Origin of the sequence: Thermoplasma sp. Kam2015 (genome assembly GCF_003205235.1) — an archaeon.
Taxonomy (GTDB): Archaea; Thermoplasmatota; Thermoplasmata; order Thermoplasmatales; family Thermoplasmataceae; genus Thermoplasma.
In genome coordinates, this window is the sequence record NZ_QJSM01000024.1 from 1 (window position 1) to 57671 (window position 57671).

Below are 57671 nucleotides of genomic sequence, written 5' to 3' on the forward strand. Positions count from 1 at the left end.
TCAGGAATCCTGCAAAAAGGGATAGAAAATTAAAGGAGGCAAAGCACAGGCAGAGAAATGTCATAAGGGATAGACTGCAGAAATTGACAATTGAACTAGTAAAGGACAATGATGATAAGACCTTTGTCTTTGAGGATTTAACAAATATAAAGGAGAATGGAAAGAAAAAGAACAATAAAGATAAAAACAACGATAAATCTAAAAACAATCCAAATGGATCAAAAAAATTCAGAACAGATATTAACAGATGGCCATACAGATTATTCCAGAGATTTATAGATTATAAATCAAATAATAAAACATTGTATATACATCCAGAGGGGACTTCTTCTGAATGTCCTGTATGTGGTGGAAGATTAGAGCACCCAATCTGGAAAGCATCCAAATGCAATAGCTGTGGTTTAACCTACGATAGGAATAGATTATCATCGTTATCCATCTCTATCCGTGGATTAGACCTCTGCGGTACCCCGTTTACCGTGAGTGGCAGTTCCTCTTGGCATTCTATGAAGAATGATTACTTGTACCATCCAGATCAAGTAATTGTTGAGGATGCCAATGACTGCAAGAGAGAAATGCATAATAATGCATAGTATTTCAGGAACGGTGGTCATTTATCCTATGATACGGATCTCCTCCTTGCCGGGCTCATAGAAAATATGTAAAGGTCAATAAACAGCTGAATATAAATTTGCCTTTTCATGCAAGTGAGCTGCTCCTCAGCTGAAGCTTCGGATCTTCCTTCAGCGAAGGATATCTATATTTCCGGACATCCGTACAAGCCATATACCACTATAACCACAGGCGGGAATTCGGATCTCATCGAACCCACTTAAGTATCGTACATTTGTTTATCATGGATGATACAAAATATGGAAATATAATTTATAGGTCATTTTATTGGGAGAAGTCCGTGTATCTCATCGCTGAAGGATTTTAAAGTTACAGCTTCCTCCAAACCCATAACATCTTCTTTAAAAATGTTCATCGATCATGCTGCAGATCATATGGATGGCTGTTATATGTGCTTCCTGTATTATGGATGTAACGCTGGAGTCCACGTATAGAGTCTCGTCTGCGATATCCTTGATCTGTCCGCCGGTCTTTCCAGTAAAGCCGATGGTATGACACCCAAGCCTTTTGGCGGATTTTAAACCCTCTATAACGTTCTTGGAATTACCTGAAGTGCTTATCCCTATCACCACATCTCCAGGTTTAGCCAACGCTTCAACCTGCCTTGAAAATACCACATCATATGAGTAATCGTTCGATATCGCGGTGATAGAAGAGGTGTTGGTTGTCAGAGCTATAGCGGGCAGAGGTTTTCTCTCCTTCATGAAGTGACCCGCCAGTTCTGCGACAAAGTGTTGCGCGTCTGCTGCGGATCCTCCGTTTCCGAAAACGATTAACTTATTGCCAGCCATGAATGCATCGTATATCTTCTGAGCTATTCCAGTAATCCTGGCGACGTCAAGATTTAACCTTACTCTCGCACCTTCGTTCAAGTACTCTTTTGCATCCATGCAGGATTATGTGCTGACCTGGATATATCATTTCTGATCTTGGCGCGTCAAATAGTATCATGCTATAGGTAAAAGACTTATATATCATTTCATGATGAGTAAATGTGAACGTATTCTTGAAACGCCTTTTGATAATAACGATTGCCGTTGCGGTAATAGCGCCGGCCATATATTATGCGATTACACTTAACAATGCGAATCAGAGGCAATCGGATCCACTTTATTATGCGCCATCTGACACCAATGTCCTTGGTTATGTTAACTATAACGGAACTCATTTCTATGTTTATGCCAATAACAGAAGCTATGGCCTTATATTTGATACTTCATCTATATCCAACGTAAATTTCAGCAGAATCTCTTCGTTGATGCATGGAAATGGAATGAACAGTTCTACTTTTAATTCCAGTTCAAACTTTACACCTAAGACGAATATTAGCCTCTATGCTGACTATAAGGATTACAGTATATACGTTGTCAGAAACTTGAGTTTCGCATTCATTGGATTATCCATTACAAATCAGACTCTTTATCTCTATGAAAGTAACGGGTTTATCGTGCTGGGGAACCTCAATGGCATCTATGAATCCATAAACGCAACACTGGACAGCAAGAATGCGATTGGATATTCCAGTTATCTGAACAGCAGTGCAAATGTATCGATGGCCGTATTCAACGTTGGAAATAAGATCGTGAAATCTGTATATTTCAACCTAACCGGAGATAATCTCACCGGAAGCATAAGATTCCTGAATTATACCTATGAGTCGTACTTCCTTTCAGCGATTTCGAATATGAAAGGGGCTACAATAATAAGTGTACATGACCTCAACGTAAAATTCAAACTGGACATTAGTAGTTTGACTTCGGCCTATGATCTCATAGGTGTCCTCAATGCTCAATAAATTTTCTGTTGCTTTTTCCTATTATTTCAAAAATTATTATCGTTCCAAAAGTTTTTACCTGATGCTAGCGCTGATCATTATAATCAGCGGAATAATGTCGTATTTTTCATTCCGCTATCAGAGCAAGGTTAACACTTTTCTTGACAGATTTGACAGCACCGCGATCACCACAGGTTTGAAATCCAGAGCATTGGACTATATCTGGTCTTTCGTGCTGGTTGATATTCCAGTGTATGCAGCTGTCTTCTTTGGATCTCCCTCCATATCAAGCGAGATAGAAGACAGGACGGCATTTCATATTTTTTCGCTGCCTGTGGGACGAATGACCATTCTATCAGCTAAATACGCTGCTGCCTATGCAGCCACCGTGTTGATATCTTTGATATATATCATATTGGAAGCTATCATAACCATAAGGATCTACGGAACCATAGACATGAATTCGTATTTACTATCATTGGTTCTTACTCTTATATTCATAGCTTCAGTTCTCGCCTTCACTTTCTTCATAAGCAGCATATTCAACAGAAACATCTATGCATATATAACAGTTCTAATCATCTATTTTCTTGTCTTCAATGCGGTTGATGTGATAACCAGCTTGCTTTACAGCACCACATCGCCTTTTCTTCTCAACAATGCGGCCAACATAATAATGGAAGTTTTCATAGACATCAATCTTTTTACCTTCTCCCCAACAATATCACTTTCTCCAGCCGGTGTATCGAAGATACTCCTAGCGGTCGCCGTGATGGTAATATATCTCGTTGCCTCCCTTGCAGCGGCAACTGTACTTTTTGAAAACAAGGAGGCGAAATGATGAACATATCAGTGAATAAAGTATCAAAGCGATATGGAGATATTCAGGCCCTCACCGATATATCGTTTGAAGTCGAGGGAAACGGATGCCTTGTACTCCTTGGACCTAATGGCGCGGGAAAGACCACCCTTATGAAGATAATGACAAACATAATAAGACCAACGAGTGGAGAGGTGAGAATCAACGGTATCAACGTCAGAGAAGATCCGGGCAGAGCTCTCTCATCCGTTGGGTCGTTGATAGAACAGCCGGAATTCTATCCATACATAACTGGGTATGAAGCGTTGATGTTCACATGCATGATAAAGGGATTATCGCATGAAAGGTGCATTTCAGAGGTGAACAGAGTATCTAGCCTCACTCACTGCAGAGATTATCTGAACCGAAAGACAAAGGAATATTCGCGTGGTATGAAACAGCGGGTCGGATTGGCGGCGGCCCTCATAGGTAATCCAGACATCATAATATTGGATGAGCCTACATTCGGCTTGGATCCAAACGGGATGATGGAGATAAGGGAGATAATTTTGAATTTGAAGAATGTTAAATTGATCGTGCTTAGCACCCACCTCATATATGAAGCAGAATTACTGGCCAATCATATAGGTATAATCGATCATGGACATCTCATACACTTCGGGCCTGTGGAGAAAGATCGATATCTGGAGGTTAGAGGTAGAATCCGGGGAACAGATCTGAAACTGAACGGTGTGGACGTAATAGACAGAGAGGAAAACAGAATCATATTGAGAAAAAATCGTGATATAGAAAATTGGGAAATAATAAAGGCTCTGGAATCCTCCGGATCCTCCATAGAAACTTTCGATTATTACAGCGTGATCGAGGACCTCTACAAGAATAGCGTCTCTCATTCTGATGCAGAATCCTAGGTGTTTCAATGATTCTTTCCCATCGTGAACAGTCTTCCAACAGATCGAATCTTTTAGACTAATGCGCTTACCTTTTCCCCAGCAGACGTATTCGTTGAAGGTTCGATATAGCGATCTCAGCAGTCGTGTATTCGAACTTCAGCAATCCTAACGTCATAATCCTTGCAAAAATTTCACTGGATTTTCCATATGGGAAAATCCATGCATCTAATAGTCGAAGATCGTGTTTCACGGCTTTCCATGGGCGCCCCGCATTTCCTGAACTGATATCCAGAGGAATAATATAGTAAGCTGTATATATTTATAGCCAGACATGAGAAAAAAGCCATCAGACATACATAAACCTTATTTCCTGATTCTTGTTATTGTCATGATGGATGTTTATATCAATTTCCCAGTTGATACTCATGTCCGGAAAATAGCAGAGAGTATACTTCAAGATTTTGATTTACACTGGTTTCCGGATTATTTTGATGCCGAGGTGCAGATCATAAAAGATCGATATGTACTGGGAAATAGAACAAAAATGATACAGACAATCAGTGCTGGTGTTGATCACATAGATGTTGCCGGTATCCCTGATAAAATCATACTGTGCAGCAATGCTGGTGCCTATTCAATATCGGTTGCAGAACATACCTTTGCTCTGATACTCTCACATGCAAAGAATATAATAGAAAATAATTCACTTATGAAATCTGGAACGTTTAAGCAGTCACCAACTACCCTTCTATATGGAAAGACTCTGGGTATAGTTGGTTATGGAGGAATAGGAAGAAGGGTAGCAGAGATAGGAAAGGCCTTTGGAATGAAGATTGCTGCCTATACGAGATCGGGTGCTGATGATAACGTAGATAAGCTGACTGATGATGTGGCTGAGCTGTTCGCATCTTCAGATATGATCGTCTTATCGATCCCGCTCACTGATAAAACCAAAGGCATGATAAATTACAAGATTCTTCAAAAGACCAAGAAAAATGCGTTTATAGTGAATGTCGCACGGGCCGACATAGTCCTCAAGTCCGACATGCTGAGATTCCTCAGAGAAAATCCAGATAGATGGTATCTATCAGATGTCTGGTGGGATGAACCTAACATTAAGGATGCCGATCTTCCAAATTTGATACTTTCCCCTCATGTGGCTGGAGGCATGTCTGGGGAGATCATGGATACTGCATTACGTCTGGCATTTGAAAACGTGAAGAATTTCTTTGATGGGCATCCAAGAAATGTGGTAAAGAAGGAAGAATATAAGATGAAGAGCGAGAGATTCCTGGGGATATAAATGATGAGGAGAACTGTTTATGCTGTCAGGCTTGATACGGTGAGATATGAGAGAAAACTCAGCCTAATAGCCACCGTTGACAGCATAGAGTCTTCTCATGGAATAATTAACAGCATGATCGATATAGCTGAAGAAACCGGTTATCCTTATGAGATATTGATATCAACCAGGGCACCGGATGATGAGAACTACTATTACGATGAAATACGCGTCATATCAAGGAACACAAGGAAAAGAAGCGACGGATTGGCTAGAGCTATCAAATTGGCAACAGGAAACTACACTTTTGTATTCGATCCCTCTATAAGTTATTCACTGACTTATGCAGATCTCATATATGGATATATAAATATAGGAACCAGCGAAATACTGTTATCCAACATCATGGGATTTCAGACTGAAGTTGTGAAGAATGTTGGTAACTGGAGACCGCTGATCTGTGGAGAAGATATCGATCTAATGGCCAGGGCGTTGGATTCTTACGGTGTAATTGCCTATCCACTCGGTAGTCTGACAACCCTTGACATAGGGCAGATGATCTACGACAAAAGCCGGAGCATGATAGAGAGAATAATTGCGATGCGGGATCTGACTACAGCCGCAAACCTGAAATATAACGATATTTCTGAGATGGCCAGCTCCATGGATATGGATTTTGCTACATATGAGATCCTAATGACTGGAAAGCTGCTTTCTTACATATCAAGACTAAGACCATATGAAAAAAATACGAACAACTACATCTTTGTCATGAACAGGATAATAGAATCATACATATCTCAGGACTATAGAAGGATAGATACCATAACTGAAATGCCGAGAATAGAGATCTCCTCAAGCACCAGAAAATATCTTTCATCTGTGAGCGACCTGTGGACAATGCAGGATTCTGACAATAAATATCCGCGTGAGAGTGTTTAGATTTATTCGACATTTTACGTATATAACGTCTGACTTGATATAGATGAAGTTTAATCATATACCAGAAAAGTTTAAAAGCTGAAATACCGATAAGGCATATCACCATGGAATTTCAGCAGGCAACCAATGCCATAGAACAGCAGGTCTCATTACGCGATTCTCTGTCAGACAAGACTTTAGTGATCATAACCCATGACGAGGACGCACCAAAGAATCTGCCCCCATTCGGTGAGGTTAAAGTATATACTGTAGAGGCTATAGAAAAAGACCGCAAAAAATTTTCTCAAACTCTTGATGACAACACCTTCTATATGATATGCGATGGTGGGTATGCCTCAAAGGACATAATCTCAAGCCTCTACGACATCGACAGGTACGATATCATACTTGAAAAGAGAAGACTTGGGTTGCTTTTGAAAATATTCAAACATATCCTGGCTGAAAATGATAGGATGGCCGAAACGTCTCTTGATGTCATTTTCATGAATTCTGCTGTTATGGATTATATCTTATCAAGACATTATAAGATCTCCAGAGAAGTCCTCTTAAGAATAATTGCATCCAACAGGTTCAGGGTAAAATATGTAGAAACAAATGTATGGCAGAACCTTAAAAATTTCGTATATATAGGAATCTATGAGCTGATCCACAGCTCTCTGCCCAAGTATCTGGTTGTTGGAACGACTGGCATCCTCATCAATGAATTCATGCTCAAGATGCTATCATATCGTTTGCCGTTGACGTTTGCAGACGCACTTGCTATCGAAAGCAGCATAACCTCTAATTTTCTTATGAATGAGTATTGGACGTTCAACAATCGCGAGGTATCTAAGGGCGTGAAGGGCTTCTTCAGAAGGATGGGTTTCCACAACCTCACATCCCTGATAGGCCTAGGAATAAATCTGGGCATATTTACAGCACTTGTGGACACTGGAATGGAGATGCTCGCCGCAAATCTCATAGGTATAGCTGTGGCATTTCTATCAAGATACATCATGTCTTCAAGACTTGTATGGCATGCCCCCAGCAAGGCCAGTGACTGATGACGCATCTCTAAGGATATCAGACAGTTTTTATTTTCTCTCGCATATCTTTCTTTATTCTTAAATCCAAGATTTCGATTCAGGAAATATGTCCCTGATGTCGATCCGGATCAAACTGGGCAGCCTTGCTGTTGGTGTTGCCATATTCGCCATAGGATTCGGCATAATCTACGGTATAATGTATTATATTGGTTTCAACATTGGCGTTTTAGCGCTCCTCATTATACTAGCGCCGATATTCATAATTATGGATATCTTGCAGTGGCTGTTCGGTCCATATATGATCGGCGCGGTGTACAGAACACACAGGATAACGCCGGATGAGCCTGAATATACCATGTTGAATTCAATAGTCAGCGAGGTGGCGAAAAGCAATAAAATCAAGACACCTGATATATACATAGCTGAAGTAGATATTCCGAATGCATTCGCCTATGGTTCGCCAATTGCCGGCAGACGAATCGCAGTGACAAGAGGCCTTCTCCGGATCCTCGATCCTGAAGAGATAAAGGCTGTGATCGGACATGAGATGGGACATCTCAGGCACAGGGATGTCGAGATGCTATTGGCAGTTGGACTTATCCCAACGCTAATATTCTATTTCGGATATACTTTGCTATTCTCAGATGGCAGAGGAAGAAATGCGGGCGGCATATTGTTGCTTGCCATAGTTGCAATCGTGGCCAGTTTCCTCTTCAGATTCCTCATACTTGCCTTCAATAGGATGCGTGAGAGTTATGCTGATATAAACTCCGCTCTCACAGTAGATGGTGGTGCAGATAAGCTGCAGACGGCACTTGCAAAAATTGTTTCAGCAACTGGTCACACTGGTTATTCCTTCAGGCGAAGACGAAAGAATACCTCCAGCAATCTCACAGAAATGCTATTCTTCAGCAATCCTGACGTTTCTGAAGCAGGGGATTACAGAAAGCTGGTTGAGGAATGGAAGACAGCTAAAGTTTCTCTATTCTCGGATTTCTTCTCAGATCATCCTCATCCAGCCAAGAGGATACAGCGACTGGAAAGAATGAAGGACCGAAAAATGTGAGCTACTCCTAAGCTAAAGCATCAGAGCTTCCTTTCATCGAAGAGACCTCTACCCTTCCGGACATCCGTACAAGCCATATATCACTATAACCACAGGCGTGTATTCGGATCTCATCGATCCTACTCAGTTATCATCCACTTGGTTTTCATGGATGATACAAGAGAATATGGGAAGACGATCTATAGATATTTCCATTGAAGGAAGTCGATTTATCTCTTGTACGAAGAGAGAGTTTTACTGCTTCCCTCAAACTCCTAACTTTTTTATAAAATTAGAAGACAAAGTGATCAACTTTATATCCAATCTTTGAGTAGTGCTAAAAATCTAATATATGATTTATTATCCCTACAGCATGCTGGCAGAGCGGTCATGGAATCTGGCCATTTCCGTAACTCTAATAGTTTATGCCTATATGGCATGGCTATCGGTCGGTTACTACGATCTCTCTGCACTCGTTATGTCATGGATTCTGATAATCATATCTTCACTTCTTGCGATAAATTCTACCACAAGATTCAATCCAAAGATCAGAACTACGCTCATTTATTCTGCCCTGCTCATATCCATGCTTTTGCTCATCTCGATCTCCCTAAGATACGTGGCCAGCTATTATCTTGAGGATGAAATTCTGATCCAGACAAATGCGGCCTATCTCTTCCTGCACGGAGAAGACCCGTATCTGAAGATAAACATGCTGAGGCTTTTCTCCACAAGCCAGGTACCGCTTTTCAATACGCCAACGCTTGATGGTGGATATGTTTATTTTCTCATTTATCCTGGACTGTCGGTCCTTCTGTTTGTTCCAGCCTTATTATTTCATTTCAATCCATCATATGTTATAATAATTTTCAATTTTATATCGATAATCCTGCTTGTATACTATTACAGAAAGAACAATCTCAAATTGCAGACACCACTTATAATAACAGATATGATGGTCTCCGCCTTCTACATAGGATTCACGATCGCTGGTGTATCCTCCATAATATGGGTAACCCTGCTCGCCCTTGCATACGTATTCAGAGAAAAGCCATATATATCCGGCATCTTTCTTGGATTGTCTATTGCCTACAAGCAGGATCCGGTCATAGTTGTTCCGTTCCTTCTCTATTTCATTCTGAAGGAATACGGCGGCATGCATGAGTTAAAATTCATACTGGCCTCAGCTGTGTCCTTCCTTGCAGTTAATCTTCCCTTCATAATAATGAATCCCAGCGCATGGCTGATCTCCATATTAAGCGTCGCTAACCAGAATATAATAGGCGTTGGATCTGGACCATCAATATTATCCTTCGCCGGATACTATCCAATAGATCCTCTGTATTTCTCGATCCTGGTAATGGCCATGGAAGTTTTCCTTTTTTTCGTCTACGTTAGGTATTACAATGCATTAAAATACGCATTCTTTGCGTTTCCCATACTGGTGATGCTCTTCAACTTCAGGGTTTTAATAAGTTATCTTATGTACTGGCCATTTTTGATAATGCTCATCCTGCCTGACATAAAGATCAGTGAGAATATGATTAAACCCCTGCATATCAACAGGGCTCACTTCCTCGCATTTTCTGTCGTCCTTATAATCATAACCGGTGGCTTTGCCATACCCATCCATTCTCAAAATGGCGACATCAAAATTGCTTCAATAAATGCCTATTACGATAATATCTCCATACCAAATGTCATAGATGAGATGAACATATCCATGATCTATGAACCAGGAAATGGATATCCTACGACGATACCCGTATACTTCCGCATCCTCACAGATTCTGGTTTACAGAACTACAACATAAATGGGCTTCTATGGCATACAAACCTGTACTTGCATCCTGGGAGGAACAACCTCACCATATATCCGGATAATTATTTTGGACTGCTACCATCCAACACTTCTTTTGTGATCATCGCATATTATGACCATATGCAGACCGCATACAGAAGCAATGGCCTCTATGCTGTACCGAAATATCCAATACCAAACCCCATGCTGATGTATCCTGAATACTCTTCAACTGAACCCTTCCCAGGATGGCATGCCACGAAAGGCGAGGGTAAACTTGTTTATTTGGCCAACGGATTTACCTTTAACTCTACAGAATGGTATAATTTAACATCAGACCAGTTTCAGGTATCATCCGATCTTGAAAATTTAACATTGCAGTACAACATCAGTGGATACGGTATCTACGGATATACAATATCATTCGGAAACTTCAACTATACAGTCTCATCGGAATATTTTTCCTTCAATTCCAATTACACCCATCTCATCGTGAACAATAGGATGCATGCGATCAGTTTCTCGAATGCAACCAGATTTGCAATGGAGTACAAATGGCCGATGCAGAGCGCGGAACTTTCCTTTTTCATCGGCCCTGATTCTGGGGTGACGGTGAAGTATGAAGGTGCGGAATATGAATGATGACGATCTGTGGTCAACCGTGAGACGCATAGAGTATCTTGGCTTCACAGTGATAGCGTATATGATCGCATACTATCTCTGGACCGTCTACGGCTATTTGGATCTCTACATCGATCTGCTTCAGTGGACACTATCCATAGCTGGAATATTCGTTGCGATATACGCGCTCACAGGCCATTCCATGAAGATATCACGCAGAACTGTTTACATACTTCTTGCTGGTAACAGTGCGCTCATACTCACGATCATCTTAAGATTTGGATTCCTTGATATCACATTCGATCCTGTGATACTCTTCCTTGCTTTTGTGGACTATTATCTTGTGCATGATATGGTGACTGAAAAACATGGAAATCCAAGGAAATTTGCCTATATATTTGCCATCGTGACCGTATCTCTCCTATCCGTCATATCGGCCGCGATGTACTCCAACTATGTTGCTGCCACGATTGCAGTTGTTCTAATTGCGCTGAGCATACTGTCATACTTCAGGTTTTCCGCCCTAATTTATATGGCCATCGTCGGTTCGGTCATATTCCTCGCGCTCTCGATCTTACCGCTATATCCTAGGTTTGGAACTGACGAACTTGCTCTGGACTACTATGCAGCATTGATGATACTGCATGGAATGAATCCATATTCCGCGCATGTTATGAGTGGAGCATTCAAATCTTTGCATTTTCCGCTGTACATGACCACCCCCATGGCCACAGGCGGCTATGTTGAAAACTTTTCTTATCCAGTGCTGGCAGCCATAATGTTCATGCCGTCGGTGATCATGCACTTCCCCCCGACGCTCGTCATCCTCTCATTCACCATTGCCATATACCTGATGGTGGCTATCTATTTTTTCAGAAGAAAGATGGTAGTATCCTCGATTCTCTCCATCGCCATACTTGCGGTGAACATAAACATCATCAATTTTGCGGATGGATCCGTTCCAGACGCTGCCTGGGCTGCATTTCTTACTGCTTCAATTATGCTTATAGAGAAACCTCGTTACTCCGCCCTTCTGTATGGCTTATCAACATCGATAAAGCAAATACCATGGATTATCTTACCATTTCTGCTCTATTTCGTCTATCGCGAGAGGGGTATCAGAAATGCTGTCGAGTATCTTCTGATCTCTGCTGGTGTCTTCATAATCACCAATATAAGTTTCATTATATCGAATCCACATTCATTCATTTCGTCCATTCTATCCCCTGAGACCGCACAGCTGATCGGTGTCGGACAGGGAATAAGCATCATCAGCATAGCCGGCTACTATTCACTTGAACCGCTATATTTTACCATAATGTTTGTCTTCTCGATACTCTTTTTCTTATTCATATACATAAGACATTTTGAAACGATGAAATACACATTCCTGATCTTTCCGCTCCTCATATTCTTTTTCAATTTCAGAGATCTCTACAATTACCTCATATTCTGGCCCTTCATGGCCTTTGCATTTCTTCCATATCTAAAAGGCAGGAACGCCAATAAGAGCTTCAGGATTGGTCTCAAACGGATAATGACCTACTCCATGGTGTTCATAGCTGTGGCGGCCATTATAGCGGTTCCTATGCATGAACACAGCCAATTCTCAATATCTTCTGTCTCAAATATCAATAGAACCTCGTATTACGTTATCGGGATGAACGTCAACGTTTCATATACTGGTGAGCATCCAATCCCACTGGAATTCAGATTTCTGCCCTATGGATATTTGGGAAATCTCAACGGTTTCATATGGTCCGTGAAGTCTTATACAGCTGGATCCAACTGGATAAACTTCACGATCGTGCCCTCCTATCAGCAGTCCATGCTGAATGCCAATTATTCCTATAAGCTAATTGCCTACTACGGAGAACAACAGGCATTCTATGATCTCAATTTGCCCTCTATGATCTACGGTGAGTGAGCTACTCCTCAGCTGAAGCATCGGAGCTTCCTGATTCAACGACCGACCTCTGCCTGTACGGATATATTCCGTACAAGCCCGATGTTGCGATCTCCACAGGCGTGAATTCGGATCGCACCGATCCTACTTTTATAAGTCCGATCTTCCTTATGTTCTTGGCGGCATTCAGATCCCTGTCTATAGTTAATCCGCACACATTGCAATGATATATGCGATCTGATAACTTCAGATCATGCTTTACGTTACCGCATCTTGAACATATCTTAGATGATGGATCGAATCTTCCTATCTCTATTATATTCTTTCCATATTTTTCTGCTTTCCATTCCAGTTTCTGCTTGAAGGAATAGAAAGAAACATCACTTAGACTCTTCGATATATGATGGTTCTGCATCATTCCATGTACGTTCAGATCTTCGATGACTATGGTATCGTACTGCTTGGCTATCGCAGTCGATATTTTATCATCGAAGTCTTCACGCATGTTTCTCAGCTTCATGTACTCCTTCTGTAATTTAAGTATATGCTTGCTTCTATTCTTCGATCCATTCTGCTTTCTCGATAACTGTTTTTGTAATCGTCTTATTCTTTTCTCTACCTTCTTTATGAATCCTGGATTCTCTATTGCTATACCATTCGATAAGGTTGCAAATTTTTCGATGCCTAGATCTATACCAACGGAGTTCTCTTCAGATAATGGTTTCTTCTCTGGTAGTTCTTCCTCATTTTCATATATAATAGAGCAGTAATAGTATCCTGAATCCTTTGTTATTATTATCTCATTTATGTCCCTTATTTCTGATAGCTTATCTTTAGATCCCTTGAAGTATATGCCTTCAGAGAACTTTGGGAAATAGATCCTGTTTCCTTGAATTTTGATGTGCTGTGGTACTGCAAAGAATTCGTTCCTTTCCTTCTTCCTGAATCTTGGATGTTCTGCGTTCTTATGGAAGAAGTTCTTGAATGCATTATCGAGAAAGCGTAGAGACATCTGAAGTGATTGGGCGTTGATCTCGTACAGCCATGGATATTCCTTCTTGAGTTCGATGAGCATGTTATTTGTGTCGAAATAGTTCAGAGAAGATCTCTGTGCATCCCTATGCGTTATATAGTATTCATCCCTCCTTTTTAGAAAGTAATTGTATACGAATCTACAGCTGCCAAAGTGCTTCTCCAATAATATTTTCTGTCCTTCGTTTGGATACAGCTTTACTTTGGTGGCTGTTATCACTATCTATAAGTATGGTAAATTGTTTATAAATATTTCCATTGAGGGAAGTCCGTGTATCTCCTCCCTAAAGGTCGGAGTTTTACTGCTTCCCTCAAACTCCTAACCTTCCTATAAAAGATCAGGGCATGGGATACAATATACATCTCGTGATGATCTGTATACTGGGAGCTTAAATAACGATACCTACAGATTTCAGTACATCCAATCTTTCATTTATGGAAATGCTTCCTGAAATAATTTAGAACAATGTAGCTGCTATCGGAATCAATGCTTATATATCAGTTGGTATTTAATAAATTATGTATTCACCCGTTAGATTCTTTACAAATGAGATGTTGAAAAATGTTTCAAACACCGTGAAAGAAGTATCATCATTCATCTATCCGCCTGTGACGATGTATCAGGATGGAGAAGATCTGGTGCTGGAAGCTGAGCTGGCGGGCTTCGACAAGAAGGACATAAGGGTGACCGTTGATAAAAACGTTCTTACCATAAGGGCGGAACGAAAGAGGGAGTATAAATCGGTCTATCTCGATCAAAGAGTGGACAAGGTCTTCAAGGTTGTGCGCCTGCCGGTAGATGTTGAACAATCCAGTATTTCTGCTAAATATCAGGACGGCCTTCTCACCGTCAGGATGAAGGCCAAAGATATAAAAACAGTAGAAATTGAGTGAAAAAATCATTATTTATCTTATCATTATTTTCTTATCATGACGTAGACAAATGCTATAGAATCCAGGATTATTAAGGGAATGAATATAAAAGGCCTATTCTGAATCTCCAGGAAAAATGACACAAGAAGGAATCCCAGAAAGATAGAGGCAGGAATTTTGTAATCGCTTCTGGGTCTTTCAATCTCTTCTTCGCTCTCCAGCTTTCGCTTCATTAAAGGCACGATCTGAACGGCTTTCTCCACTGACCTTAACGTGTCTGAGAGGAAATTCTTAAGCTGCTGCTTGTACAGGGTTTGAATGAGCCCTTCATCGTAGAGCAGCTTCTGCAGTACCCTGATGAATTTGAAATCAGGATCAAGCTGCTGGCACACGCCCTCCAGGAGCGATGACATCCTCATATAGAGAACCAGTGCCCGCGGAAGCCTGAATGGGAACTGGAATATGACATCATTGGCAACATCGAGCAATTCTCTGATCTCAAGATCTTCCGCCGATCTTCCATAGAAATTTGATATGGCCAGTTCTATCCCCTTTCTGACAACACCTCTGTTCGCTCCAGGAGATAGGGCATTCAGGGAGATCAGGGCATCTATTATTTCATCTGGATCCCTATTGAGAAGACCGTCGTAAAGGGATAGAAGCCTGAATCGCATTTCATCATTTATGTGGCCGATCATACCAAAGTCGTACAGTATGATTGTGCCGTCTGATTTTACAGATACGTTGCCAGGATGCGGATCTGCATGGAAGATGTCGTTTTTCAGGAGCATGCGCATGAATATTGTGTCATATCTGAGTGCGAGTTCCTTAGTATCTATTCCGGCTGATTTTAATTTATTTACTTCATCTATCTTTATTCCTTCAATGTATTCCATGACCAGAATTTCCTTTCCAGAAAGTTCCTCCACTACACCTGGCACAATAACACGATCTTCCTCCTTAAGGTTTGCTGCTATGGCACGCATGTTTGACGCTTCCTTTCTATAATCGATCTCGTCAAATATGCGCCTATTGAAATCGGCAAGAACATTTTCGATGCTTAGATACAGAAAATTATCTATTCTTCCCTTCGCAAGTCTCAGGAGATGTTTGATCACTATCAGATCGTTCTTAACCCTTTCCTCGATGTTATATCTGTTGACCTTTACAGCTACTTTCTTTCCTCTATAAACTGCTTCATAAACCTGCCCAAGGGAAGCGCCAGAGATTGCAACATCATTGAAATATTCAAAAACATGATCTATTGGCCCAATGTTGCGCTCTATGATCTCCTTTACAAGGGGAAATGGATCAGGATCCACCCTATCCTGCAACAGTCTGAAAGACTTTAGATATTCTTTTGGTAGCAGATCCGGCCTTGCTGAAAGTATCTGACCCAGCTTGATGAATGTAGGTCCGAGCTCAATAAATCGCTTGACAGCAAGCTCTCCATGGCGTTCAATTTCATAATTCCATTCATGATCACCACGTTCAATCTTCCTGTCTTTGAGATATCGCCTGAATACTGGGTAGAGCTTTCTGAATATACGGATTTCATCACTGATAATACCCATAAATCACCGTGGCATCAGACGGAATCGCATGGCATCTTGGATACCTGATCTATGATGGATTCAAGCTTATGGAGGCCTTTGAGTTCAAATTGCCTTTCTCCGTTAATGAACATGATCACTCTAGGTATGCTGTTTATATTCAGAAAATCTATAATTTCAGGACTCTCATCGATGTTCATCTTGTAAAAATAGCAGGCATTCAGTTGCTCGCATGCCTCTTCCAAGTACGGTGCCATCATCTTACAGGGATGGCACCACTCAGCCCAAAGTTCTATGATGAAACTTTTCTTATTTTCAACAAGCTGTTGGAATTCACTGAACGTGATGTCTTTAACGCAGGCCATATGTCTCATCAATGCTTTTAACCTTATATATTTTTCAGATCCAAAATGATTTCAAGCTGAAACACTCGAACAGAGCTAGGAAAACTTTGCCAGGGCGATATTGTTCTTATCACTAGCATTTCAATTGGCAGACTTTCTTTCAGAACCTATCTCGTCAGAAATCAAAGATTCGTCCTGCATCCTATTTTTGCATTTTCTTATTGTGCCGCTCGTAATTATACTCCTGCTTCCATCATATGAATTTATGAACTGTATTACCCTGTCTTTGTTGAACTGCGTGGCCAAATAGATGGCGAAATTGCCACGATGAAATTTGATCTTGCAACGAAAAGTTCTAAAAAGCTCCCTCGAAAGTTCCTCCTGTTTTGAAGACCAGACAAGTATGTATCTTTTCCTGATGACAGATCCCTTCAACACTATCACCTAATCCCAATCGACAACGGCACATCCATTCGATTCTCTGACTTATAGCGAATCACAGCAATACCATGTACGAGATGCTGAAGCCGCAGATTGAAAGTTATACATTTCCCTAAGCTCAGCATTTTGTGGGCATCACAGATGCACGTACGTTTTGATCTGAAGACCTTTACCTCTATCCATCCTATATTTTTATCCTTTTGTATGCTGATATCTTCCCGGCATTGTCGGTATTTTGTGATACGGATAGTTGATATGAGAAATTTATTTTTCGAATACCCGATCTCGCTTAATTCATCCTGAAATGCAGTGTTGATGTGAAGAATTTTCAAATTGCATCGAATGAAATGATTTAACCCATAATAATTCCCAGCATTCTCCACCCTGATATCGAAAAGGCCTCCTGTAATTGAACTATCTTATTATATAACATAATGCAAATAGATATGTGTGATGAACATAAAGGACGCAGCAAATTATGAAATTTTTTAACATAACTTTAAATTTTCAATATCGATATCGGAATCGATATGATGTTCGGCAACTTTGGAGCTTTTAAGAAGCGAGGATCACTCAGATACTGGATCTTATACCTCATTTACAGTAAACCCATGAGTGGCGCTGAGATCATGGACGAGATAGAGAAGCACAGTTTTGGTTTGTGGAGACCGTCACCCGGCTCCATATATCCAGCGCTTGAAACGCTGCTAAAGGAAGGGCTCGTCATCAGAAGACCGGATGGGAGATACGAACTGTCGGAGAAAGGCAAGGAGGATCTTGGCATAAATGGAATGACACAGTCCGATCATCTTAAGACACCGGAAAGTGTCATAGATGAAATATACAGCTATGTCCAGTATCTTGAGGATATAGTGAGGAAGGAAGGTCAGCTATCTGAATTCGACAGACGGAAACTTAAAGATATAGCGGATAAACTTCAGGAAATAGAGTCTAAATAGGTGATTTCAAATGTCAATGATAAAGACGGAAAATCTGACAAAGATCTATCCCGGCGGTACGAAAGCCGTGGATAATTTGAACATAGAAATAGAGGAAGCGGAGATCTATGGCCTGCTTGGAAAGAATGGCGCCGGCAAGACCACAACGATAAAGATGCTGACGACAGCCATCGAGCCTACCTCTGGAAACGCCATCATTGATGGTTATGATCTGAAGAGGGATAAAGAAAAGATAAGAAGGATAATAGGGGTAGTACCACAGGATCTCACCACTGATGCTGATCTAAAGGGGATAGAGAACCTTAGAATGATTGCAGCATTCTATAATATACCAAGATCAGATGCAGATAAGAGGATAAAGGATCTGCTTGATATAGTCGATCTCTCCGACTGGGGGAACAGATATGTCTCACAGTATTCTGGCGGTATGAGAAAGCGACTCGAACTCATATGCGGTCTTGTAAATTCACCCAGGATACTGTTTCTAGACGAACCTACTCTAGGTCTTGATGTGAATACAAGATCCAAGATGTGGAAATACATAAAGGATATACAGAAAGAGCTTGGCGTCACGATAATCCTGACATCTCACTACCTTGAGGAGGTCGATCAGCTTGCGGATAGGATATCCATAATCGATCATGGCAAGGTCCTCATCACCGGAACACCAGAGAGCCTAAAGGCCAGCCTAAAAGGAGACGTAATCACGATGGAGTTTCAGTCAAAGGAAGAAGCCGATCTCGCCCGCGCATATCCTGGAGCATTACATGCTTCCCTAGCAGGAAATTATAAGGTGAGAATGAAAGTAGAAAACTCAGACACAGAACTTCCAAAGATACTATCTTACCTCATGGAAAGGAACGTCTCTCCTTCAACGATCAATGTCAAGAAACCCTCGCTGGATGAGGTTTTCCTCGAGTATACAGGATCCACAATAGATGATGATATAGATCCGGAACAGTTCAGAAGGATGATGCAGAATGTCAGGAGGTTGAGATAGATGTCTGGTCTTGCACCGCTCACCGTGCGCGAAATAAAGAAATGGTATAGAAATCCAGTATATCTCATAGTGGGCCTCTTGCAGCCTGTTTTCTGGATAATACTGTTCGGGAGCGCCTTTGACATTTCTAAATTTGGCGGCCCGTTCGTTTCATCGTTCTTTGATGGCGCACCAGACTACATAACGTACATGATCGGTGGTATCTTAACGATCACTGGACTGTTCACCGGAATGTTCTCTGGAATCAACATAATCTGGGACAGAAGACTTGGTATACTTCAGAGATTCCTAGTTTCCCCCATTAAGAGAAGCTCCATAGTGTTCTCCAGAATCATCGCTTCAGTGGTTAGAATAATAGTCCAGGTGGTTATACTCATTGCGATCGCTCTGATAATACCTGATGGCCTGAAAATATCCCATTCTTTCACCATCATTGATGCCCTGCTTATGGTGGCTGCGGTGTTGATGATCTCTTTCATATTTTCCTCAATATTCTCAATAATAGCCATAAGAATGACCAGAATGGAAACCATAATGGGTATAACGAATCTCGTAAACCTGCCATTGATGTTCGCAAGTTATGCGCTGTTTCCACCCGATCTTATGGTTTCATGGCTCAGTGATGTTGCAAAATATAATCCGGTCTCATGGTCTGCGGAATCCATCAGGCTTTTGATAATATATGGAAATCTCTCTGGATCTCAGATTTCAACATTCGCTTCGTATATGATCTATCTATTCATACTGACCGTTATCATGATCCTGCTGGTGTACTTCGTCTCTGAAAGCGGAATCAAAGAATGAAGATAGTCATATTTTTTCTTAACAATTATTCTTGAAAATTTTAGGGATCCTTTTTCCTTGCTGATCAAATGTATGCATCACATGCAGAAGTTGATCCATATAATCATAGAACTTAGGCTAGGATACATGATGTTGGCTGAATGGATGACGATCGTATACCGCTATCTGCTTTCTTAGAATATAATGCTAGCTCATGAATATTTGACGAGAAGAATATCCATATTTAAATGCGGATCAAGAGAAGGTTGCTAGCCAGATGAAATTGGGATGCTGGCCATATGATATTGATGATCGCTCTTTATCGGCTAACCCGATAAATTCAACCCATCAAAATGCAGGCTGTTTCAAGGAACGCATTAAACTTTATCATGGAGAGAATATCCTTCATATTTTTTAAACAACGAAGTTCCGATGGTTTGGAAAAATTATATTTCGTCTGCAGTAATATGAGAGGGAGATAAAATGGAAGTTATGGGGAAGATCGATCAGGGTGTAGTAAGCATCGAAAAAGACGGCAGGATAGTCTTTACAGTGGATTTATCCGGCAGATTTATCTTCTATACAGATGGCAACGCCACATACAGGAGATCCCTTGAAAATAAATTTTTGAAAATAACGCACAATGGAAATACAAGAAAACTCGAACAAATCCCAGATGATCAGGCTCGTGAAATCGCAAATTCAGCATATGATTTTCTCAGGTCTTCACATGATAGCCTGCCGGAGGAAATAAGGGAGGCTGTTTCGCCGTTCCTGGACATGAACTATGAAAAACTTGTCCTTGATGCTGAAAAGATGAAGATCATATATGGCGGGGATATCCCAATAGTTCCACCTGATCAGTATTTCCCTGTATATGTGCAGGCTGAAACTGGATGCTCATGGAACAAATGTACCTTCTGCCGCCTATACAGAGACCGTACGTATGGTGTGCGTTCTCTTGAGGATTTTTCCAAACATCTCCACAGCATAAAGGAATTCTTCGGTAAGGGCCTGGCAGCAAGAAGGAGCGTTTTCATGGGCGATGCTAATGCTGTGAACATCGATCAGAAGGTGCTACTCCAGATGCTCGATATGATACAATCGGAGTTCAATTTGCCTATATTCTCGTTCGTCGATGCGATATCGACCCAGAAGAAGAAAAGCGAGATACACTTTCAGGAGATGAGAGAGCATGGCCTCAAAAGGGTATACATAGGCCTGGAATCTGGAGATCCTGGCATACTGAGAATCTTCAATAAGCTGATGAACGTGTCAGAGGCCATCAATCTTGTAAATAAGATAAAGGGTTCCGGCATAAACGTGGGCATAATTCTGATGGCAGGAGCTGGCGGTAAGAAATTCTATAGAAATCATATAGATAATACTGCTTCTGTTATATCGCAGATGGATTTGGGCAAGGGTGACATAATCTATATTTCGCCCATGTACGAATATGAGGATACCGAATACTATAAGGTCGCACAGGATCTGGGCATACTATCCCAGGACGAAAAGATGAAACAGATAGATGAACTGAAGGCAAAAATAAGAGAAGAATTTCAGGAATTCAATGGCAAACCTCTTGAATGCCCGATAGCACCCTATGATATAATGGAGGCAGTGTATTGAGCGTATTCGTTAGAAGATCGATAACCGAGGAGGATTATCTCAAGATAATTCAAGAACTAATGCTTTACAAGGGCTATGCGACACTGGCTGATATTTCTAAAAGTCTCAATGTTAAGAGGCAAAGTGTCAGAGATGAGATAAATCATCTCATACTTCTTCACATGGTGGAGAAGATCGAACGGGGCAAATATCAGTTAACCATAGAAGGAAACCACGAGGCGAATAAATTTCTGAGAAAACATCGAACTGCAGAAGTCTTACTTTCAAAATGTATAGGGATCCCATGGGAAAGGGTGGATGAGGAGGCCATGGGGATAGAGCATGGAATGACAGAAGAAATAATACAGAGAACGCTGGAAAGGTTTGGTGTAACCCGATGCCCACACGGTAACCCGATACCGGATCCAGATGGTGAAGTTCAGGAGATAAACGATAAAAGCATAATGTCCGTAGATGTCCCCAGAACTTTGAAGATAAGCAGGATCGTTTACGAAACAGATGAGATACTCCACTTTCTGGCAATGAATGATCTGCTTCCCGATAGGGTAATTAAAGTATTGTCAACTGGCGATCCCGTAAATGCAGAAGTGGGCGGTAAACTTGTTAAAATACCGGCCTATATTGCAAATGCCGTAATGGTTACTGAATATTAAATACGAAAATAGAGGATTTGCTTTTTCCCAGATGATTCATATCACATGAAACTCAGCGCGTTAACCATTTTTCCTGCTTGTAGAAAGTGAAGAGTGCATAAATTGTGGAAACGAACATCATAAGGAGACCTATGATCCATATGCAAACACCTTTGCCCTATCGCCCTTCATCGTGGTTGATATTGATACGCCGAAAATGACGGCTGAAGCTGTTGTCAGAAAATTTATGAAGGATCTCGCTACGAAGAACAGAGGCATATCTGGATCGCCTCTTAACCTATGAATTAGATAGCTATCAAACCTCAATCTTGGCGTCATACCATAAAAGAACATGTGCATGTGAGGAACAATATATATGAATGTCAGCACGCCGATGACCAGAGTGAATATGGGAAGAAGATACATATATATGAGATCGAACGTGTACAGGGGCCCTGCCTTTCTCGCAGATCCACTCGCAATATCCTTGAAAAAGTACGTCCAGCCAACCCTTCCCCATCTGATCTGCTGCTTGAAGAATTTCTTGAAGCTGCTGTACTGGTATGTGCGAGCATATACATCGTAATCCTTTACGGCTCTGTAACCGGTTCTTATTATATATGAGGTTATCTGCCTATCATCCCCAAGCACGCTTCTCTTTCCCATCACAATATTGTCCTGAAATTCACGGGACATCAAAAAGGGCTTGATTACGTCCGTCCTGTACATGGAGCATCGACCGTCAAGAACCATCACTGAGCTCTTCCTAGACATAGATTTGAATATGACTTCTCTGACACGTTCAACGAATTCCGAAGCATATGAAACAGGATGACCGTTCCTGAATATGCTGATATTTGTTCCAACACCACCTACATCGGCGTCAAGATACTTTATCATGTCCGCGACTGCACCGGCGTCTATCACTGTGTCGCTGTCCAGAAACATAACAAGTGGCGTATGCACAAACTGCATTGAATGTGAAAGTATCCCCCTCTTTCCTCTATGCGGACTGACTCTGATAAAAGTGCATCCATGCTTCTCAGCGATGGATCTATATGGTTCGTCGCAGTCATCGCCGAAGACGAAAATTTTTGATCCCTGTTTAGAGGCCGCGATAACAGCCTCTTCGAATATTATTGGATCCTCCATGTACACGGGCATGACTATTGTGATGTCCTCTGCCGTAAACTTCTCTCCATTTTTTGGATTGTGCGATTTTCTGTAAGCCAGTGAATTATAGCTGTTCACTATGTAATATATCGATGATATCAACCCGAATAAAAGCGCTATAATTTCAAGGATCCTTATCGTATAATCACTATTGCCATCGCTAATAAAAATATAACTATGAATATGCAATGAAATTCGTTGATGAATTTAGGAAAATTATTTTGATCGAATTATGTGGAGACGTAATATGAAAAATAAGATATATCCAATGTACTGATCGAAATGGGCTTCGTAAGCGAAAGAGTGAAGTGATCTGCATTGAGGATAAGGCTATAATTCCCCAGCGTGTAATTGCCGGCCAAAGGAATCCGATCATCCGAAACAAGCAGATATTTTTCAAAAGATCCAGTGAATGAACCGTTGAGACCATAATTCATAGCGGTCATGGTTATCGATTTCACAGTAGCAGGCGTACCATTGACGTATATCGTTTGATTGATGGAAATTGCGGTTAGAGATCTCTCAAGAACAGAAACTGCAATGTAAAGTGAAGAGGAGGAAGATTCTGAGAAATTCTTTCCAACAAGATGGGCCAATGAAATGCAAAATGTATCGTTTGATATACGAACGAACATCGGCCCATAAAATACTGATCCGTCGGTTATAAAGTTTCCATAGTCTTTAATATAGATAGCGTCCAAGAAACTGGTCGACGGATAGGCAGATACATATCCTGATTGTACATAGTCAACGGAATAGTTCTCATATACATTCTTCCCGGAGGAATTCACTAGAACACTGAATGATGCACTGAGAGAACCATAAGTCTCGTTAATGAATGATAGATAGGTATCGAAGGTATTCCCAAAGCCTCCAGAAATTCCCGCAGGAAAATTTTGAACGAAGCTATGGCCCTCCATAACTTTAGCCGAGAATGCATTCTCTGCGGCTATCGAATTCTGATAGAACTCCTGCTGCGATCTCTGTTCCTGCAATGGGACGTACCATGACGCATAAGCTGTCAAAAGCGTTACCACTATCACAAATATAAGTACGGTACCGATTATCTCTGCGACAGCGTCATCGTCCTGCTTCACATTAATTCAGCTAACTGATGTAGATAACTGTTTTCTCGATTGTTTCATTATTTCTTCGATTCGACCAGGGTTCATCTACGCAGATCGCATGAAAGTCATCTATGCCAAGACTGCAACTTTTATTAGTTCATTATAATTGATGGATGTTGTTGCTGGTGGCATACCTCCTCGGCATTGCTGTGGGTCTTTCTCTCACGGCTCCTCCCGGACCTGTAAATTCGGTCATAATGTCTGAAAGTATGAGATCAAAGGTGCATGGGATGAGCGTGGGAGCTGGTGCTATGACTGCAGACTTCATATTCTTCGTCATAGTATATAAATTTGGCAGACTTATACCGGAAACTTATCTTCATGCACTCTACATCATAGGTGCATTGCTTCTCTTTTATCTGTCTTATTCTGTTCTTAAATCTAAATCTTCTCAGAGAACCAGAGGTGGCAATTATGCGGTTGGATTCAGCATGGGCATAACTAATCCATTCCAGATATTGTGGTGGATAACAGTTGGACTCTTTTTCATAAGGTCATTTCACATTCTTGCTATAGCTGGCCTTTTTTCCGGAATTGTCATCTGGATAGTTACCTTCCCGTTGCTCATGAACAGATATGCCAAGAGATTTGAGAAATATGTTAAATTATTCTCATTCATTGTGCTGTTCTCATTTGCCGTTTATCTTATGTTTTCTGGCATTTCATCCATTGCCAGATAGTTATCTAGGAGTTCATCATATGGTATTGATCCTTAATTTGAAATATTAGCTTAACTTTAAATCCTTGCTCAATATATTAAGCTATGAAGATACTTGTGGCCTACGATGGATCAGATGGCTCTCAGAAGGCGTTGAGTTTTTCGCTGAATTTCAACAAGAGTGCCGATAAGATAATCGCACTGTATGTCTCACGCGATATAATCTCCGAAAGTGGACGGTTGACCTACATACCGGATACCATACTCGAACGTAAGGACAGCGAAGACGAGGCCATACTCTCCAGGGCCAAAAGCATTCTTGCGGCTTCCAATGTGGATTTTGAAGTTATAAAGAAAAATTCAGATGGAGTGGATGTTTCAAAGGTCATTGTCGATACTGCCAAGGAACTCCAATGTGATATGATAGTAACTGGGACAAGAAAACTCAGAGGTCTTTCGAAATACCTGCTTGGATCTGTCAGCGCCGGGATTCTAGCAATATCAAACGTACCGGTTATCGTTGTTCCACCATAATTCTCGCAATGCGTCAATATTTTTTAAGAATTCAGAACAACGCATTTAAGGAATCATCTATTGGCTATCAGCATAATATCAATGAGGCATTATTACACGATCGCTCGTAACAGCCAACTGAGAATACTTTCATGTTAAAATGCTCTGAAATCCTCTCTCCCCTAAGGGCCGGAACTTTCTTACTTGTTTCATTGTAAATGCCTCTTATCATACCGGATAATAACCCGCGATTCTACGTTCGATTCAGTGGCTTGCAGATGCATTGCGTTGAAAATTATATATGAGTCATTCATTCATCTTTAATCCCTTTTTGTTCGTAAGTTTTATCATTTGAAAAGGAACCTATGAACCAGATCAAATATTTTCCATCATAAGCATAATTAATTGCAAGCAGAGCCCATATAATTCTACTTCCGCATGAAATCTTTATATCAACTGTATTGATATTAGACGGATGTCAAGCAATTCTAATACTGGATTAAAGGCCAATTCCGTAGGTTTTTTGCCACTTCTCGGGCAGGCCATTGCAATGATATCGCCTCTGGGCGCTGTGGCTGCAACTATGACCGGATCTGCGTCTATTGCACTCGGTTCCTTACCACTTGCATATCTTATCGCAATATTTGCCGTGCTCTTCTGGATAAATACTCCGTATCAATATTCAAAGAAGATCGCCTCTGCAGGAGGGTTCTATTCTTACAATACGGAGGGTGCCGGCACATATTATGGATCCGTCTCTGGCTATATACTCTTCTTCTCCTATTATATGACATACACAAATGCAATACTGTTCATAACTGGCGTATTCATCCCCGGTCTCTTCAGTATATTCTTTGGAATAACGCTTAATGCCTACATATGGGTTCCACTGCTCATAGTATTCGGACTGATAATACTGCTTCCTGCATATCTTGGTGTCGAGGGATCGACCAAATACAGTCTCGCATCCTCAATAATCCAGATCGCTCTGCTCATAATACTTTCTGTGGCCATAATAGTGATCAAAGGGCCAGCAAATACGCTGGAGCCGTTCACACCAAAGCCAGCTGGTGGTTTCGGTCCAGTTTTTGTCGGTATGATCCTGGCAATATTCTCGATGTCGGGTTCTTCCGCGGTTGTTGCGCTTGGTGAGGAGGCGAAGCAGCCAAAGAAGAATATCAGAAATGCCCTTCTCATAAGCTTCCTCATAACCGGAGCTGTCTTTGTCCTGACATCATATGCCCTCACAATAGGCTGGGGACTGAACAACATGGCTAATTTCGCGGCAAACGGAAGTGGACTTGAGTATGGCAATGGTGTACCCGGCATCATAGTTGCGCTCAAATATCTAGGTATGCCAATGGCCATAGCGATGATGATATTTGCAGTAAACAGTCTGTATACCGGATCACTTGCGCCACTGAATAGCGCAGGAAGGATGCTCTATGCCATGGCAAGAGACGGTATCGCGCCTAAGGTCTTCAGCAAGGTCCATGGGAAGAGGAAAACCCCGCATATTGCTCTGATATTCATAGCAGTCTCCGGAATAATCGTTTCTCTCGCAGCGGGGCTAATAATGACCCCATTCTATGGCTTCCTGTATCTCGTAACCGCGTCAGCAGTCGCGCTCTTCATAGGACATATCATGACCGATGTATCGTTGCCAATTGCGTTCAAAAAGTTCAGGGAGTTCAGTGTAGCAAAACATGCAATACTTCCAGCAATATCCATAGTATTGCTGCTCATAGGCATATATTACAGCTTCTTCCCGCCATCCTATCCGACAAACATCGCCATAATATCTGCAGTTATATTCATGATAGCGGTGACAATAGCGCTCAATCTTTATCTGAAGAGAAGAGGGATCAGCTCTGGAGTGAGCGTCAAGGGATCTTCAACAACAGAATGATCCCATTTTTCTAAAATAGCAACATTTTTTTTATTGAATGGGCATACCTTTTCATGGCTGATTACGAAAGGCAGAAGATGAATGCCGCCGTTGAAGCGGCAAGATATGTCAAGGACGGGATGATCATTGGCCTTGGAACCGGAACCACATCATACTACCTGATCAGAGAGCTTGGAAGAAGAGTGAAGGAAAAAGGTCTTCATATAACAGCCGTCTGCACCTCAAAGAGAACCGAAGAACTGGCAAGGGAAAATGGACTCAGCATAACAGACAGTATACAGAGTAACATAGATCTAACCATTGACGGTGCGGATCAGATTAATCTTTACGGCACGCTCATCAAGGGTGGTGGAGGAGCACTTCTTCGGGAAAAAATAGTTGCATACAACAGCAGGGAGATGTATGTTATCGTCGACAGCAGAAAAATAGAAACCGAGCATTTTGGAACCTTTCCGCTTCCAGTAGAGATAGTTCCTTTTCTGCATATGAAGACTGTGGAAAACCTGAAAAATTTTTGTAAGAAAACGGATCTTAGAAGAACGGATAAGGGTGAAATATTCGTCACGGATAACGGCAACTATATCGCCGACATGCACATGGAAAGGATCGAAGATCCGGTCGATCTGGAGCAATCATTGAAATCCATCCCCGGTGTAGTTGAGGTGGGTCTTTTCAATGGAATAGCGAAGAGGATATTCGAAGGCACTGAAAACGGATGCAATATATATAAAATAACACAAAAAGGGATAGAGAAAGAGGAAACTTATTTTGACCATTGAATTGAGCCTATCTTGATACCTCTATCTTTATTCTTACCGGTTCACCATTTATCTCCCATAATTTCATGCCATCTGTTTTATCCAGGATCAGTTTATCGCTCTGCGTCTCCGTTTTTATGTAATCAGAGTGCCTGCTTATCGCATCAACAAAGTCGTCAGAAACATCAAGATACGCTATTATCCTGTCGGTATAGTTCAGGCTCATCTCCTTCCTCATAACCTGAATCCTTCTGACGATCTCTCTTGCCAACCCCTCAAGATAATCATCGCGATCTATATTCTTGTTTATGAAGACATCGATACTATATTTTTCGGTCTGCGAATAGGCATAAGCTGGATCCGGCTGCCTTGATATATCAACCATATCCGGTTCGATCCTGGATCCATCTACCTCGATGAATCCTTTTGCAGCGATCTGATCCTGAACCAGCTTTCCGTCCATGGACCTTATCTTTTCCCTGACAGCGTTTACCTTTGCCCTAAGTACTGGGGCAGCCTTGTCCATCCTCAGATCGGCTGACAGGGTTATCGGTTCCTTTTCCTTCTCTATTATTCGCACATCCTTAGCATTCAGTTCTGATTTGACCACTTCTAGGACGGCCTGATCTATGTCCCCAGCTATGAGTATCTCCTTGAGTGGTTGTCTTCCCTTTATAGAGTTCTCCTGTCTAAGTCTCCTCACAGTCTCTATCACGGAATAAGCTCGATCCATGCCATTTTCCAGTTTCTCATCCACCAGCTTTGGATCAAATTCGGGAAAACTCTCCAGATGGATGCTGTCCATAGATCCTCCAAGGTTCAGATAGATGAAATCTGAGAAGAATGGCGTTATTGGAGCCATAACTGCCACAAATTGCATCATGGCGTAATAAAGCGTAGAATAGGCACTTCGCTTATCTTCATCAAAACCATCTGCCCAGAAACGCCTTCTGGAGAGCCTCAGATAAAAGTTGGATAGATCATCTACGAATTCCATGGCTGATCGTACTACCTCATGGAAATCCAGAGACTCGTATGCTTCTCTGGAAAACTTGATGAAGCTGTTGGTCTTTGATACCATGTATCTATCGAGAGGGTTATTCGATAGCTGAAGACCAGAATATTCAAAGTTATCTATATTCGCGTTGTATGCAAAGAATGAGTATACATTCAGAACCGTCATAAGCGTCTTTCTTGAAACCTCGTCTATTACCTTTTTATCCAGATTCTTTGATTTCCATGGAGCCCCGTACAGGAAGAACAGTCTCAGGGAATCAGGTGGAACCTCATTCAAGAAGTCCAGGGCGTATACAGAGTTTCCCTTGCTCTTGCTCATTTTCCTGCCCTGTTCGTCCAATATGAAGTTTATGGAGAGAGCACTCTCAAAAGCATTCTTATCAAACATTATGGCTGCGATGACATGAAGCACATAGAACCAGCCTCTGGTCTGATCTATGGCTTCAGTTATGAATGATACGGGAACATCCGTTTCTGGATCGAAATTTCCCTCAAACGGATAATGCGATGCCGCATATGTTGCACTTCCAGAATCAAACCATGTGTCTATGACGTATGGTTCCCTGGTCATCTCCTCCCCGCAGGTCGGGCATCTGAATTTGACACCATCTATGTAGGGCCTGTGCAGATCCGCTGGAACATTTCCTCCAAGATCCTCGATCTCCTTTCTGCTGCCCACAAACACCACATGTCCGTTCTTGCATCTCCACGCCGGCAATGGGGTACCCCAGAATCTGTCACGACTCAGATTCCAGTCCTTGGCTTCACCAAGGAAGTTACCGAACCTTCCATGTTTTAGATATTCTGGCTTCCAGTTTATCCTCTCATTGTATTCCACCAGTTTATCCCTGATCCTGGATACCGCTATGAACCATGCGTCAAGTGGATAATAGAGCAGCGGCGTATCGCACCTGTAGCAGAATGGATAGCTGTGTTCATACTTTTCACTCTTTATCAGCAACTGATTCTTTTTCAGATACACTATTATCTCGTCGTTTGCATCGCGGACAAACTTTCCATTCCAAGGCAATCTTTCATCCGCGAATCTACCATTCTTGTCAACCGGGTTAAGGATCTCAACGCCCTCCGACTTGCCTATCTGATAATCATCAGCACCGAAAGCTGGAGCAGCATGGACTATTCCAGATCCATCCTCTGACGTGACGAAGGATCCAGCGACAACCTTCATCGTTCCCTTGGGTGGATCGAGAAACGGCATGAGCTGTATATATCTCTTTCCAACGAGATCTTTGCCCTTCAATCTGCGCAACTCTTTATAATCTTTGAATATAGACGAGGTCCTTGAGGTTGCAACGTAATATTTGAGACCCTGAACCTCAACAAGCGAGTATTCCATCTCTGGATTGACAACAAGGAACTCATTTGAAGGGAGTGTCCACGGTGTAGTTGTCCAAGCTACAAAATATGTGTTTTCCTCATCGGCGGACTTGAACCTTACATAGACCGAAGGATCCTTAACATCCTTGTATCCCTGAGCGACCTCATGAGAACTCAGGCTGGTCTCGCATCGAGGGCAGTAAGGTACAACCGTATAGTCCTTGTACAGAAGCCCGCTCTCATACATCGTTTTAAGGGCAAACCATTCGCTCTCTATATAATCATTTCTGAGCGTTATATAATCTCCGTTATGATCTATGGAAAAACCGAGCAGATCATCAACCTGCTTCCATTCGTCTATGTACCTGAATATGCTCTCCCTGCAGTATTCATTGAATTTTTCTACTCCAAAATTTATTATTTCAGATTTTGTGTGGAATCCGAAATGCTTCTCTGCCTCAAGCTCCACTGGCAACCCATGACAGTCCCATCCGCCGACCCTGCGGTATATCTTATGATCTGTCATGGTATTGAATCTGAGAACAATATCCTTTATCGTTCTGGTCATTGCATGACCTATGTGAGGCCTTCCGTTGGCCGTTGGCGGGCCTTCAAGAAATACAAATTTCCTGCTGCCATCTTTTGATAAAATCTTATTCAGTATATCCTTATCCTTCCAGTATCCCCTTATTTCAGCATCTATGTCCTTTAACGTCAGCCCAGGCTCAATCTGCTTAAATCTTAAGGATTGCATTCTTTACCTTAATAAACAACCTTATATATGCTTTTACCGATTGTATTCGATATAATCTCCTTATCGAACTTTGCAACTTTCTTGTTTATGTGGCTATAAGGAACATCGCACCTCAGATATTGATCTTATTGTGGAAGGAAAAATTTGTTAATACCATGCATATCATTGATCGATGAAGTTTCTCGCCTATTTCGGTCATCTGAACATAGACGTTCTTATTCATGTTGATTCAATTCCAAGGGAGGGATCCGTGAACGTTAAGGATCTGTCCCAGCGTTTTGGAGGTACCGCTGGAAACTTTGCAATGATCGCCAAGAGGATGAATATTCCATTCGATGTATACTCTGCCATAGGGATGAAGACGCATACCGAATACTATCACAAGCTGATGGAGATGGGCATAAACACGGATCATATAGAGAGATACGAAAATGAAAGCGGTCCAATATGCTATATAGCATCGGATGGAAAAAAGCAGGTGGCGTTTATGCATCAGGGGCCGATTGAGAGATGGGAACCGGCCATAAAGGATGAATACGAATTCGTTCATTTCAGCACCGGTCCAAAATATCTCGAACTCGCAAAATCTACCAGATCGAAAATAGTCTTTGATCCGTCGCAGGAGATTGGAAAATATTCCGCTGATGAACTGATTGAATTTTATGAACGTTCCTACATCTCAATATTCAATGAACATGAATTCAAGGTATTCAGGGAGAAGACCGGTATAAAGCCTACAAAGAACATAACCATAGTGACATCCGGCGAGATGGGATCCAATCTATACGCAGAGGGGAAGAAAATCAACTTCCCTGCAATACCTTCTAATGGCGATACCGTTGGAGCCGGTGATTCCTTCCGCGCCGGAATCTATCTCGCCCTCTACCTGCACAGGAGCATCGAAAGGGGCATGATATATGGCACAATAATAGCGCATCATGCGATAGACGAAGGCATACAGAATTTTTCCATAGGCATAGATGATCTTGAGAGAGAATCAGAGAACTATAGACGAATGTTTCTGACCAAGAAATAATGAAATTTCAGACTCAACGATCAAAGAAACCAAAAACAGGAAAACAATTTTATCGGTATTAGCGTTGTACGGAAGATGATATACGAATTCGAGGGAAGAATACCGGATATAGATCCCACTGCATACGTCAGCGAAAATGCAACAGTCATTGGAAAGGTTAAGATCGGCAAGGAGGTCTGGATTGGCCCGGGAGCAGTATTACGTGGAGATTATGGAGAGATTGAAGTCGGGGATTATTCAGCTATAGAAGATAACTGCGTAATACATGCCAGGCCTGGGGAGAAGACGTTCATCGGTCAGCACGTGACGATTGGGCATCTATCAGTTATCCATACCGGAAGGATAAGGGACTGGGCCGTAATAGGAATGGGATCAACCGTTTCTGACTTCGCAGTCGTTGGTGTATGGGCTGCCATCGGTGAAGGCGCCGTGGTGAAAAACAGACAGGAGATACCGGATGAGGCCATAGCGGTTGGTGTTCCGGCCAAGGTTATAGGTAAGATAGACGAAGACTACAAAAAACTCTGGACAGATTACAAGCACAACTATAACACCTTCAGCTCAAGGTACAAGACGAATCTAAAGATTATGAGGAAGCCTTGAGAAATCTGTTCCCATGAGCGATGATCAAAAAACCTGTTTCAAATATTTTATATAATATCATATATAATGTCTCCATAAGGAAAACTCTCAGACATAACATAAGCAAAAAAGCAGAGAAAGTTGATGCTATGCTTAAGCATAAGATGATCGATTTATCTGAAATATCTTCGCTTGTACAGTGTATTCCTAAAGGCGCCCTACGTTGATCTCTGCAGACGTGCATCGTCGCCCTGGCCTCATTCCGACCGATCACATCTTCTTCAAATTCATGTTTTGATCTCAGCTCTTGCTGATTTTTGAATGATGATAGAATAATTATCGACAAGTTTTATTACAGATCATCGATAGGCATACATGGAATTACCTATTGAGGAAATCAGAATAAGGAAAATACTGGATTCGAGGGGGAACTTTACCGTTGAGGCTGATGTTACTGTTCCGAACGGGTTCGGAAGGACATCAGCACCTGCTGGAGCAAGCACGGGTGAAACAGAGGTCATTGCCTTTTCAAAATCCGGTATTGATGCATCCATACAGTTCTTTGAAACTAAGGTGAAAAGATCTCTCATAGGATTCAACGCGCTGGATCAGTCCGGCTTTGACAGACTTATCACCGAGATCGATGGTTCAGATAATTTCTCAAATCTTGGAGGAAACCTCGCTACGGTTCTTTCCATATCAGTTGCAAAGGCTGTATCTCAAAGTCTCGGAATACCATTATATAGATATGTTGGTGGGATTAGGAGCACTATACCGCGCCCCATGGGCAACGTCATTGGTGGCGGTAAGCATGCCCGAAATGGAACATCTATACAGGAGTTTCTCGTCTCTGCTCAAGCAGATACATTCCTGGAATCTGCCTATATAAACGTGCTTGTACACAGACGGATTGGCGACATGCTTTCAGATAGATTTAAGGATATAAGCATCGGCGTCGGGGATGAGAGGGCCTGGAGCGTTAATCTTTCAGACGATGAGGCCTTCGAAATACTGAACGAGGCAGTCAAGGAGATCTCGTCGGAGAAGAAGGTCAAGATATACACGGGAGTAGACTTTGCCGCGGATTCGCTGTATGAAAACGGAAAGTATGTTTACAAACACATCACAAGGAGCAGAGATGAGCAGATCGATTACGCTATCTCAGTATCTAAGGATTTTGGAGTTTACTATATCGAGGATCCCATGTACGATACTGATTTTGATGGTTTTGCTGAGATCACATCCAAGGTTGGAGACAGGAGCCTGATAGTGGGGGATGATCTGTACACAACAAATCCAGAGAGGATAAAGAAAGGCGTTGAAAAGAGATCGACAAATGCAGTCCTGATAAAGGTCAATCAGATAGGTACGCTGACTGCCGCGAGAGAGGCTGTTGCCGTGGCTACCTTCGCTGGCATGAAGAACATCGTGAGCCACAGATCCGGAGAAACCACCGATGATTTCCTCGCTCATCTGTCAGTGGCATTTGGATCTACGTTTGTGAAGACTGGCGTTATCGGTGGAGAGAGAGTTGCGAAACTGAACGAAATAGCGAGGATAGAGGAATGCTTAACATCATAGGCATAGGCCTAAGGGGAACTGGCAGCATCACCTTCGATGAGTTCGATGCGCTGAGGACAAGCGATCTGGTCTACATCGATCAGTACACATCGATCGGACAGCCAGGACTGGTGAAAAAGATCAGCTCCATGCTGGATCGTGAAGTCATACCTTTGAACAGAGAGGATCTGGAGAACGGCAGCATACTCAAGCCTGCTATGGACAAGAATGTGAGTTTAATCGTCATAGGGGACCCCCTGATGGCCACCACTCACAATGAGATCAGATTCGAAGCTCTGAACAGGGGAATCAAGGTCAGGCTATTTGAAAATGCTTCGATAATCAATACTGCCGTGGGCAAAGCCGGCCTCATGATCTACAAGGTCGCTCCACCAGTTTCACTTCCCAAGGTAAATGAGAAATTCTTTCCAATGAGCGTCATAGACAAGATCAAGAGAAATCTTGAAATCGGACTCCATACACCGCTTCTTATAGACCTTGATGGGACCGAGAATATCCCGCTGCATGATGCCATAGAATCGCTCATTGAGATGCAGAACAGGAGAGGATATGAAGGACTGATCGATGAGGTCTGCATCCTCTCCCGCGTATCGTTTCAGGACGAGAGGATCATATTTGGGAAGATAGATGATGTGATGCATGAGAATGCCGCATCTCCATATATGATCATAATTCTTGCATCACTGGACGATAACGAAAGAAGATTTCTTTCTGCCTTTTCCAGATCATCAATGAAAGAATGAGAAATTTATTGATACCGTCTTAGACTTTAGAAATTCCATTATGCGAATATTTTTCATAAGAAAAAATTTAAGTTATGAAGTAATCATCGCCTATGGTATATAAGAGGGTGTCTATTTCAACAAAAATCTTTGAGAACACAAACGCCATTGTGGCATGGGTTTCTGGAAGACCAGTTCTCCTGTCCAGATTCGAAGGCAAATACTATGCCATGGATGCTGTATGCGGCCATATGGGCTGTGCAATACTCGATAAGGTCGAAGGCAAGGAGGCAGTATGCCCTGCACATAAAGCCAGATATGACATCACCACCGGAAAGAAAACTGCAGACGCCATGATCAGGCCAGATGTGAAATGCGAATATGATGGATCTGGAGAAACACTTAAGATATATCCTGTCAGGGAAAATGAAGGTTTCCTGGAGATTGATGTCTCATAAACCTGACGCGCACTACCATAAATTAGGATCTTCCTTTCAGCGAAAAGACCTATGCCTTTCCAGACATCCGTACAGGCCCCACATCGTGATGTCCACAGGCGTGGATTCGGATCTCAGCGATTTTACTTAAGTATCATCCATCTGGTTATCGTGGATGATGCAAAAAATTTAGAAACGCAATTTATAAATCTCTCCATTGAGGGGAGTCCGTACATCTAATGTCCGAAGAAAGAATTTTACTGCTTTCGCCAAACCCCTGACTTCTCTTTAACCTTTATCCAAACCGTTTCATCTTGTTGGACCAGATACCTGTTGATGCGGCAAGATCATGATTCTGATATCAAGTCGAAGCGTGCGGATAGTATCTGTGTATAAATTTTGATATAGGAATCTGATATCGCGCCATTCAAATGAAGCCGTCATATTTGTGGGACCCCAATAGGATCTGCCATCATCAAGGATCTCTGTCACCTTTTCTCTCTTCAGGGAATTTCTCCCTGCTCAATTGGAATTTTGAAATGGCGGCCAGGAATTCTTCTGTTCCAATTCTTGGATCGAGCCCGGAAAGAAGATCACGTTTGCTTGCAATACTGTCCTCCACGAAAGCTTCTGGTATGCCCTTCAGTCCAGCAATCTTCTTGATCGCGTAGCTCACACCCGATGCCTGATAGCCAGCGGCAGAATATTCGTATACATTGTTCAGAAGGATCCCGTCATCCATATGGATCTCAGAGACCTTACCGACATAGCGCCTTGCATCATTTCTCATCTCAACTATGATGTCAACGTTCATCAGGCTTGATTCCGGAATGGACAATGGAGGTGATCTGAGCCGCCGGATAAGTCCGACCGGGCTTCCAGAATGCACCGTTGTTATTCCCTTGCGACCGGAGGCCAGATAGTTGAAGAAGGTGTTTATATCGTTTCCTCTGATCTCTCCGGCAATTAGATAATCCGGGTTCCTGTAATGGATTATATCGATTATGGACTGCATGGATAGATCCTCTATCCCAGGCTTCGGCTGAAGCAGCATCATATTTTTACCCTTCAGATTGAGCTCATGCGTGTCTTCGATGATCGTCACATTCGTAAGCGGATCTAAGAACATGGCAATTGCGTTGAGAAATGTGGTCTTCCCGCTTGCGGTCGAACCGGTTATTATTATATTCAATCTTGATTCTATGGCCTCCCAGATATACGCCATAACTTCAGGGGATATGGTGCCATTCCCTATCAGGTTTGCAGGATTGTATGGGTTAGATCTGAGTTTTCTTATGGATATTGTTGGCCTGGCCACGTCATGATGCACTATGTTGATCCTCAGATTTCCGAATGAAATGTCCACTATGGGATTGTAAACCGAGAGCGTCTTTCCAGATCTCTGGGCAAGATGCTTTGCGAATCTTCCAGCTTCATACTCGGTGAAGAATATGTCTGTACGCATGCTGCCGAGCGTCCTGTGGTATATGTAGACATAGTTCTCAGGCAGTACCGTTATATCTTCTATGTCAGGATCTTCCACAAGCGGTTCAACCTTTCCCATACGGTTGATGTAGTCATCAACAAATCTCTCGATCTGCGATCTTGTTATGGCATCTATGTTGTTCTGTGCAGAAAAAACATCAAGCGATATCTCATGGGCACTGCTCAGATAACGCAAAGCCATTATTGCGATATCATCCGAATATTTGCCCTTGACCTGGTAAACACTCATAGCGATCCCGCCAGAAGAAGGAGGAGCCCCGTCACAAGACTAAGTATGCCAGCGTACAGCGACCCCGGTATGATATTGTCATAACGCACTATTCCAAGATATAAACCAGTGGCATAAGATTGGGCTAAGAGGATTATGGAAGAAAGAAAGACCATACCGTGACCATTGGAACGAAGGAAGTAGAAATCAACTATCACCATCACCAGTACGAATATGAGGAAGGATCCTATCACGAGACCAACATAGTTTTCTGAGGTCTGTATAACATTCTTCAGCCTTGTGGACCTCTCGTTCATGTAGGTTGAGAGGAACTGCAGTGTCTCGCCTGCTTTTCCAGTATTGTCAGCATTCTTCAATACAGCCGAGACAAGGGCAAGATCCGGCGATGAACTGCCTTCAAGATAATTAGATACCTCCTCTATCGTGTTTCCATTCTTCATCATCTCGATGGCTTTTTCCACCTCCTTTCTGATCGGCCCAAGATCTTCATTTTTTATCATGCGCAAAACCGAATAGAGGGAGAGTCCGTAGCTCGAGTAACCTGAAAGATCCCTGACAAGCGAGGGAACCTGCATATTCTTTGACTCGATGTTCTTTGCAGTATCTATGAAACCTGCGCCTACGAATATCATAACGGCCGAAAACAGGAATATTATCGTTATTATGAGATTCTTAAGTATACCACCCATGACGACTCCGATGAGTGCTATTATGGCTGAATAGATCCATCTGTTCATACTTCACCCCTTATCCTCTCAGTGAAATACCCTATCACTATGGCTGTGGACACCAGCAACAGCATAGATATTGCAAAGAACAGTACTGAGCTGTTTCTTATTGATATTATTGATCCGGTGAGGTAGAGCAGTATTGGGAATGCTATGGCGACGGCCACATAGCTCTCAGCGGCCAGACCAAGAGAATCTAGAGAGAGCTTCGATCTGTTCTCTTGAATTCTCCTGTAATACTCAAGACGATCCCTCAGAAATGCTGTTAGATCTGAATTGAGAAGGATCGAGAGTCTTATCCCGGAGACAAACCTTGAAAAATCGGGCGAAGCGCTCACCTTCTCGCTGCGTTCCAGCGCGCTCAGAAAATCATAACCCATCGCGAACATGAAGGAGTTTACCCTCTGCGATTCCTTTGCGAATTCCCCGAGTTCCTTTATCCCAGCAAGCTCCCTGATCATAGAATCTGCCGACACCCCTGAAAGCGAGAGACTATAAGCGATGGCCAGGGCGTCCGGCATAACATACTCCACGCCGTGCTTTATCTCCTTCACCCTGATCTCTGGCAGCGTGAAGAGGTAATAGATAGCTATCGCATATATCAGAAAAGCGGCGGATGAGATCATCACCCAGAATGCATGCGCAAAAAAATATGACAATAGGGCAACTAGGACTATCAATATCGCTCCCCCAATGGCATATTCATAGGCTGATATCAGGTATGTCATTGCCCCTGCATTCATCCTGGCCTTCACCATCAGATCCTCGTACTTCTTCACGGTTGCCTTGGGTATGATGCGTGCGATGCTTCCATCTATAGCCGACCTGACGCCTGCATATCTGATCATGTCCTGCCCTCCGCATAATTCCTGATCCGATCATCAAGCAGCGCTTTGAATTCAGCTTCTCCAATGGATCTCGCCATCCGCCTGTATATGCCGCTATATCCACTGAATATCAGATCCCTGTTCTCATTGGCCCTGAACGGAACGTTATATAAAACCTCGGATCCCTCTATCCTATCATACTCATAAATTGAATGAACGTACTGCCCGTCCTCTGAGAGCTGTATGACGATATCGAACAATGATATCATATCTCGCGAAAGTCCAGTTGACGGATCAGAAAATAGCGATGACAGATTTTCTATATTATCGATATCCATAGCCGATATTGTAGTATGCCCTGTTGTGATTGCCTGCACAGCTGTAGGAAGATCTTGCGCTGTGAGACCGTTTACGATTATGAAATCCGGCCTCTGCCTCATGGCTGTGTTTATGAGATCAACCTTGCTGATCTCCATATTGAAGACTGTCTTTTCCCTGGGACTCATATATATTACGTTCCTTGGAGACTCGTATCTACCATTTTCGCCTATGTATGCGATCTTCTTTTCAACGCTTATCATCCCTATCAGATAATAGATTATCGATATCTTCATCGGCGTCTCCGGTCCTATGATGACGATCGATCTCATATTCTCAAGGGCTATGCTAAGATAGACGGAGACCTGAGGACTCTTCATCCTTGACATCATTTCAGGTTCTGAAACGGCGCGCCTGCGTTCCAGATATACTGAAGATCCCATTGGCGTGACATCGTCACCGAACGTGACTAAAGCCTTGAAATTCTGAAAGGTTCCATAGGCAATCGGGCTGCCACTCGATATCTTCTTACCCATCATCTGCGAGATTCTGATGGCTATGGAATCCAGATCCTCACGGTTCAATATTATATTGGTCTCGTAGTAGTGCCCGCCCGCCTGAACTATCACAGGACTGTCATAGCCATTTGCTATGATCTTCTCTATCCCATCGTTTATGTACAGCGGATAGATTTTTCTGAGACCGGATAGATATCTATTGATGAAATAATCCAGAACGAAAGGATCCCTTATCCGGTAGATGTTCCTGTATCTCGCAGTGATCTCCCTCAGATTCCATTGTGATATCTCTCCAGAGATCGACGTTATTTCATTTATCACCATCCTTATTGCATCCCTGACGTTCTGTCCCATGTCAGGCTCCACTATACGCATATAATCCTCAGATTCAATAGAATAACGTATGCCCTCCTCACTGCGATATTGAGCCTGCACGGAATGAAATCCCACGTACCGGATTTTAAACTTTATCCGATCGGAAGGTTTTTCGCATGTGATCTACGCCCGACCTGAATCTTCAAACTTTCTTTCAGCGAAGAGATATCTGCATGCACTATGATAAGCTGGAAAAGCGCTGTATCGTAATATCCACAAGCATACGTTAGAACCGCGTCGGTATCATTCTTACAAATTTTGCAAAGTTTGTATTGATCATTCCATCTCATAGAAAGATCGTAAACCTGATCGCTGAGGGTGGGAGTCCTGCTGTTTTTGTAAAACAGCGACCTTTTTCGACAAAATATACTACCTTTCTGATCCGTTCTCAGAACCGGGCAGGAAAATATTTCTTATTATGGGTGTGTAGATCGTCTGAAGGACTATGGAGAACAGAACAACGAAGAGAGCCGAAACGCTTATCAGCGGACCCCATGTCACAAGAACTGGGATATTATATTCGATTCCGACCACATAGGGCAACGTAGACAGGACCACGGGTACGACTCCACGGGGGCCAACAAGCGATATGAAAGCGACAACCTTGTAATATCCTTTCATGCGTGGTTTTCCGAGATCGGCTATTCTTATGCTTGGGAAGACGGCCAGTGGACGCACGAGAAATATGAGCAGCATTGTGAGCACAAGCCCAAGAAGAAGGTATGCTATGATCTCGGACAGGGTGAAGGAGGATCCTATCAGTATGAAGATAACAGCGGCGCTGAGAAAGGATAAACTTTCCTGGAAGTTCTGTTCCCTTGACCAGAATATGTTTTTATCAGAAAAATTGCCCACTATTGCACCGGTAGCTATTATGGCCGGGAATGGGGTTATTGAGAGACTCTCAAACACCGTGAACTCGAATATGACGAGACCGAGAAGCATCGCGGTAAGATAATTTTCAAACTTTATCCTCCTATCAAGGTATATCACCGCAAAGCCTATGGCTATACCAACAACCGAAGGTACAGCCACCTGAATTATGAAGTAGAAGAAAACAGATGGGTAGAAGGAAATTATCTTCACCATTGATGAAAACAGGGAGACGTATGACGAATCCGGCGCCAGCAGCGCAATTCCGACAGATACAAGTATTATACCAACCGGATCATTGAAAAGGCTTTCTCCAACCAGTATCTCTGATATATCCTCAGAAACTTTGACCCTCTTGAACAGGGGGATCAGAGTGACAGGATCAGTTGGAGAGACTATCGCACCAAACAGGAAACCGATGATGATCGGCGCACCAGTCAGCAGTGTGAATACAGCACCCGCCACTATGGCCGTTATGATTACTCCTATCGTATCCAGAGACGCTATCCTGTAAAACTCGCTTTTGAGAACCTTCAAATTCATATTATGGCTTTCGCTGTACAGTATTATCACTAGGCCCATCATTCCCAGACCTACGCCGGCGAATGATGAGAATAGATAAACGGAAAACCCTGGGCTTATGAGATGCAGTATCGGCCCGATTATTATTCCAAGGAAAACAAGTATTGGTATCTCAACAACGGACATCTTCCTCGAGATGGGCAGAGCCATGGCTCCCAAAACGAGAATCAGGCTCACGTCGAGATAATAACCAAAGGGGAAGATGGCCGTCATCAATCATCATTTTTCCAATGAATATGGCATCGTTCTCTTATGATCAGACGATCTGTGCATTTCCATTATCTTCTTGTACTCAGGTTTCTCCGTGAAAGTTCCTCTATCGAATATATCCATGAGTATCTCGTCCATCTCGTTGTACGATAAGCCAATCTCTCCTTCATCTGTCTGCCCTTCCCAGAGACCGGCAGTCGGCTTCTTTTTAATTATTGATTCTGGTATGCCAAGTATTCCAGCGATTGCATATACGTCTCTTTTATACAGATGCTCTATCGGCTCCACATCGCAGCCTCCGTCTCCATATTTTGTGAAATATCCGAGCAGGAGCTCTGTCCTGTTTGTTGTACCGATAACCAGTCCCTTGCTTATATTGGCAAAGTAATAGAGTATGATCATTCGTGTTCTAGATTTTATATTACCTATGGCGGATCTGTCCGTTGCCGCCAGTGTTTCGACAAAGGAATCGACCATCGGATCTATCCTGACCTGCCTGTAAGTTAGGCCGAGACCTTCGGTCAGTTTCTTTACGTCATCATAATCGGACTGCGGTGTATTCCTATCCGGCATGAAAACCGCTATTATCCTCTCCTTGGGTATCGATCTTGCAAGAAGGGCAAGAGTGACGGAACTGTCAATACCTCCACTTATTCCTATTACGGCATTCTTATCCTGAAGAATCTTTCTGAGAAAATCAGAGATTCTCTCAATTTCCTGCATATACTCGGGCATACGGATAAACGTATTACAAATTAATTATAAAACTTCGTTGTCTTGCGCTGGAATTTCATTCGCATGTCATTTTCATGAAAAATCATTTCATCATTTTTTGAAACTCTGCAGCCCTGACAACATTTTCCAGAATATTTGTGGCAGTTATTGGGCCTACCCCTCCCGGTACAGGCGTTACAGCTTCCACATGTTTGGATACATCCTCGAAATCGGCATCGCCAACCACCCTATCGTTCACATAGTTTATGCCAACGTCTACAACCACTGAATCACCTGAAACCATACTGCCGTTCAAGAAACCAGGCCTTCCCACTGCGACGACCACAACCTTTGCATTCTTTGTGTATGCAGCTATATTCTGGGTCTTGCTGTGGCATACAGATACAGTATAATTACGGTTCAGCAGCATCATGGAGAGTGGCCTGCCAACCACAGGAGATCTGTTAATCACCGTAACGGTTGTCTCATGGTATCCATAATGGTCAAGTATATCGATCACAGCCCTCGGTGTGGCTGGAACCAGAAATTCGCGATTTAGAGCGATCAACCCCTGATTGTATGGAGATAGGGCATCAACGTCCTTGTAGTAGGGTATTTCTTTGACTATCTCGTAATAATCAAAACCCTTTGGTAACGGATTTTCTATCATGAGGCCATTTATAGTCGGATCGGCTGCGATATCCTTTATCCTTCTCAAAAGATCTGATACGGAGATTTCATCGTATCTTTCAAGATCGACATCAATGCCTATCTTCTTTCCCCGCCTGATCTTTGCCCTCGCATATATTGATGCTGCCTCGTCGTTTCCTATCTGAATTAACTTAAGTGATGGTTCAAGGCCAAGGTTCTCTATCCTAGCCCGTAGATCGTTCGCCTTCTTCTCCGCTATCTCCTCTCCAGAGAGTATCCTCACTGCCACTTAATCACCGTTTTGATCTCACCATGCGGCTTCTGGAAGAATATGTTTGTCTCGGAGGGTTTTGCCTCATATGTTATCATGTTCTTCATTGCATCAGGATGCCTCCTGTTCCAGTTGCTCAGGGATTGCAGTGCCTGGACATAATGTATCTTGGCGGCATCAACGGATCCGGCTATGGTTATGTTCCTCTCAACTATGTAGTCTATGTCCTCTCCATCTACAGGATAGCCCGGAGCCTTGCCGTTTGTTCCAAACAGTATTACGATGCCATTATTGTTGACCTTTTTGATGAATTTGAAGACGGTCGCTGGATCCCCGCTTGTGTCAACGAGAAGATCTATCTTTTCAGGCATATCCTTGAGGTAGTTTGCGAAGCTAACCCCAAACTCATCCATCATCTTAAGCTTGTTCTCTGTCTCGTCGTGTCTGTTCACCATTGTGACGTCGAAGCCACGGTCTACGCCTGCGAATGAATAGAGAAAGGCCTCGCTACCGCTACCTATTATGACCATCCTCTTACCTATGAGGGTGGAATCTTCACCGAAGAAGATGGATCTCTTGGATACGACATCGAAAACCTCGAAGGCTTTCATCACATTCTTCAGCGGTTCAGTGAGCACTGCTATTTTGCCAAGATCCGGATCTTCTACCTTTACAAGGTATTCTATATCATCGTACAGGACATCGCGCATGAAGCCATGAAGGCCAGTTATACCTGCCTCGTGTTTGTCAGGATCGCCTATTGAACAGTTGTCCTGCCTGCCAATTCTGCAGTTGATGCACTTCCCCGGTCTGCGTACCAATGGCACTACCAGATCGCCTTTCTTTATGTAGTCGTTATCCTTAACCTCATCGACACGCAGCAACGCCTCATGGCCAAGAACGAGAAAATTCTGGCCCTCAGGATTGTAGGCAAATGAAAGTGCACCCGCCACCTCTCCTCTGTCCGTACCGCATATCCCGATGTAGACAGGAGAAAGTTTTGCATCGTAATGTTCTGGCTCAGGTAAATCCACGCTAGTGTATTTGACGCCACCCTTTGGAGCGTCAGTCACTATGGCTTTCTGTTCTGACATAGATGCGGAAATATAAGATATTATTAATTAGTTTCTAGGGAATTACGGATTTCGAAATAATACCATGAGATCTCATTAGGTATACATCATCGATCATTGCATAACTGGAATCTGCTCTAGAAAGCCTAGAGCACACTTCAATGTAATGTATTCGCTGACTGGTTCTATCCATTACCAAAGAATTAACCTGAAAATGCTGGTTCCTGTAAATGCACGCCAATTTGCCCGATGATCCCGATCGGAGGGTTTATTGCAATGAAAGCATAACCATGCTTGATGTATGCCAATTCAGGAACCTTTAAGATCTCCGGGATAAATCGCTGCAATGCCCAAGAAGGTACCTTTTCATATTCAGATCCATGCGATACCTCGCTTGGTATAGCTAGGGCGTTTATATTTCTTAAATCACATAAGTTAAATCGCAGATCTATGAAGAACCTTCATACAAATTTATATTGTTTCAATTCACACGCTGGTGATGCTCATGAAAACTAAGATAGTTGCCACCATAGGGCCTGCGAGCAGATCAGCGGACATCCTGAAGGGGATGATGGAAAACGGATTATCGCTAATAAGAATCAATTCTGCACATGCAGATATCAAGGATGTGGGCGAAATAACGAAGCTGGTCAGATCCCTGGACAGGAACGTTGGTGTCATGATAGATCTCAAGGGCCCTGAACTCAGGACTGGCGAATTCAATGGAGGAATGCTGCGTATAGTATCCGGAACCAATTATGTCATGGGCAAAGATCTGGTACTCAACAACATGAATGCGCTATCAGCTGTTCAGGTCGGTGACAAGATACTGATGAGTGATGGTGAGGTATCTTTTGAGGTTGTAAAGACAGATCCATTCACGATAGAGGCTCTGAACGACGGTGTTCTTAGAGACAGAAGCAGGGTCAACATCCCCGGCCGCTTCATAGAACTTGGTACCATAACGGATAGAGACAGATCGTTCATCAAGGAAGGGATCAGCCAGGGCGTCGACTTCTTCGCACTTTCATTTGTTCAGAAATCAGATAATGTAGATGAACTCAGGGATTTCGTCATGGACAGCGGTGGGGATCAGTATATAATATCGAAGATAGAGACAAAGAGCGGGCTAGACAACATAGAGGATATTGTCAGATCTTCCGATGGGATAATGGTTGCACGCGGCGACCTTGGAGTTGAACTGCCCTTGAAGGAAGTAGTTCTGGCTCAGAAAAGGATCATAAAGATAGCGCATGAGGATGGAGACTTCACAATAGTTGCCACTCAGGTTCTTGAATCTATGGTTAACAACAGTTCGCCCACCAGAGCGGAGATATCCGATATAACAAACGCCATAATCGACAACGCAGACGCCATAATGTTATCTGAAGAAAGTGCCATAGGAAAGTACCCAGTTCAGGCAGTCAGAACCCTGAAGGAAGTCTCGGATTACGTTGAGGAACGCGTTTCCTTTGATTCGTCTTATTATTTCAAGGGAAACACAATTGCCTACTCTGTGGCGAGGGCCGCAAAAATACTATCTGACGACATTAAGAGTGACGGTATAGTCGCTCTGACGCATACCGGATCAACAGTGAGAATGATATCATCGCTGAGGCCGAAGGCCATGGTCTATGCAGCCACGGTAAGCGACAATCTTGCAAGGAAACTGAACATCTACTTTGGAGTTATGCCCATGCACATGGAGGGCGACGCCGAGAAACTTACCTTCCCTGAGGTCATGGATCATATAGTGAGATCGGGACAGTTTGCCGACGGGAGCAAGCTGGTCATAACCAGTGGCGATCCATATTTCACCTTCGGTGGTACGAACGACGTCAAGGTAGCCGTGGTGGGTAAATTCATAGGAAGGGGTTATTCATTTGGTGACAGCATCAACGGAACGGCAACCTACAGCGGAAATGGCGACATCCTTGTGGTTGAAGATGGGAAGATCCCAGATAAAAACTTCAAAGCGTTCATCTTCACGGTGGATCCAAAACCCTCGGTAATCGGTTCTCTCAATGGAAAGACTATCGTCACAAAAACGAGACTGGTGAGAAAGATCCTGGAGGGAGAGCACATATATATCGATGGAAATACGGGCATAATACTGACATCATCACAGCGCTGATCAATGGATATTTCTGTGTTTAGGCAGAGAGATCAGCCTCCGGCAACTGGAGGGAATAGGTCTATGCGATCATCGTCCTTGATCTCAGTATCTAGTCCCTTGATGGTTGTGATGTTTTCCCCGTTCACAAGTATTATCACATTTTTGAAAAGGCTCTGACCGTCATACATTTGCTTTCTGAAATCCTCTCCGTATTCTTCATTCAATTTTTCAAGGAGATCAGATACGGTATCCACCCCATCTATTGTTTCTTCCTTCTTTTTTGTAACTGGCCTGAGCGTTGCATAATATCTTACGGTAACCATGGTATAACGATATATTTGTGTTATTTAAGCATGCAAGTTTCTCAATAAACCGCCCGGGTCAGCTCTAGTTTCATCATGAATTCAGGGATCCATTCTAGATTATGGTGATTAGAGTAACGCAATAGATTCGGGCTTTTACAAAAAATGGGCAAGAAATATCTAGGCCTTAGCGAGGTGAGCATGCCCGCTTCCCTATGAAGGCGCTGGAAAGCATTAGCGAATTATATACGATCATTGAAGTATAATATCCCACCTCAGTTAATCTACCGGCATATTCGACGTTTCCTTCAAGATCTGCGACAAAGATGGATACAGTATCTGTCGACGTGCCCGGACATGGTTTTCCAGTTCTAGCGTCCAGTATCTTCGCATCGTTCATGAACTGCGCCTTTCCTTCGACGATGGACTGCATCAGATTCACCATGGCGGAGGCATTGAGTGAAATGTCCGTGATCACAGCTATGTTCACGGTTCCTGGCTTGCCCAATGGATTGCCTATTGATAGTGCGTTGTCGAAGCCCGCGGTCAGAAAGAGATCGATAAAACGGCCGTTTATGTTCTTCGACATATACACATATTTTGTGACAGCGGCCGCAGTTAGAGTCACTACCGTTCCTCTTTCATCCATCTTGTTTGAAATCAGAAAATTTTCAACTTCCGTCCTTACCGGTCCCCTGTAGTCATGATCTACATGCCTGTTTATGTACCTAGATCTGAATCCGAAACCTCCATTAAATGGTGCGGAACTGAGAGCCTTTACATCATGCTCAAAATCGATGAGATAATAATCGCCCTGTTCAATAAATCTGTAAGGTTTATCGTCCATGATGTCAACCAAATAATGATGTTGAAAATAAAGAATTCATTCAAAGCCACTGGAGGGCATCGATCCCCCGACCTGCTGATTACGAATCAGCTGCTCTACCGACTGAGCTACAGTGGCATTTCCAACAACGGGCATCTACTACGAATCGCATACATTGATCCTTACATATTTTATGGAGAGGAAAGCGAAAGCCTCGATGCCTTGCAGTTGAATTGTTAACGATCACAAAAATATTTCTGTCAGAAGATCAGGAATCCTCAAACTCAGCGATGCTGTCAATGGATATACCAGAAGGGATCTTTGGGTAAAAATATGTTGATTTCTGTGGAAGCATGCGCCTGGAAAGAAGAAGACGTATTAGATGATCCTTGTTCCAATCGGGCATTATAACTCCAAATGAAAAACTGCCTGAATCCACAAGTTTGATCACCTCTGAATAATCATGCGTATATATCGTTTCCCTCTCCAGGTCAATCATGGACATACCTATAGCCTTGGAAAATAGAAAATCATTTATCGCATCTATTGTGTTGTCATACACATTTTCTTTCGGCTTTATGCAGTAGAAGTGACCGTCGTAGATGACAGGATCACTGCCGGATATGCTATCACACTGATCCATGTGGAAGTATCTTGAGATCTTTTCTGGATCGAATTTGAATTTGCTGGAAACAACCCTGTGCACTCCTCCGATGAGCACCCCTTCCTCATGTATCGATGTTATGTATGACATGGCGTAACTCCAGAATTCCTTCTCCCTGCCTGTCTTCTTCGAAGCTATGTTCTTCGTTGCCTGAAGCCTGTGATGTCCGTCTGCAACTATAACCACATCGTTCTTCAGAATGTTAATTATCCTCTGTATTTCCTTGTGATCATAAATGTAATATACATGATTTTCAACCCCCTCTGGGCCGGCATAACTGTTGTCCTCTCTGATTCCATCGGTTATCGATTTCAGGTACTGGGGAAGATCATTCTTTATGGTGACCAGGAATATTGGTTCTAGCTGGCACCCTATTCCATCCATCAACACCTCCCTGTCTCTGACGAATTCCTCAAAGGTACGTTCGTGTGGAATCACATCATTATTTTCTGGGAAAATTCGAACTCGTGCTATGATCCCATACCTATTGATCTGCCTTTTATCGAGATAAAATGTCTGCTTTAAAACTATGATGCATTCCCTTTCCGTCCTGATGAGAACTCCATTCTCAATCCAGTTATCCAGTATTACCCTTGCATGTTCCACTCCATCCTTACCCTTTGGCAGCGTCAGGTATGTTATGTTGTATGGATTCCTCTTGAGCTCTATCTCCTGCTTTGGCGTTATCGCGTCGAATGGAGGCGATATCATTCCGTCTATCTCCTTCCTGTATATCAGCGGTCTGAACGCTCTTACTTCCAATTATTCACCGATCTCCGACCTGATGTATCTTAGGTTCTCCTCAAATTTAGCTTCTCCAAATGGCGTCTCCATGATCTTTGGCTTTTCTCTGAGCCTTTCGTCACCTATCAGCTTTATCAGTCCACCATCTATCGTGCCCTTGCCTATCAGCTCATGCCGATCTATCTTGCTTCCCATCTCTCTTTTTGCATCGTTGAGATGAAAGGCGTAGACCCTCTCCAATCCGATGATATTGTCCAGAGAGTCTATGAAGGTCTCATATGAATGCGTCAGATCATAGCCAGAGGCCCATGCATGGCATGTATCTACGCATACGCCTAAGCGTTTATCTGATACGTCGATTATGCTTGCAATCTCTTCAAGTTCTGTCCCGATCACATTCCCCTGGCCTGCTGTATTCTCTATGAGTATGATCACGCTATGATTACCAACTGTTGAGATCAGATCCCTTGCTCTCTCTAATCCGTCCTTCCTGTCTGGATTTGATCCCGGATGCACAGTGAGGAAAGTTGCCCTGAGCCGATCCGATCTCATGATCTCGTCATGGAATGCCTCTTCCGATCTTCTATATAACGATTCGTCTGATGAAGCCAGATTTATAAGATAGGAAGCATGGATCATGGTGCTCTTAATACTGTATCTGTCGACTGCAGCTATGAACGCCTCTGCTTCTTCGTCCTTCAGCGGCGGCGAAGCCCAGCGCATCTGGTTCTTCGAAAAGAACTGAAAGGTAGGGAAGCCAAACTCGCTAGCTCTTTCTGGACCTTTATGCAGACCACCTGCAACGGATATGTGCCCACCTATGGTGTACTTCCTTGAGAGATTACGCAGATCTTCGCCTATCAATGCTATCCCTGGATCTCTGGCTTATTTATCAGTATGTTGATGAACTGGTAAACATGCATGCTGAGGACGGGATTATCACTGTACCCGCATGTCTCAAGATCAGGACCAGCGATCAGAGCCCTACTCTGGTCACTCACGATATCTGTGGCTATTAAACCGTCTCTCCTATAGACTATCACATTGGCAGGTACCCTCTTGTTGGGTGGTATTACAAAGACGACTCTGGCACCACGTTTTATGGCATTTTCAATGGGTTTCTTCATTTGTTTCCTTATCTCAATTATCTTCGGAGTTGAAATTATTATCTCATGTTCGGTGAGATTTATCATCTCTTCGATCTTCTCCATGACCTTCTGTGCACCGTTTATCGTGTATATAAGCTGCGGTTCGCCTCTCGACGGGGCATTATCTTCAAGCTCCTTAAGATCCCTGAACAGCTGCTGTAATTTTTCCTCATAGTAATCCCTTATCTCCTCCATCTTCGCCGGCTTGAACATCCTTGGTCTCCCCTCCGTGGCCTTTGCCAGACCCTTCTTCACCAGAGATTCCATGACCTTATAAGCAGATGTTCTGGGTATATTGGCAGTGCTCGCTATCGTATCAGCGTTGGCAACACCGTGATAAACAAGCGCTGCGAAGCCCTGAGCTTCATACGAGGAGAGTCCAAACATGCGAAGCATCTCCTGAATCCTTTCCATCTTACCATTATTAGCTTCCACGACTACTAATATTATTATTAATTAAAAACCTTTTCAATTTTCATCGCGCAATTTTTACGTATTTATCAATATCAAATGATTTCTGCGATAATTATAATTATTTGTGAAACTAATTTATTATGCAAAAATTTGAAGAAAAAATTTGAAAAAACATGGTATAACAATAGTATTTCTATCGTGACGTCATATACCAATATGCTACCCTATGATGAAAATTCATATTCGAGGATGCTTGAGGGCTATACCGTCATAGTTGCAACATCAGGGAGTATTTCCATTTACAGAATACCGGATCTTGTCAGGGATCTCAGGCGAGAGGGTGCCAGTGTCATAGTCGGGATGAGCCAGAGTTCAGCTGCAATGGTGAGCCCAGAGGTTATGAAATGGGCATCTGAGAAAGACGTTGTGACAGAGATCACAGGTCGTATAGAACATATAACGCTCTTCACAGAAAACCCGGATAAGAAGATACTTCTGATAGCACCAGCATCGTACAATACCATAGGGAAGATGGCCAACGGTATAACAGACAGCATACCATCGCTCTTCTTTTCATTTGCCTTCGGTCATGGAATAAAGACGGTTGTTGCGCCAGCAATGCATAAAAGCATGATGGAAAATCCAATAAACCTGGAAAACGTCAAGAAATTGAGAGATCTAGGTGTCAGATTCGTTGAGCCAATCTATGACGATGAGAAGGCAAAGCTCGGCAGCAATGCCTCCATAGTTGACGAGGTATGTCGGGCGGCGCATGAGACCCTGGCTGGCAAGAGGATAATGATAATATCTGGAAGGGGTGAGGAGCCAATCGACCCCATACGATCGATAACCAACGCTGGCAGTGGATTCACCGGAGTTTGGGCTGCAAAGAATGCATACAGACTGGGTGCGTCCATTATAACCTACGTGGGCAATGCTCAGTACGATCTCCCTGGTTATGTCAATTACATACACGCAAAGTCAATGGATGAATTCGAAGACAGATCCCTCAAGGAGGTCGAGAAGGGTTACGATGCAGTCATCGTCACCGCTGCACTGCCGGATTTCAAGGTGTCCGAAAGATCCGATAAGAAGTACAGTAGCGACGAGACCCTCAGACTTACCCTGGAACCCAGAGAGAAGCTCATATATAAGCTAAGAGAGAAATTCAATGGTCTACTTGTGGCATTCAGATTGACAGATAATATAAAAGAGGATGCGATCAGCCACTTCGAAGGAAAGATCGATCTTGCCGTCGTAAACACCTATGAGAAGGATCCCTTTGGGAAGGTGAGAAACAACTATCGCTTCGTATGGAAGAATGGATCGAAGATTCTCAATGATGCGCCGAAGCCCATGATGACCAGGATGCTACTTGAACAGATATCCAGCATGATCTGAGGGCATCTCATGTTTGATGAAACTGTTAAGATAACGGGCTTTCAGTTAAAACGAACAGAAAAGGCCCGTGCATTAGATGCAATGAAGGAATCGCTGCGTGAAACGAATTCCGACATGGTCATATTTCCAGAAAAATGGACAACAGGGGAATATAAAGAGGACGAAATTCTGTCAATCATGGAAAGCCTGGATATTAGCCACATTCCACTCTTCATTCCAGGATCATTCAGCATAAGCGATGAAGATATTCTATACAACAGATCCTATCTATTTCACTATGGAAAGCTGATCGGCCATCAGGACAAGATCTCACTCTATGCAGATGAATCAAGAAGATACACTGCCGGATCTTCAATCCGTGTGTTTTCCGGGGATGGACTTTCCATAGGTATTTCCATATGCTACGATATTGACTTTCCATACTACAGCAAGGTGTTGATGAGACAAGGTTGCAACATAATAGTCAATCCATCACTGATAAGATCAAATTTTACGGAAGAATGGCATCTTTACGTATCAGCCAGATCCCTAGAAAACCGTGTTCCAGTCATATCAATAAATTCTCTCTCGGAACCCTTTGACGGACACTCTATAGCAGTTTCACCGTACAGAGATGGAACCGGATTCAGAATAAGAAAGGCTGTGGCCACCGATATAAAATTTGATGTCACCTTGAATATAGGGGATTATGAAGACGGAAGGATCAGGAGAATTCGGGAAGATCCTGGTACATACTCATTCGCAAAAATTGAGGTAATCAAGTTCTGACGTTTTCGTTGATTATTCTGGCCACTATCTGTGGATGACTTATCTGGGGCGTATGCCTCGCATAGGGTATCTCGAACAGATCGCTGTTCTTAATTAACTCATGGAATTTCCTTCCATACTCGATGCTCAGTACGTTATCAGCTGTACCCCATATTATCAGGGTTTTGACCTTTATTGATCTGAGATCATCCTCCTTCATCTTCCATTCTTCTCTGGAGTTGTTTATGGCTATATTCCTGATGATGTATTCATCATTACCATCCTCTACAGACATGACCTTCTCAACAAATTTATCAAGAGCTTCATCGCCTATCTCTGCGATGGTGGGATTTAGACCTGCACTGTCAACGAGAACCAGATAGTCAGGTGACTTCTTCTTCACCGTTATGTAAAGCGAGATCCAGCCACCATAAGAGTTTCCAACAAGAGTGAACCTATCTATCCCCATTCGGTTCAGAGCGTCCATAACAGCTGATGCCTGAACTTCAATTGTGTACTCTATTCTGGGTTTATCACTCCTTCCATGCCCCAGAAGATCGAAGCAGATCATGCGAAAGCGCTGATCCAGAAAACGGTCAAGCCTCAACCAGTTGTTGCCGGATCCACCAAGTCCGTGAAGAAAAACAAGCGGATATGAGCCGGGCCGCTCAAGATATGAAAGATTTCCAAAGCTTGTCATTATTGAATGCCTGTCCATATATAAACTTTATCACACATGTTATATAAACCTTGTATGCTTCTTTCGAATAACGTTATTTTGCTAATGATTTTCGTATAGCAAAAATTCTTAACATAAAATTTTCCGCAAAAATCTTTTTATATCATTCCATAGGAAGACGTGGCGCAAAAAGAGAAATTTGTCTATAGATTTGATGAAGGAGGAAAAGAAATGGTTGACCTCCTTGGAGGAAAGGGAGCCGGCCTTGCTGAGATGACAAAGATAGGTCTGAACGTACCGCCAGGGTTCACTATCACAACAAAGGCATGCATAGCCTTTCTGAAAAATGGAGGTTTTCCAGATGGAATGATGGATCAGGTAATGCAGGCACTGCATGATCTGGAACAAAAGGTGGGAAGATCATTCGGCGACGAGAAGAATCCGCTTCTCGTATCGGTAAGATCCGGTGCACCGGTCAGCATGCCTGGGATGATGGATACAGTTCTGAATGTCGGATTAAATGACAGAACTGTTGAGGGTCTCGCATTCATGACGGATAACAGACGCTTTGCCATGGACGCCTATAGAAGGCTCATACAGATGTTCGGAGAGATAGTTTATGGATTGCCGCACGAGGAGTTCAGGGAAAGGATAGAGGAACTGAAGGCAAAAGAACATTACGACGAAGACAGATTCACCGTTCAGGATCTTCAGTGGCTGATAGATCAGTACCATACCATCTACAAAAAATATGGCAAGTCTTTTCCTCAGGATCCCCAGACGCAGCTGGTTGAATCTATCAAGTCCGTGTTCAATTCCTGGAACAGCAAAAGGGCTGTTGCATACAGAAAGATGAATGGAATACGCGATGATATGGGAACTGCAGTGAGCATAGTTGCGATGGTTTTTGGAAACATGGGCGATGATTCTGCAACGGGAGTTGCTTTCACGAGGGATCCAAATACCGGAGAAAAGAAGGTCTTCGCAGAGTATCTGACAAACGCCCAGGGCGAAGACGTTGTAGCAGGCATCAGAACGCCAAAGTACATTGATGATATGAAGAACGAGATGCCACAGGTCTACAGCGATCTGATGAAGACCTGCGATATACTTGAGCATCACTACAGAGATATGCAGGATATTGAGTTCACGGTAGAACGCGGAAAACTCTACCTCCTCCAGACAAGGACTGGAAAAAGAAGCGCAAGGGCCGCCATCAGGATAGCCCTGGATCTTGTTGATGAAGGAATAATATCCGAAGAGGAGGCATTGATGCGCATAACGCCCTCAACCTTCGACAGGATAATGCACCCTCAGGTCAAGGTCACCGGAAAGGAAACTCCGCTGGGAAAGGGCCTGGCAGCATCTCCAGGTGCGGCCTCTGGCATGATCGTATTTTCATCAGAACGGGCTCTTGAGATCGGAAAAACCAAAAAGATGATACTGGTAAGGCCAGAGACCACAGCAGACGATGTGAGAGGCATGGCGGTTTGCGAGGGCTTCCTCACCCAGAAAGGTGGTATGACATCGCATGCGGCAGTCGTTGCAAGGGCTATGGGAAAACCGGCCGTTGTCGGTGTTGAGGCCATGTCCGTAAACGTCAATGACAGAACAGTGACCATAGGAAACAGGGTTTTCAAGGAAGGGGATGTGGTGACCATTGACGGAACCTCTGGATTCTTCTATGAGGGCGAACTCCCAGTCGAGAAACCAACCATCGATGAGTATTCCAGCAGACTGCTGAAGATAGCGGACAGATACAGGAGGCTTGGAGTGAGAGCAAATGCGAATACCCCAGAGGAAGCAAAGCTGGCCAGGGAAAATGGCGCTGAAGGGATCGGCCTGGCCAGGACGGAAAGGATGTTTCTCGGAAATGACAGGATAGGAATAATGCGATCCATGATAATGAGCGAAACGACTGAAGAGCGCAAAAAGTATCTGGATCAGCTTCTACCGATGCAGGTCCATGACTTCGTGGAATTCTTCAGGACCATGGAAGGCTACCCCGTTATAATCAGGCTTCTAGATCCACCGCTGCATGAATTCCTTCCAAACAAGGAGGATATATTGAGACAGATCTATGACATTAACAGTGGCAAGGGAAATAGGGAGGATCTACCCTATCTGGAGAGATTGCTCAAAACGGTTCGTGATCTTGAAGAATTCAATCCTATGCTGGGGTTCCGTGGATGCAGAGTCGGACTTGTGTATCCGGAGATATATGACATGCAGGTCAGGGCAATAATAGAAGCGGCTGTGAAGGTTATTGAGGAAGGGAGAACCATATACCCAGAGATAATGATCCCTCTGGTTGGCCACCACAACGAACTTAAGAAGATCCGTGCTAGGCTTGAAGAAACAGCGAAATCCGTAAAGAATCATGAGAAGGTGAAGTACAAGTTTGGAACGATGATCGAGATACCGAGGGCCTGCGTCACCGCACACAAGATAGCTGAATATGCAGATTTCTTCTCCTTCGGCACAAACGATCTGACACAGATGACTTTTGGATACAGCAGGGACGATGCGGAGGGAAAGTTCATGTTCTTCTATCTGGAAAATGGAATACTCGAGAGCGATCCGTTCTCCTCAGTTGATCGTGATGGTGTAGGAGAATTGATGAAGATCGCGGTCGAGAGAGGCAAGAGAACAAAGCCGGATCTGGAAGTGGGCATATGCGGAGAACAGGGCGGCGATCCTGATACGATTGAATTCTGCGATGAGATAGGACTGGACTATGTATCTGCATCGCCGCACAGGATTCCCGTAGCAAGACTGGCCGCAGCGAGATCAAACATAGCGAGGGAAAAACCTGAGATGACCCAGACGGCCAAATATTGAAAAATAAATTATTTTCATTTTATTGTGAGCTTGAAGAGCTTATCGGACGGATCCTGGACCCTCATCATCTCAGCTTCTTCCGCCTTCATTATCTGTATCTCTATGAGCGGATCAACAACTGCAGAGAAGAGATGTCCACCCACTATCATGTGATTTGACCTGGCTCCAGATGCATGTATATGATATCGTGGATCGTTCTGCGCAATGCTCCCGTGCAGGGACACGATCTCCAGTCTCTCCCTGAACGTCTCCTTATCATAGTCCTGACCGTTCCAGTATCCGATCTCGAAATCTCTCAGCATGCCTATAGCCCATACTACCGTACCACCCTTAACGTCGTATTTTCTGCATACCTCATCCAGATCCTCAAAAAAGGAGGTATTCTTATCGAAGCGGGCCACTATGAATGTGCCCTCCTGCTTGGAGTACATATACAAATATCATTTCATTTCTTATTAAGGTTGGCTGTGCCCCCTCATGTCCTCCGCATGTTAGCCGCAGAGCAGATACATACTGCGGCACGTAAGATTACATAGTGCGCGGGTAAAAAAGCATCTTTACCTCTTCCAATGCGTTCCACCTCTGTGATATGATAATTGTATGAAATTCTGAGGCGATGGTTAAAATATCATTTCTTGGAGATTATCTTTATCACGTCTGAGTCCTTCAATACATAGTCCCTGCCCAGGATCATCTTTGTTCTGCCGTTTATGGCCCTGATGAACCCTTCGCCGATATCTGTATGCACCCTGAATGCAAGATCCAATGCAGTTGATCCCTCAACCATCACATACGCATCAGGAAGGACGTTTCCAGCCTTATCTGTCCATTTATTTTCATCATATACTGGGTAAACGACGATGTAGTGCAGCAGGTTCTTGACCACCTTTTCCACCAGGTCGTGTATTCTCACGACACCGGGTGTCCTGAACCATCTATCTATCATCTCAAGCGCCTCTCTCTGTCGCTGATTGCCCCCCGTTATCTTAAACCCGGTCAGCACAGAATCTATCATGCCGGCATTCCTCGCTCTCTTCACGGCCAGCTCATACTCCGCAGAAACAACATACATATCAGGTATTGTCTCAATGATCTTACGAATGGTTTCAGCATCCACCTTGTCGCCCTTGTTGCCAGCATATACTACGGGTTTTGCATATTTCAGTATTGCTGATGCTAGGTTATAGGCATCCTCCATCGTCCAGATACTCAGCCTGGCTGGGAAAAACTCAGCCTCGAGAATTTCAGAGATCTTCTTCTCCGGAACGCCGAAAAGAGAGAGTTTTCTTCTAAGGGCTATTTCACGGCGCTCGCCTGT

54 protein-coding genes and 1 tRNA gene (1 of these 55 running past the window's edge) are annotated in these 57671 nt (G+C 43.1%); 30 read left to right on the plus strand and 25 right to left on the minus strand.

The genetic code is table 11. The features are described from left to right. Window positions 1-593: zinc ribbon domain-containing protein (locus tag DMB44_RS05010; protein ID WP_153280159.1), on the plus strand; the 593-nt coding region annotated here is incomplete at its 5' end. Between the two features lie 114 nt (window positions 594-707). After that, window positions 708-836, plus strand: a complete 129-nt coding sequence (locus DMB44_RS09690; protein ID WP_255414317.1) for a hypothetical protein — start codon at window positions 708-710, stop codon at window positions 834-836. A 138-nt stretch (window positions 837-974) separates the two neighbouring features. Here the strand turns inward: DMB44_RS09690 and DMB44_RS05015 are convergent, their stop codons facing one another. After that, window positions 975-1523 carry a D-sedoheptulose 7-phosphate isomerase gene (locus DMB44_RS05015; protein WP_110641464.1) on the minus strand — a complete coding sequence of 183 codons (549 nt, stop codon included), beginning with the start codon at window positions 1521-1523 and terminating at the stop codon, window positions 975-977. 104 nt (window positions 1524-1627) lie between these two features. Between DMB44_RS05015 and DMB44_RS05020 the strand changes: the two genes are divergently transcribed. The 9 genes from DMB44_RS05020 (at window position 1628) to DMB44_RS05060 (ending at window position 12763) form a co-directional block, all read left to right on the plus strand. Next, the gene (locus DMB44_RS05020) at window positions 1628-2428 is read left to right on the plus strand and encodes a hypothetical protein (RefSeq protein ID WP_110641466.1); all 801 of its coding nucleotides are present in this window, start codon (window positions 1628-1630) and stop codon (window positions 2426-2428) included. Continuing rightward, the gene (locus tag DMB44_RS05025) at window positions 2418-3248 is read left to right on the plus strand and encodes an ABC transporter permease (protein WP_110641468.1); all 831 of its coding nucleotides are present in this window, start codon (window positions 2418-2420) and stop codon (window positions 3246-3248) included. The genes DMB44_RS05020 and DMB44_RS05025 overlap by 11 nt, the downstream gene beginning before the upstream one ends. Next, complete coding sequence (locus DMB44_RS05030; protein ID WP_110641470.1) at window positions 3245-4138, plus strand: ABC transporter ATP-binding protein; 894 nt, start codon at window positions 3245-3247, stop codon at window positions 4136-4138. Before DMB44_RS05025 ends, DMB44_RS05030 begins: the two co-directional genes overlap by 4 nt. A 373-nt stretch (window positions 4139-4511) precedes the next feature. Beyond that, on the plus strand, window positions 4512-5423 hold the full coding sequence (locus tag DMB44_RS05035; RefSeq protein WP_110641551.1) for a 2-hydroxyacid dehydrogenase: 912 nt from the start codon (window positions 4512-4514) through the stop codon (window positions 5421-5423). Between the two features lie 3 nt (window positions 5424-5426). Beyond that, the gene (locus DMB44_RS05040; protein ID WP_153280160.1) at window positions 5427-6344 is read left to right on the plus strand and encodes a hypothetical protein; all 918 of its coding nucleotides are present in this window, start codon (window positions 5427-5429) and stop codon (window positions 6342-6344) included. A 104-nt stretch (window positions 6345-6448) separates the two neighbouring features. Next, window positions 6449-7387, plus strand: coding sequence for a GtrA family protein (locus DMB44_RS05045; RefSeq protein ID WP_110641474.1), 939 nt, complete (start codon window positions 6449-6451; stop codon window positions 7385-7387). Between the two features lie 88 nt (window positions 7388-7475). After that, complete coding sequence (gene htpX / locus DMB44_RS05050; protein WP_110641476.1) at window positions 7476-8435, plus strand: zinc metalloprotease HtpX; 960 nt, start codon at window positions 7476-7478, stop codon at window positions 8433-8435. A 352-nt stretch (window positions 8436-8787) separates the two neighbouring features. Continuing rightward, the gene (locus DMB44_RS05055) at window positions 8788-10857 is read left to right on the plus strand and encodes a glycosyltransferase family 87 protein (RefSeq protein ID WP_110641552.1); all 2070 of its coding nucleotides are present in this window, start codon (window positions 8788-8790) and stop codon (window positions 10855-10857) included. After that, a complete protein-coding gene (locus tag DMB44_RS05060) occupies window positions 10850-12763 on the plus strand; it encodes a glycosyltransferase 87 family protein (RefSeq protein WP_110641478.1) in 1914 nt (637 codons plus the stop codon). The genes DMB44_RS05055 and DMB44_RS05060 overlap by 8 nt, the downstream gene beginning before the upstream one ends. 1 nt (window position 12764) lies before the next feature. Here the strand turns inward: DMB44_RS05060 and DMB44_RS05065 are convergent, their stop codons facing one another. Continuing rightward, a complete protein-coding gene (locus DMB44_RS05065; RefSeq protein WP_110641480.1) occupies window positions 12765-13994 on the minus strand; it encodes an RNA-guided endonuclease TnpB family protein in 1230 nt (409 codons plus the stop codon). 299 nt (window positions 13995-14293) lie between these two features. On the opposite strand from DMB44_RS05065, the gene hsp14 reads away from it, so the two are divergent. Further along, window positions 14294-14668 (plus strand): archaeal heat shock protein Hsp14, encoded by a 375-nt coding sequence (hsp14, locus tag DMB44_RS05070; RefSeq protein WP_110641482.1) that lies wholly within the window; start codon window positions 14294-14296, stop codon window positions 14666-14668. Window positions 14669-14691: 23 nt separating this feature from the next. Here the strand turns inward: hsp14 and DMB44_RS05075 are convergent, their stop codons facing one another. The 3 genes from DMB44_RS05075 to DMB44_RS05085 form a co-directional block, all read right to left on the minus strand. Further along, the gene (locus tag DMB44_RS05075; RefSeq protein WP_110641484.1) at window positions 14692-16221 is read right to left on the minus strand and encodes an AarF/ABC1/UbiB kinase family protein; all 1530 of its coding nucleotides are present in this window, start codon (window positions 16219-16221) and stop codon (window positions 14692-14694) included. Window positions 16222-16235: 14 nt separating this feature from the next. Beyond that, window positions 16236-16565, minus strand: a complete 330-nt coding sequence (locus DMB44_RS05080; protein WP_201796933.1) for a thioredoxin family protein — start codon at window positions 16563-16565, stop codon at window positions 16236-16238. A 120-nt stretch (window positions 16566-16685) separates the two neighbouring features. After that, complete coding sequence (locus DMB44_RS05085) at window positions 16686-16979, minus strand: hypothetical protein (RefSeq protein WP_110641554.1); 294 nt, start codon at window positions 16977-16979, stop codon at window positions 16686-16688. A gap of 539 nt (window positions 16980-17518) precedes the next feature. On the opposite strand from DMB44_RS05085, the gene DMB44_RS05095 reads away from it, so the two are divergent. The 5 genes from DMB44_RS05095 (at window position 17519) to DMB44_RS05115 (ending at window position 22012) form a co-directional block, all read left to right on the plus strand. Next, complete coding sequence (locus DMB44_RS05095) at window positions 17519-17944, plus strand: PadR family transcriptional regulator (RefSeq protein ID WP_110641557.1); 426 nt, start codon at window positions 17519-17521, stop codon at window positions 17942-17944. Between the two features lie 10 nt (window positions 17945-17954). After that, window positions 17955-18944 carry an ATP-binding cassette domain-containing protein gene (locus DMB44_RS05100; RefSeq protein WP_110641490.1) on the plus strand — a complete coding sequence of 330 codons (990 nt, stop codon included), beginning with the start codon at window positions 17955-17957 and terminating at the stop codon, window positions 18942-18944. Further along, entirely contained in the window at window positions 18945-19748 is an 804-nt protein-coding gene (locus DMB44_RS05105) for an ABC transporter permease (protein WP_110641492.1), read from the plus strand. It abuts the gene before it with no gap. A 462-nt stretch (window positions 19749-20210) separates the two neighbouring features. Then, window positions 20211-21359 (plus strand): radical SAM protein, encoded by a 1149-nt coding sequence (locus tag DMB44_RS05110; protein WP_110641494.1) that lies wholly within the window; start codon window positions 20211-20213, stop codon window positions 21357-21359. Continuing rightward, complete coding sequence (locus DMB44_RS05115) at window positions 21356-22012, plus strand: metal-dependent transcriptional regulator (RefSeq protein ID WP_237265307.1); 657 nt, start codon at window positions 21356-21358, stop codon at window positions 22010-22012. The genes DMB44_RS05110 and DMB44_RS05115 overlap by 4 nt, the downstream gene beginning before the upstream one ends. A 129-nt stretch (window positions 22013-22141) precedes the next feature. Here DMB44_RS05115 and DMB44_RS05120 read toward each other — a convergent pair whose 3' ends face one another. Continuing rightward, window positions 22142-23242 (minus strand): glycosyltransferase family 2 protein, encoded by a 1101-nt coding sequence (locus DMB44_RS05120; RefSeq protein ID WP_237265308.1) that lies wholly within the window; start codon window positions 23240-23242, stop codon window positions 22142-22144. Between the two features lie 152 nt (window positions 23243-23394). After that, window positions 23395-24261, minus strand: coding sequence for a hypothetical protein (locus tag DMB44_RS05125; RefSeq protein ID WP_110641496.1), 867 nt, complete (start codon window positions 24259-24261; stop codon window positions 23395-23397). 149 nt (window positions 24262-24410) lie between these two features. Between DMB44_RS05125 and DMB44_RS05130 the strand changes: the two genes are divergently transcribed. The 4 genes from DMB44_RS05130 to rpiA all read left to right on the plus strand — a co-directional run bounded on the left by DMB44_RS05130 (window position 24411) and on the right by rpiA (window position 28150). Next, window positions 24411-24971: a LysE family translocator gene (locus DMB44_RS05130; RefSeq protein WP_110641561.1), complete on the plus strand. Its 561-nt coding sequence runs from the start codon at window positions 24411-24413 to the stop codon at window positions 24969-24971. 83 nt (window positions 24972-25054) lie between these two features. After that, the gene (locus DMB44_RS05135) at window positions 25055-25483 is read left to right on the plus strand and encodes a universal stress protein (RefSeq protein ID WP_110641498.1); all 429 of its coding nucleotides are present in this window, start codon (window positions 25055-25057) and stop codon (window positions 25481-25483) included. Window positions 25484-25937: 454 nt separating this feature from the next. After that, a complete protein-coding gene (locus DMB44_RS05140; RefSeq protein WP_110641500.1) occupies window positions 25938-27371 on the plus strand; it encodes an APC family permease in 1434 nt (477 codons plus the stop codon). Window positions 27372-27424: 53 nt separating this feature from the next. Further along, complete coding sequence (gene rpiA / locus DMB44_RS05145) at window positions 27425-28150, plus strand: ribose 5-phosphate isomerase A (protein ID WP_110641502.1); 726 nt, start codon at window positions 27425-27427, stop codon at window positions 28148-28150. Window positions 28151-28157: 7 nt separating this feature from the next. Here rpiA and ileS read toward each other — a convergent pair whose 3' ends face one another. Then, window positions 28158-31238, minus strand: a complete 3081-nt coding sequence (gene ileS / locus DMB44_RS05150; protein WP_110641504.1) for an isoleucine--tRNA ligase — start codon at window positions 31236-31238, stop codon at window positions 28158-28160. A gap of 172 nt (window positions 31239-31410) precedes the next feature. On the opposite strand from ileS, the gene DMB44_RS05155 reads away from it, so the two are divergent. The 5 genes from DMB44_RS05155 (at window position 31411) to DMB44_RS05175 (ending at window position 35617) form a co-directional block, all read left to right on the plus strand. Beyond that, the gene (locus DMB44_RS05155; RefSeq protein WP_110641506.1) at window positions 31411-32274 is read left to right on the plus strand and encodes a carbohydrate kinase family protein; all 864 of its coding nucleotides are present in this window, start codon (window positions 31411-31413) and stop codon (window positions 32272-32274) included. 75 nt (window positions 32275-32349) lie between these two features. Beyond that, window positions 32350-32877, plus strand: coding sequence for a gamma carbonic anhydrase family protein (locus tag DMB44_RS05160; protein ID WP_110641508.1), 528 nt, complete (start codon window positions 32350-32352; stop codon window positions 32875-32877). A gap of 354 nt (window positions 32878-33231) precedes the next feature. Beyond that, window positions 33232-34437: an enolase gene (locus DMB44_RS05165; RefSeq protein ID WP_110641510.1), complete on the plus strand. Its 1206-nt coding sequence runs from the start codon at window positions 33232-33234 to the stop codon at window positions 34435-34437. Continuing rightward, a complete protein-coding gene (dph5, locus tag DMB44_RS05170; RefSeq protein WP_110641512.1) occupies window positions 34422-35180 on the plus strand; it encodes a diphthine synthase in 759 nt (252 codons plus the stop codon). The genes DMB44_RS05165 and dph5 overlap by 16 nt, the downstream gene beginning before the upstream one ends. A gap of 92 nt (window positions 35181-35272) precedes the next feature. Continuing rightward, window positions 35273-35617, plus strand: a complete 345-nt coding sequence (locus DMB44_RS05175; RefSeq protein WP_110641514.1) for a Rieske (2Fe-2S) protein — start codon at window positions 35273-35275, stop codon at window positions 35615-35617. A 454-nt stretch (window positions 35618-36071) separates the two neighbouring features. On the opposite strand, the gene DMB44_RS05180 is transcribed toward DMB44_RS05175, so the two are convergent. The 8 genes from DMB44_RS05180 to gdh form a co-directional block, all read right to left on the minus strand. Continuing rightward, window positions 36072-37331, minus strand: coding sequence for a type II/IV secretion system ATPase subunit (locus tag DMB44_RS05180; protein ID WP_110641516.1), 1260 nt, complete (start codon window positions 37329-37331; stop codon window positions 36072-36074). After that, complete coding sequence (locus DMB44_RS05185; protein ID WP_237265310.1) at window positions 37328-38068, minus strand: type II secretion system F family protein; 741 nt, start codon at window positions 38066-38068, stop codon at window positions 37328-37330. Before DMB44_RS05185 ends, DMB44_RS05180 begins: the two co-directional genes overlap by 4 nt. Then, a complete protein-coding gene (locus DMB44_RS05190; protein ID WP_110641517.1) occupies window positions 38065-38907 on the minus strand; it encodes a type II secretion system F family protein in 843 nt (280 codons plus the stop codon). Before DMB44_RS05190 ends, DMB44_RS05185 begins: the two co-directional genes overlap by 4 nt. After that, window positions 38904-40157 (minus strand): type II/IV secretion system ATPase subunit, encoded by a 1254-nt coding sequence (locus DMB44_RS05195; protein ID WP_153280161.1) that lies wholly within the window; start codon window positions 40155-40157, stop codon window positions 38904-38906. The genes DMB44_RS05190 and DMB44_RS05195 overlap by 4 nt, the downstream gene beginning before the upstream one ends. Before the next feature lie 309 nt (window positions 40158-40466). Continuing rightward, complete coding sequence (locus tag DMB44_RS05200; RefSeq protein ID WP_110641521.1) at window positions 40467-41765, minus strand: sodium:proton antiporter; 1299 nt, start codon at window positions 41763-41765, stop codon at window positions 40467-40469. A gap of 6 nt (window positions 41766-41771) precedes the next feature. Then, window positions 41772-42485, minus strand: coding sequence for an NAD+ synthase (locus DMB44_RS05205; protein WP_237265311.1), 714 nt, complete (start codon window positions 42483-42485; stop codon window positions 41772-41774). 94 nt (window positions 42486-42579) lie between these two features. Then, window positions 42580-43416 carry a bifunctional 5,10-methylenetetrahydrofolate dehydrogenase/5,10-methenyltetrahydrofolate cyclohydrolase gene (locus DMB44_RS05210; protein WP_237265312.1) on the minus strand — a complete coding sequence of 279 codons (837 nt, stop codon included), beginning with the start codon at window positions 43414-43416 and terminating at the stop codon, window positions 42580-42582. After that, on the minus strand, window positions 43407-44492 hold the full coding sequence (gene gdh, locus DMB44_RS05215; protein WP_110641527.1) for a glucose/galactose 1-dehydrogenase: 1086 nt from the start codon (window positions 44490-44492) through the stop codon (window positions 43407-43409). The genes DMB44_RS05210 and gdh overlap by 10 nt, the downstream gene beginning before the upstream one ends. Before the next feature lie 478 nt (window positions 44493-44970). Between gdh and pyk the strand changes: the two genes are divergently transcribed. Next, window positions 44971-46605, plus strand: a complete 1635-nt coding sequence (gene pyk / locus DMB44_RS05220) for a pyruvate kinase (RefSeq protein WP_237265313.1) — start codon at window positions 44971-44973, stop codon at window positions 46603-46605. Window positions 46606-46637: 32 nt separating this feature from the next. Here pyk and DMB44_RS05225 read toward each other — a convergent pair whose 3' ends face one another. The 6 genes from DMB44_RS05225 to DMB44_RS05250 form a co-directional block, all read right to left on the minus strand. Continuing rightward, window positions 46638-46910, minus strand: a complete 273-nt coding sequence (locus tag DMB44_RS05225; RefSeq protein ID WP_110641529.1) for a ubiquitin-like small modifier protein 1 — start codon at window positions 46908-46910, stop codon at window positions 46638-46640. Between the two features lie 166 nt (window positions 46911-47076). Continuing rightward, on the minus strand, window positions 47077-47736 hold the full coding sequence (locus tag DMB44_RS05230) for an adenosylcobinamide amidohydrolase (RefSeq protein ID WP_110641567.1): 660 nt from the start codon (window positions 47734-47736) through the stop codon (window positions 47077-47079). 44 nt (window positions 47737-47780) lie between these two features. Then, window positions 47781-47853 (minus strand) — tRNA-Thr (locus DMB44_RS05235). 130 nt (window positions 47854-47983) lie between these two features. Continuing rightward, window positions 47984-49141 (minus strand): DUF1015 family protein, encoded by a 1158-nt coding sequence (locus DMB44_RS05240; protein ID WP_110641531.1) that lies wholly within the window; start codon window positions 49139-49141, stop codon window positions 47984-47986. Then, window positions 49142-49987 carry a deoxyribonuclease IV gene (locus DMB44_RS05245; RefSeq protein ID WP_110641532.1) on the minus strand — a complete coding sequence of 282 codons (846 nt, stop codon included), beginning with the start codon at window positions 49985-49987 and terminating at the stop codon, window positions 49142-49144. It lies immediately after the preceding gene. Between the two features lie 2 nt (window positions 49988-49989). Beyond that, window positions 49990-50706 carry a TrmB family transcriptional regulator gene (locus DMB44_RS05250; RefSeq protein WP_110641534.1) on the minus strand — a complete coding sequence of 239 codons (717 nt, stop codon included), beginning with the start codon at window positions 50704-50706 and terminating at the stop codon, window positions 49990-49992. A gap of 177 nt (window positions 50707-50883) precedes the next feature. Between DMB44_RS05250 and coaBC the strand changes: the two genes are divergently transcribed. Together coaBC and DMB44_RS05260 are read left to right on the plus strand one after the other, a co-directional pair. Further along, window positions 50884-52086, plus strand: coding sequence for a bifunctional phosphopantothenoylcysteine decarboxylase/phosphopantothenate--cysteine ligase CoaBC (gene coaBC, locus DMB44_RS05255; protein WP_237265314.1), 1203 nt, complete (start codon window positions 50884-50886; stop codon window positions 52084-52086). Window positions 52087-52095: 9 nt separating this feature from the next. Continuing rightward, the gene (locus tag DMB44_RS05260; RefSeq protein ID WP_110641537.1) at window positions 52096-52854 is read left to right on the plus strand and encodes a carbon-nitrogen hydrolase family protein; all 759 of its coding nucleotides are present in this window, start codon (window positions 52096-52098) and stop codon (window positions 52852-52854) included. On the opposite strand, the gene DMB44_RS05265 is transcribed toward DMB44_RS05260, so the two are convergent. Further along, window positions 52844-53551 carry an alpha/beta fold hydrolase gene (locus tag DMB44_RS05265; RefSeq protein WP_110641539.1) on the minus strand — a complete coding sequence of 236 codons (708 nt, stop codon included), beginning with the start codon at window positions 53549-53551 and terminating at the stop codon, window positions 52844-52846. The genes DMB44_RS05260 and DMB44_RS05265 overlap by 11 nt on opposite strands. A gap of 141 nt (window positions 53552-53692) precedes the next feature. Here DMB44_RS05265 and ppdK point away from each other — a divergent pair, with 141 nt between their 5' ends. Continuing rightward, on the plus strand, window positions 53693-56353 hold the full coding sequence (gene ppdK / locus DMB44_RS05270) for a pyruvate, phosphate dikinase (protein ID WP_110641541.1): 2661 nt from the start codon (window positions 53693-53695) through the stop codon (window positions 56351-56353). 14 nt (window positions 56354-56367) lie between these two features. On the opposite strand, the gene DMB44_RS05275 is transcribed toward ppdK, so the two are convergent. Then, on the minus strand, window positions 56368-56784 hold the full coding sequence (locus DMB44_RS05275; RefSeq protein WP_110641543.1) for a PPC domain-containing DNA-binding protein: 417 nt from the start codon (window positions 56782-56784) through the stop codon (window positions 56368-56370). A 197-nt stretch (window positions 56785-56981) separates the two neighbouring features. Then, a protein-coding gene (ychF, locus tag DMB44_RS05280) for a YchF-related putative GTPase (RefSeq protein ID WP_110641545.1) crosses the window boundary here: on the minus strand, window positions 56982-57671 show its 3' portion. The gene runs 459 nt beyond the window's last position; only the last 690 of its 1149 coding nucleotides appear in the window; its start codon lies off the right edge, out of view — the gene reads right to left on this strand; the stop codon is at window positions 56982-56984.

Excerpts from the sequence above, each read along its gene's own strand:
- ileS (WP_110641504.1), bottom strand. The coding sequence starts at position 31,238 with ATGCAATCCTTAAGATTTAAGCAGATTGAGCCTGGGCTGACGTTAAAG.
- DMB44_RS05040 (WP_153280160.1), top strand. The coding sequence starts at position 5,427 with ATGAGGAGAACTGTTTATGCTGTCAGGCTTGATACGGTGAGATATGAG.
- hsp14 (WP_110641482.1), top strand. The coding sequence starts at position 14,294 with ATGTATTCACCCGTTAGATTCTTTACAAATGAGATGTTGAAAAATGTT.
- DMB44_RS05265 (WP_110641539.1), bottom strand. The coding sequence starts at position 53,551 with ATGGACAGGCATTCAATAATGACAAGCTTTGGAAATCTTTCATATCTT.
- DMB44_RS05165 (WP_110641510.1), top strand. The coding sequence starts at position 33,232 with ATGGAATTACCTATTGAGGAAATCAGAATAAGGAAAATACTGGATTCG.
- rpiA (WP_110641502.1), top strand. The coding sequence starts at position 27,425 with ATGGCTGATTACGAAAGGCAGAAGATGAATGCCGCCGTTGAAGCGGCA.
- DMB44_RS05225 (WP_110641529.1), bottom strand. The coding sequence starts at position 46,910 with ATGGTTACCGTAAGATATTATGCAACGCTCAGGCCAGTTACAAAAAAG.
- DMB44_RS05055 (WP_110641552.1), top strand. The coding sequence starts at position 8,788 with ATGCTGGCAGAGCGGTCATGGAATCTGGCCATTTCCGTAACTCTAATA.
- htpX (WP_110641476.1), top strand. The coding sequence starts at position 7,476 with ATGTCCCTGATGTCGATCCGGATCAAACTGGGCAGCCTTGCTGTTGGT.
- DMB44_RS05160 (WP_110641508.1), top strand. The coding sequence starts at position 32,350 with ATGATATACGAATTCGAGGGAAGAATACCGGATATAGATCCCACTGCA.
- DMB44_RS05135 (WP_110641498.1), top strand. The coding sequence starts at position 25,055 with ATGAAGATACTTGTGGCCTACGATGGATCAGATGGCTCTCAGAAGGCG.
- DMB44_RS05140 (WP_110641500.1), top strand. The coding sequence starts at position 25,938 with ATGTCAAGCAATTCTAATACTGGATTAAAGGCCAATTCCGTAGGTTTT.
- DMB44_RS05095 (WP_110641557.1), top strand. The coding sequence starts at position 17,519 with ATGTTCGGCAACTTTGGAGCTTTTAAGAAGCGAGGATCACTCAGATAC.
- DMB44_RS05205 (WP_237265311.1), bottom strand. The coding sequence starts at position 42,485 with ATGCAGGAAATTGAGAGAATCTCTGATTTTCTCAGAAAGATTCTTCAG.
- dph5 (WP_110641512.1), top strand. The coding sequence starts at position 34,422 with ATGCTTAACATCATAGGCATAGGCCTAAGGGGAACTGGCAGCATCACC.
- DMB44_RS05180 (WP_110641516.1), bottom strand. The coding sequence starts at position 37,331 with ATGAGTGTTTACCAGGTCAAGGGCAAATATTCGGATGATATCGCAATA.
- DMB44_RS05015 (WP_110641464.1), bottom strand. The coding sequence starts at position 1,523 with ATGGATGCAAAAGAGTACTTGAACGAAGGTGCGAGAGTAAGGTTAAAT.
- DMB44_RS05100 (WP_110641490.1), top strand. The coding sequence starts at position 17,955 with ATGTCAATGATAAAGACGGAAAATCTGACAAAGATCTATCCCGGCGGT.
- DMB44_RS05200 (WP_110641521.1), bottom strand. The coding sequence starts at position 41,765 with ATGACGGCCATCTTCCCCTTTGGTTATTATCTCGACGTGAGCCTGATT.
- DMB44_RS05110 (WP_110641494.1), top strand. The coding sequence starts at position 20,211 with ATGGAAGTTATGGGGAAGATCGATCAGGGTGTAGTAAGCATCGAAAAA.
- DMB44_RS05030 (WP_110641470.1), top strand. The coding sequence starts at position 3,245 with ATGATGAACATATCAGTGAATAAAGTATCAAAGCGATATGGAGATATT.
- DMB44_RS05155 (WP_110641506.1), top strand. The coding sequence starts at position 31,411 with ATGAAGTTTCTCGCCTATTTCGGTCATCTGAACATAGACGTTCTTATT.
- DMB44_RS05190 (WP_110641517.1), bottom strand. The coding sequence starts at position 38,907 with ATGATCAGATATGCAGGCGTCAGGTCGGCTATAGATGGAAGCATCGCA.
- DMB44_RS05060 (WP_110641478.1), top strand. The coding sequence starts at position 10,850 with ATGAATGATGACGATCTGTGGTCAACCGTGAGACGCATAGAGTATCTT.
- DMB44_RS05260 (WP_110641537.1), top strand. The coding sequence starts at position 52,096 with ATGTTTGATGAAACTGTTAAGATAACGGGCTTTCAGTTAAAACGAACA.
- DMB44_RS05025 (WP_110641468.1), top strand. The coding sequence starts at position 2,418 with ATGCTCAATAAATTTTCTGTTGCTTTTTCCTATTATTTCAAAAATTAT.
- pyk (WP_237265313.1), top strand. The coding sequence starts at position 44,971 with ATGCTCATGAAAACTAAGATAGTTGCCACCATAGGGCCTGCGAGCAGA.
- gdh (WP_110641527.1), bottom strand. The coding sequence starts at position 44,492 with ATGTCAGAACAGAAAGCCATAGTGACTGACGCTCCAAAGGGTGGCGTC.
- DMB44_RS05080 (WP_201796933.1), bottom strand. The coding sequence starts at position 16,565 with ATGGCCTGCGTTAAAGACATCACGTTCAGTGAATTCCAACAGCTTGTT.
- DMB44_RS05230 (WP_110641567.1), bottom strand. The coding sequence starts at position 47,736 with ATGGACGATAAACCTTACAGATTTATTGAACAGGGCGATTATTATCTC.
- DMB44_RS05075 (WP_110641484.1), bottom strand. The coding sequence starts at position 16,221 with ATGGGTATTATCAGTGATGAAATCCGTATATTCAGAAAGCTCTACCCA.
- DMB44_RS05275 (WP_110641543.1), bottom strand. The coding sequence starts at position 56,784 with ATGTACTCCAAGCAGGAGGGCACATTCATAGTGGCCCGCTTCGATAAG.
- DMB44_RS05175 (WP_110641514.1), top strand. The coding sequence starts at position 35,273 with ATGGTATATAAGAGGGTGTCTATTTCAACAAAAATCTTTGAGAACACA.
- DMB44_RS05185 (WP_237265310.1), bottom strand. The coding sequence starts at position 38,068 with ATGAACAGATGGATCTATTCAGCCATAATAGCACTCATCGGAGTCGTC.
- DMB44_RS05105 (WP_110641492.1), top strand. The coding sequence starts at position 18,945 with ATGTCTGGTCTTGCACCGCTCACCGTGCGCGAAATAAAGAAATGGTAT.
- DMB44_RS05035 (WP_110641551.1), top strand. The coding sequence starts at position 4,512 with ATGGATGTTTATATCAATTTCCCAGTTGATACTCATGTCCGGAAAATA.
- DMB44_RS05045 (WP_110641474.1), top strand. The coding sequence starts at position 6,449 with ATGGAATTTCAGCAGGCAACCAATGCCATAGAACAGCAGGTCTCATTA.